This is a genomic window from Lentibacillus persicus (assembly GCF_900112705.1).
GTDB lineage: Bacteria > Bacillota > Bacilli > Bacillales > Amphibacillaceae > Lentibacillus > Lentibacillus persicus.
Genome location: NZ_FOMR01000009.1, coordinates 1 through 55,087, shown reverse-complemented (window position 1 = coordinate 55,087; position 55,087 = coordinate 1). Strand labels below are relative to the sequence as shown.

Below are 55,087 nucleotides of genomic sequence, written 5' to 3'. Positions count from 1 at the left end.
CATAGAATAGATACTTGTTTTCAAATTTAGTCAGCACACCATTCCCGGCAGACGGGTTTTTAAATAGTACCTTGGCTTTTAAAGCACATGAACTGTATTTGCTATTTTTCGTCAGAAAGGATGCCCTCGATAAAACCGACATAGCCATACCCAAACCAATTGCTGAATACCATGATGCCTTCAGTTTATTCAGTCTGCCTGGAAAGAAATCATGGTTGAATTGATAGGCCCAGCCGCCATGGGAATCCTGGTGATTTACAAACCAATCAGCTGCTTTCAGGAATTTATACTTATTCGATGTGTCATTCGTTTTTAAATATAGACTGTAATGCTGCAATCCATATTGAGCGATAGTGGAGGGGTTAAAGTAAGCACCGTGCGAATATTTGGTTTTGGGAATTCCTTCGCGAGTGAATGTTACATTCCAGTTTTCTACCTTATTTTTGTCATAGTGCAAGTAATTTCCCGTGCTGTCGTAATGACTGATATCGAATACGTTCGCATGTGTCTGCTTTAACTTTAATGTCTGTGTTTTTTCGTTCCATTGTTTTTCTAGATTTAATCCTTTTTCGATTAACGAAACTGGTATAAATAGCTCATTACCTATTTTTTTCCCTTCTAACTCAAACTCATCATGCAGGGTTACGTTAATATTACGAATCGGTTCAGATTTCAAAACGCTGCACCTTCCTTCCTGTATTGTAAAAAAAAGCAAATTGATTACATGGATTAAATGTTTATGTTGCGAAAAGTGATTGGTAGACAGCGAAAAGCCGATTCTCCATGTGTTCCCAGGAATAGAACCTTTCCATTGCATGGCGGGCATTTTGGCTCATTCGCTGTAATTTGTTCATATCCTGATGAAGCGAAAGAAAGGCATTAGCAAAATCTTGCGAGGTAGCATTTGTTTTGTCGATTACAAAGCCGCAATGGTGTCTATTGATAAATTCCTCCATTTCTTTACATTTATTAACCACCACCGGTACACCGTTGTTCAGATAACTGAAAAATTTATTCGGCAATGCATAATCTTGGTTAAGCGAGTGTTTGACGCTTTCTAAATCGACCATCCCTATATCAACATTATCCATTGTCTTTGGAAGGGCATGGTAGTCGATCCATCCAGTTAACATGATCTGATGCGGCAGATGCGTTGGTATCTTGGAATCGCCATACCGGCTTCCTCCAATAATTTTGAATTCAAACTCTAACTCTTTTGAACATAATTCAGAGATGCAGAGGATCTTCTCCATCTTGCCTTGGCTTGCGACAATATTACCTTCATAGCCCACTGTTAGCCCATTCGAGTTATACGTTTTCGGCTTATGATGCTGAGCTAGCGGGGGCGAATTATAGATAACGTCAACGGGCAAATCCGGTTTATGAGATAAATACCATGATTTAATTGAATCGGAGACCGTTATAACATGATCAACTTCATCAAGCATTGTCAGAAGCCTTTGTTTCAAAAGATCTCTTCGTTCCTTAGTATATCGTGGATCTAAAGGGTCTGGCGTCAACTCATGACTGTCGTATATTAATTTGACATCTTTCCCTTTCTTTTTCTTCATCTGCCGCTTAATGCCAACTCCGGCAAACAGCGAGAGATACTCGTGTGCATGGTATATATCAGCGTCTTCCTGAATGGCAAGCTGTGTGAGGGTGTTATTAAACCCATGTCTTTCCCAGACACTTTCATTGCTTAATACAGTACTTAATGCCTTCTGAGTGCTCTCGGAATGGTACGTAACTACTTTAATGCCTTCATAGGTAAAAACTTTATTTAGGAATTGTTTTCGAAACGGGGTGCCATCAATGTCAAACAATCTTCCGCTTTGTCTCGGGACAATCATGGTGATATGATAGCCTTTTTTCTGTAAGCTTTTTGCCTCTTTCTTAAAAATTCTTGCATCAGTAAACGGATGGTGAGCAACAATTATACAAACTTTTTTGGCCATTACAATCCACCTTTCGTGCTGGTATGTTTGCTTGTTGAGAATGAGGTGGGTAGGCTATTTATTACCATCAGAATTAAGCCTTTTAGCAGGGACCCCTGCAGCTGTTATATTATCTTCTATATCTTTCGTAACGGCAGCGCCGGCGCCGATTATACTGTTACGGCCCACTGTAATACCAGGAAGCAATGAAGCATTATTGCCGATTTTAGCACCACTTTTTATATACGGCCCGTTCAGGGTGAAGTTTTTAGCTCCCATATATTTATCATTCGACATGGATACACACGGGCCGATAAAGACATTGTCTTCCAATGTCGTATCTCCTGTTACATATGCCAGTGTTTGAATGGTGCAGGAGTCACCGATTGTACTGTTCAATTCAACGATTGCAGCTCTGCCGACCACAGATTTATCACCAATCGACACATTTTCTCTGATGCTCGCATGATCACCGATGAACACATTTTTACCAATGTCGGTCCCGGCATAGATGGATGCTATATTTCCTATTCTGGATCCGGATTGGATATTCAAGCTGCCATATTTGTCAGCTTTTTTTCGCATCCGTTCGTTGCCGGATGTTTTGATTCCCAAGACACAATTATTGCCAATGATGACATCATCACCTATCTGGGTTCCTTGCAGGATGGTTGTGTTATGACCGATTGTGACATTTTCCCCAATTACGACATTATTTTCTATAACAACGTGTTTTCCGAGCTGGGTATTTTCAGGTACGGAAGACAAGTGAATTCCTCCTTTTTACTGTTCAAGTATTTTTTCGATGCGTTTGATAAGCTGTTCTGTCCGTTGTTGAACAGTATGCCGTTCATGGATGAAGCGATAACCCTGATCGGCAATTTGCTGTCTTTCTGTTTCATGTGCTAAATAATATGCAGCCTTTTCTTTAAAATTGTGTTCGTTTATCGGAACAAAATGGAAATTAGGGATAAAACCTAAATCCTTCAGTTCCTTAAATGCAGGTGCTAAAAGGAGAGATCGGCAGGCTAAAACCTCAAAATACTTGATAACCGGGTAATTCAATACGGATGGACTGGTGAAGAAAATTCTGGATCGGTTGAGCTCTTTTGCATACGTTTTTCCGATAAAATGCTGGTTTTCTTCTTCTTTCGAAAAATGCCGGTATCCCGGGTGGCTGTGATAAATAAAATCTGCATCGCCCTGATAGGCGTTAATAATTGTTTGTCTTAGTGGATAATTATCGTTAACGGCTCCCATCATTAATAGATTGATATCCTTAGTCAAGCCATAGTCTTTATAGAGATTTGGATTGACAAAGTGAGGAAACCATTCCATTTTCATTTCATATTCCGGATAGGTCATTAAAAATTTATCCCGCACCACGGTAAACAAATGGTTTATGTCATTTTTTTCTATGAAGTTTTTCCGTAACTTTGTAAAGCGGTGGACATCATTGATAAATAAACCGGTAGGAATATTGATGTGGCCAAGACCTTTAATCATCGGATGTATTTTTCGGTCCAGATCATTCAACAACAGGATAAAATCAGGTCTTCGTGGAAGCTGTTTTAAAATATGACGGATATGCCCCGGCTTTCGCCACAGTGTTAAATGTATTCGTTTTGTTAGTTCTTTCTCCAAGTAAAAGAAGTTTTTATTCAAATGTCTGGAAGTATCTTCGGCAATCAATAGAATATGAACCAAGCTTTCACCTCCTCTCTCAGGCATTCCTACAGGCAGAGGCCAATTTTCTCCTAATTGGTCTGATAGTCTAGCTCGTTTTATAGCTGACGCATAAGATAAAGTGAAACTTCAATCAGTGAAATGGTTTTCTTCACTGATTGAGATGAACAAAGGCTAAGTTCGCCACGTCCTGTGGCAACGCCTTTCTGACCAACATCTTGTTGGCCCGAACAAATCAGGCATTTAGGGACAGTTGGCCGCCGTACTTGGGCGGTCTACTGTCCATTAGATGAGTGGAAAAGTAAAACTTCAATCAGTGAAATGGTTTTCTTCACTGAATGTGATGAACAAAGGCTAAGTTCGCCACGACCTGTGGCAATGCCTTTGTGACAACATCCTGTTGGCCCGAACCAATCAGGCGTTTAGGGCCAGGTGACTGCTGTACTAGGGCGGTTTATTCCCCGTTTAGGCGGGAAAAATTAGTAATTTAAAAAAAGAGGGGATTGTCTATGAAAGTCGGTGTGATTGGGACTGGCAATATGGGAGAAAATCACGTACGTACGTATTTGTCAATGAATGATGATTGCCAGCTTATAGGTATTTATGATGATGATGAACAGAAAAGACTTCAGGTTGCGCAAAAGTATAACGTTAAACCGTTTCAATCCGTCGATGGCCTTCTAAAATCAGTTGATGCTGTTAGCATTGCAGTACCGACTGACTTTCATTATAAAATTGGTTTGGAATGTGTTAGACACAACGTTCATATGCTGATGGAAAAACCACTGACTGCTACCATTACAGATGCTGATCATTTGATCAAAGAAGCATCTGAAGCAGGTGTTAAACTTCAAGCAGGACATATCGAGCTTTACAATCCGTTCATTCAGGTGCTGCTGAATTTGCTCAAAGGTGAGTCTATAGTCGGTGCAGCTTTCCATAGAATAAGCCCTGCAAACGTTAAGTTTAGCGATGTAGACGTTGTGAAAGATTTAATGATTCATGATATCTATATTTTAAATGAATTGTTTCTGGGTAATGCTCTGAAAGTCAGTGCTTTTGGGAAAGTCATCAAAAATACACCAAAACACGCAGCTGCGGTCATCAGAACGTCACAAGGGGTTACTGCACAACTTACTGCAAGTTTCATGTCAGGAAGAAAAGTCCGTACTATACAAATTCAGACAGAGCGAGCGTTTATTGAGGCAGATATACTAAACCATGAGATCAATGTAACACGAACATTCAGCGAAGAAACTGGAAATCATCCGATTCCTCTTTCACAAAAGATACAGGTCGGGCGTTCGGTACAGCCGTTATTCCTCCAGTTAATGGATTTTATTAATTGCGTTAAAGCCGGCACAGACCCATCTGTTTCAGGAGAAGATGGCAAGCGGGCACTTATAATTGCTAATCAAATAACAGATTCCATTGATACACCTCATTAGCAATTTGTATGCCAGGTAAAATTATTTTATTGCTAAAATTAAATGAAGCGACAGAAACATCCCCTTTGGAATTTCAGAGGGGATATTTTGCTGCAAAGAAAAAGCCCTGGCTGGATAAGCCAGGGCTTTTGTGAGCAATGATTTAAGCGGCTGCAGCTGGGAATCGGACGAAGTTGATGGCGTCTATTGACAAGTATAATGTGGTGTTTTCACCATAACCACTGTTAACCTCAACAACAAGTACTAAATCAGCTGTTACGGTGGAGAGGATGCCTTCTATCAAGTTGTTGTCGGTAGCCACTTCAACCCTTGAACCAATACGTGTGGCTAATTCAGCCGCAAACGTGTCCTGAAACATTTAAATTCCTCCTTTATAATTCACTGACCAATTCAATGTTTGCGAATGGAATAAGCGTTTGTGACCCATCGGCTTCAACCAATGCAACATAGTCATTCTGAACCGCAATGACTGTACCGGTTACTGGGCCAAAAGGGGTTGTTACCTCTACTTGTTCATTCTGTAATCTTAGAAATACATCCCTTAGCGTTTCAGGTGCTGAAGGTGACGGGTCAGTGGTATCTGTTTCATCATCTTTACCGAAATTTAAATTGAGTCCGCCATCGAAGTCAACGCCCGGTAAATCAACTGAAAAGTTGTGGTTTAAACCGTTATCCGTATTATCATTAACTAAGTTTTGGGATAATTGATTGGCCAGACGTAACAGGCCCCGTTGACGGTTTGTCAGATTAACCATTTTATTCATTCCTTTCGTTAACAATATTTTGTGCTCTTGTCCTATTTTGATGGAAAACCAAATTAGGACTTAAATTAAAGACCTCCGGGGAGGGGGGGGATATCTTCGCTTCTTGTGATTACTCCCCATCCCCAGGAATTATTTTAAGGCCATCACAGAATATCCAGGCTGGCAACAATCGCAGCGAGGATCTGGAATAACAATTGGATATTCACAGCTACATCTGTGTCCCGAGTAGTGATTTCAATATCCCTTGATTGTTCAACAATTGTTTTTTGACGGTTCCCTTGTCTTGTATTGACCATTTGTCTGATGCCTTGTGTTATGCTATCTGATTGTGAACCGTTTCCTATAGAAATGTTAATAACGGCCGCAATCGCTGCTTCAATCCCAAGTTGTAAGGAGACAGCAGCCTGCCTGTCGGTAGTTGTGACATCAATATTCTGGGAGTCCTTAATGATTATCCATTCATCAGAAATTTGCTGATTGGATACAACCTGATCCGCATCTTGCACGACGTTAGCATCATCTCGGTCACTTGATCCGTCACAATGGTCAAGTGCACGCCATTTAGATTTTGTCATATGGCCCATAATTTTCCACTCCTTTCATTTTTTATAAAACGTCAATCATTACCAGCAACAATAGCAATACTTGCAACAGGACCTGGATATTGACGGTCAGATCTGTGTCCCTGGTAGTTACATTAGCGTCTTTCGTGTTACAGATGAAGATTTTTTGTTTATTGACTTGATCGGAGTCAAAAGACTGTATAAGGTCCTGGGATATGGCTTCACTTCTTCCTGAATCCGCAATGGCGATATTCACTACAAGGGATATAGCGAGCTGTAAACTAGCCTGAAGTGAAAGCCCGATCTGGGTGTCTCTTGTATCAACGTTAATATCACAGGATTCCTTAACCCATATCAATTCTGCTGATTCTTGATCCATAAAGGAATATTGACTTGCATCCTGTGAAACAAGTGCATTAGAATCGACTTCCATCATTTCAAAGCGATTATGCTGGTTATGGTGGTGGTCATGATGCGTGTGTTTATCCATACAACTGTCGCACTGATTGGATTCAGAGGAACAGTCATGGGAGCCGCAACTTTGACAGCGGTGGCGATCACCATGTTTGCGGTCTTCTCTTTGATCTTGCTGCATATATTCATCTCTGCAACTGTCACATTGGTTGGAGCCGCAATCCTGACAGCATTGTTGATGACGGGATTTTCGTTTATCCCTAAGGTAAAAGTATTTGCTTTTGTTGCCAAAGGGGTTCGTGGCGCTGTGTCTCTTTGGTGACATATATTATTACACTCCTTTCTTTTGTTAATATTACTCTATGGATATTCCTACTAATCAGATTGTACACATTCATTAAATTATCGTTTTTTGCCAAAATTAAAGAAAACACCTATCAAATGGGTGTTTTCTTTAATAGACTCTTATTCATCTGTTTTCGTCGTATCTTTTTCGCCTTTGTTAAATTGATTCACCTGTTCTCTTAGATCTTCAACCATATCCTTCAGCATTTTTTTCTGGTCATTCGATAAATTATTTTTAATTTCTTCAGGGTTTACGTTGTTTTTCCGAAATATTTCATCGATCATGACTTTTGCAACCTTTTCAGGGATTGCGTTGGGATTGGATGACTTATCGTTCATCGTAATTTCACCTGCTTTCTTTAAGCTTTAGTGTATTCTATGGCTAATGACAACTTTTGATTGTATTGGTGTCTATTATTTTAGGGATCAGGAATTGACGATAGACTATTATCCTAGGGTAGGTATATGAGAGACAGATATCCATCACTCATTTAACAGGACGAGCGGAGGAGATTAAGACAATAAAAAGGCGCAGTTAGGCTGAACTGCGCCACGATATAGTAAATATTAAACTGCCGCCAGTTGAGCGACAGTTTTCACAATTATCTATTGAACGGAGGAGGTGGGATTCGAACCCACGCGGGCGTTAACCCCTAACGCATTTCGAGTGCGTCCCCTTCAGCCGTGCTTGGGTACTCCTCCATATAAATGAATGGTGCTGGTGAGAGGACTTGAACCTCCGACCCCTTCATTACGAGTGAAGTGCACTACCGATTGTGCTACACCAGCATGATGTATGCCACTTTTAAGTCCAATGAAAATAATAATACAAATTATGTTATTGTGCAATGGATTTGATTGGAAATCTTTATAAAAGATATGGGAAATCATCTATGCTTAAACTGGCACACACGGGGAACAGTAACAATGGAGGTGATCTCATGACCGTTGAAGGTTATATCAGGTTAGGTTTAGGTATTCTTGTTTTAGTAATGATTATCATTATTTTGTATCGTTTTAATGCGAACAAAAGCACAAAGAAACGGTCTTCACTTGAAATTATGAAAGAACGTTATGAGAAAGGTGAAATCACAAAGGAAGAATATGAAGAAGCCAGGAAAAAGCAAGGAAAATAAAATCCGCTGTCGCCGCCTTTCACATGGTGTTGCGGCAACAGCAGGATAATCATCATAGTCTGACTTCCGGCCATCGATTTTTAGAAAGTCGAAGTGGAAGCCGTGTTTTGATTTGTACTGTTTTGAATCAGTTGTTTAATGTCGTCTGTTTGCCTGTTATGAAACCAATCGACAATCCGGCTGCCGATGATAACTCCGCCACAGCTTTCGGATAGTTCACGAGCCTGTTCAGCCGATGAAATGCCAAAGCCTGCCAGAACAGGCGTGTCCGTTAGTCCCTGCAATTTTTGGAGGTAGGTTTTGACATCGTCACCGTGTGTCGTGCGTGCGCCGGTCGTCCCTTTGACTGAGACAGCATAGAGGAAACCCTCCGTCCGCCGGGCGATCTCAGACAGCCGTTCATCAGGACTCGTCATAGCAGCAAGTCGGATAACGGAAATCGACTGTTTCTCAAGAAAATCCGTGATCAAATGCTCTTCTTCCAACGGCAAATCGGGAATAATAACACCGCTGACGCCGGACTGCACGCAGGCTGCGGCAAATTTCTCCGGTCCGTATGTGAAAATCGGATTGATATAAGTCATCAAAATAACCGGGATTGCCCGCTTTTCTTTAAATGTTTCCAATGCTTCCAGGACGCCTTGCAGTGTCGTGCCGTTTTTTAAAGCGCGCTGTCCCGCATCCTGTATAGTCGGTCCGTCGGCAGTCGGGTCGGAAAATGGGATGCCAAGTTCGACGGCAGCTGCCCCGCATTCTTCAAGAAAGCTGAGACGCTCTTCAAGTATGTCAAGTCCCCCGTCACCGGCCATGATATAGGGGACAACGATATTTTTACCTGCTGAACGTTTGGCTTCCAGTGCTTTATCTAAAAATTGATTACGCATCAGCGTTCCCTCCCAAAACATCTTCGACCGATTCAACATCTTTGTCACCACGGCCTGATAAACAAATTACAAGCGACTCCGATGAATCCATGTTTTTAGCCAGTTGTGTGGCAAACGCAACGGCATGCGCGCTTTCCAAAGCGGGGATGATCCCTTCAGTTTGAGACAGCAGTTTAAAGGCTTCGATCGCTTCTGCATCTGTAACTGACATGTAGGTGACGCGTCCGCTGTCATGAAGGTGACTATGCTCAGGTCCTACTCCGGGATAATCAAGCCCTGCAGAAATCGAGTGGGCCTCTTCAATTTGGCCGTGAGCGTCCTGCAAGAGATGCGTCATCGTGCCATGCAGGAGACCGACACTTCCGGCTGAGAGGGTCGCGGCGTGCTTGTTCGATTCGATCCCGCTGCCGCCGGCTTCCACCCCATACAAATTGACCTCCGTGTCCTCGACAAATGGGTAAAACATGCCCATCGCGTTACTGCCACCGCCAACACACGCAATAACTGAATTCGGCAGCCGGCCTGCTGTGTCCAGGTGCTGGCGCTTTGTTTCCTCACCGATGACAGACTGGAAATCGCGGACTATTTTAGGAAATGGGTGCGGCCCGACAACCGAACCGATAATATAATGCGTGTCTTCCACATGGCTGACCCAGTATCTTAGTGCTTCGTTAACCGCATCTTTCAGTGTGCCGCTTCCCTGGGAAACACTTTCAACCTTTGCACCGAGCAGTTCCATCCGAAAAACATTTAATTTTTGCCTGCGAATGTCTTCAGCACCCATAAACACGACACACTCAAGGCCGAGCAGCGCACAAACGGTTGCCGTTGCGACACCGTGCTGCCCGGCACCTGTTTCGGCGACGACTTTCTTTTTGCCCATGCGCTTTGTCAAGAGTGCCTGGCCCACTGTATTATTAATCTTGTGCGCCCCTGTGTGATTCAGGTCTTCGCGCTTTAAATAAATGGACGCCCCGCCAAGGTCGCGGGAGAGGTTTTCGGCGTAAAAGAGCGGTGTCTCCCGACCGACATAGTCCTTTAAGTAATAATCGAGTTCTTCTCTGAAGGCGGGATCGTTCATTGCTTCTTCATACGCTTCTTCAAGTTCAAGCAATGCGGGCATCAATAATTCTGGGACAAACCGACCGCCGAATTGGCCGTAACGTCCTGCTGTATCCGGAAATTGATAGGTTGTCATGGTTATCATCCTTTCATTTTGGCGTTATGAATAAATTGGCTGATTTTTTCAAGGTCTTTTTCGCCGTTCGTTTCAACACCACTTGATACATCGACAGCTGCCGGTTTGGCAATTGAGATGGCTGATTGCACATTTTCGGGGGTCAGACCCCCTGCGAGAATTAGTTTTTCTGTGTTCAGACCGGCGTCGGTTAAGCGGGCCCAGTCAAATGTTGTGCCGTTACCGCCTCGGTTAGGCCCTTTAGGACTGTCGATTAAATAATAATCACACGGATAAGCCTGTATTTCGGCTATGTCATGTTTCCCCATCCGGAACGCTTTGATGACAGGGTAGGGGAGCGCTTCAGCGAATAGTGCTGGTTCGTCACCATGGAGCTGTATGATATCAAGTCCCGCTGTTTCAGCCGTCTGGATTATTGTCTCTTTTGTTTCATTGACAAACACGCCAACTTTTTTGACTGAAGAGGGGAGGCCGGCACTGATTTCAGCTGCTTTTTTCGGTGTTATTTGCCGCTTGCTTGGTGCAAAGACAAACCCGATAAAATCGGCACCGGCTTCTGCGGCTTCTTGGGCTGCTTCTCGCGTTGTCATGCCGCAGATTTTAACGTGCATTGGAGTGAACCCCTTTCTCCAGCGGGACTTGCAGCTCGCTGAACGTTTTCGGCAAGTCGTCAGCACGCATCAACGTTTCTCCGACAAGAATGGCGTTTGCACCGTTTTTGGCAGCAAAAGCGGCATCTTCCCGCGTTTTTATCCCGCTTTCACTGATCAGGATGGTTTGAGGGTTTGTAACCATTGATGCTAAAAGTCCCGTTGTGTTCAAATCAACTTCAAACGTTTTTAAGTTACGGTTATTGATGCCGATAACGTCAGCTCCCAAGTCGAGGGCTGTGATCATTTCATCATCATCATGCACTTCACAAAGAACATCGAGCCCCTGTTCTTTTGCATAGGCGTAAAGTTCGCGCAATCTGGCTGAAGACAGGGCAGCCACGATTAATAAAATGATCGATGCGCCCGCCGCTTTGGCATGGTCAATCTGTATCTCATCTATGAAAAAATCCTTGCATAGAAGCGGGATATCGACTGCTTCTCTTACTGCACGGAGATCTTCCATCGATCCTTTAAAAAATGTTTGGTCAGTCAGAACGGAAATCGCGCCGGCGCCATTCGATGCATAGACCTTTGCCTGCGTTACCGGGTCGACGCTAAGGTCAATGGACCCTTTGGAAGGGGATGCCCGTTTAATTTCAGCAATAATGTTCATGTGTTCTGTATGGTAAAACGTCCTGGCAATTGACGGTATCTGACCGGCTGCCGGGGGGGCTTCAGGAATTGGCTCGTTCTTTAGCTGTTCGACTTCTACTTTCTTTTGCTCAACAATTTTGTCCAATATCGTCATTTATATCGCCTCACTTTTCATTTTGCCGCTGTAATCAACCAGTCGCTGCAGTTTTTCCTTGGCCGCGCCGCTTTGGATACTTTCTTCAGCCAGCCTAACGCCATCGTTTATCGACTTCGCAGTGCCATTGGCAAACAGACCAAGACCGGCATTGAGCAGGACGGTGTCGTAATGGGCTCCTCTGTTGCCGTTTAAGACATCGAGGAGAATTGCCGCGTTATCTTTGGCATTGCCGCCGCGAATTTCTTCATTGGCATACACCGGCAAGTTCACTTCGGAAGGATGGAGCGTGAATGATGTCACGTTACCTTCTTCCATGAGCGAAATATGGTTTTCGCCGGCAAGAGAGGCTTCATCCATATAACCGGCACCGTTGATGACAAGCGCGCGTTTTCGGCCAAGCTGATGGAGCGTTTCAGCCAGCACCGGCAGCATGTCGCGCCGATAAGCCCCCAAAAGCTGTGAATCCAGATTGACCGGGTTTGTTAAAGGCCCGATCAAATTAAAAATTGTCGGGATACCCAGGTTTTTCCGGACAGTCATAAATCGTTTCATACCTGGGTGAACATGTGGCGCATAAAGGAAAGCGATATTGTTTTCCTGGATCATCTCGTGTACATGCGCTTTTGAAAACGATAAAGATATGCCCAGATGCTCCAGTACATCGGCACTTCCGGTTTTGCTTGAAATGCTGCGGTTGCCGTGTTTGGCAACTTTTACACCCGCACCGGCAAGCACGAAAGCGGCTGTTGTGCTGATGTTAAAACTGTTGGAGCCATCACCGCCGGTCCCGCAATTATCCATAACATTTGCTAATTCATCTGTCGTCTGGCTTGACTGTGTTCTGATGACATCAGCCAGCCCGGCGATTTCTTCAGGTGTTTCACCTTTGCTGCGTAAACCGGCTAAAAATGCTGCCAGCTCACTTTCGGTCACATGCTCGTTAAAGGAAGTTTCCGCAGCATCCTTCATTTCCTCCAGCGTCAAACTTTCCCGGTTCAACAGTTTTTCAAGATAATTTTTCATGATATGACCCCTCTCCAATTGTTTGTAAGAAATTTTGAATCATTTCTTTTCCGCTTGCTGTGCCGATTGATTCTGGATGAAATTGAATGCCGTAAACGGGATAATGGCGATGTTTTAGCGCCATTATTTCATTGTCATCCAGCGATTCGGCTGTCACTTTCAGATCATTCGAAAGAGATGCACGCTCTACTGACAGTGAATGATAACGCATCACTTCAAGCGGCTGAGGCAGGCGGCTGAATAATTCCTCGCCATTGTGGGTAATCAGCGACGTTTTGCCATGCTTAATACTGTACGCTTGTTTGATTGACCCGCCCATTGTTTGTGCAATCACCTGCTGTCCCAGACAAATTCCCAGAATTGGGATGCTCTGGTAAAGAGAGGCGACAATGTCAGAACAGATACCCGCATCATCCGGTGTTCCGGGACCGGGCGACAAGATGATGGCTTCCGGATTGAGTAAAGCAACCTTATCGATAGTAATCCGGTCGTTGCGATACACCTGGACATCTAATCCACTGCTTGATAAGTAATGATAAACGTTATACGTGAATGAATCGTAATTATCAATGAGTAAAATCAAGATTTGCCACCTCCATTAGTGATTTTGCTTTGTGCAAGGTTTCGTTGTATTCGGCCTCCGGGTCAGAATCATGGACCACTCCGGCGCCGGTTTGCAAGTAGGCATGGTTTTCTTTGACAACCAGCGACCGAATTGTCAGCGCGATATTTAAGTCATGGTTGAAATTGATGTAACCAACACCTCCGCCGTATGCTCCACGTTTTTTATTTTCCAATTGGTTGATGATTTGCATGGCACGAATTTTGGGTGCGCCTGATACGGTTCCGGCAGGCAAGCAGGCAATCAGTGCATCGATACTCGTGAATTGATCATTTAATATCCCGTGCACTTCAGAGACCATGTGCATCACGTGCTGATAGGATTCCACGTTCATATAGGCAGGGACAGAAACACTGTTGGTTTCACAAACACGGCTTAAATCGTTACGGCTTAAGTCCACCAGCATCCGATGTTCCGCTATTTCTTTTTCGTCGGCTAAAAGCTCCTTCGCCATAGTGTTGTCCGCTTCTTTTGTTTCACCGCGCGGGCGTGTGCCGGCAATCGGATTGGAGATAATATGACGCCCGCTCGTTTCAACCAAACTTTCCGGTGATGCGCCGAGAACGACATACTCATTAAAGTCGATATAAAACATGTAAGGTGATGGATTGACCTTTCGCAGCTTCCGGTAAAAACTGAACGGGTCTCCCGACATATCGGCTTTCATCCGTTGCGAGAGCACCACCTGATAAATGTCGCCGCGTTTGATATGGTCTTTAGCAATTTCCACATTGCGCATAAAATCCTGTTTATCCATTTCAGGGTGGAAAACGGCATCCTCCCCCGATGATACATCCGCTGTCGGAAATGGAATCAATGCTTTTTTTAACGATGCGAGTCGTTCATCCAGTACATGCTCAGGCTGCTGATTCAGGTTTGTTGCAACTAGAAATGCGGATTCGTCGCTATGGTCATAAACGATAATATTTTGATACAGCATCAGATGAATCTCCGGCATGTTAATGTCGTCATGCAATGTTTCGCCAATATCTTCATAGCTTCGTATAGCGTCATAGCCGATATAACCAACCGCACCGCCGAAAAAGGGGAAAGGCAGTGTTTCATCGATTGTGGGAAATTCTTTTTGAAATACATTCAATACGGATTCCGTCCGACTTTCAGATGATTCATTTTCATGATCCAGAATCGTTGTAAGGCTGCCACTGCCTTTAAATTCCTGATAAGGATCAGCACCAATAAAGGAGTATTTACCTTTTTCCTCATGCTGGATTGAGCTTTCCAGCAGGAATTTTTTTTTGCCGTAAAGATTTTCGTATATCCCAATCGGTGTGAGCGTGTCAGCGTTCAGTTTGATGTACTTATAGGGGAGCGGGTGCTGTTGCATTATTAAAACTCCTTTCTTCAAATCAATCGATAAAGTGAGGATAAAAAAACCTCTGCAAACACACATGAAATGTGAATGCAGAGGACGATTGTGACCGCGGTGCCACCTCTTTTGGAGACTTGAAATCTCCATCCTTATTCAGATACGGGAAAATTAAGAGTTCCGATATCCTATCCGTATAACGGCGGAGCCCGTGTTTCCGTACTATCATTCAGGAAACCTCTTGCAAGTCCATTCAGCAATCATCCACGTACCGGTATCTCACCGCCACCGGCTCTCTTTAACGCTTCAACAAAGCCTACTCCTCTTGCGCAACGATTTTTTAATGTATGCTGTTTTGAATGATGGCAGTTTTGCACCGATTATACGACGGTGCAAAACGCCAAATCGTGCGGGAAGCCCGCCAAAATACAAAAAGAGCCCCCATCCGAAAAGGACGAGGACCCCGTGGTGCCACCTTTATTAGCTGCAATCAGCTCACTCTGACGATATCAAGCATCGTTTGCTCAATATGTGTCTCGTGTAACGATGAGACGTGATCGCCAGAGCCTACTGCAAAATTGTTTCGGTCCGGAAGCTCGGAAGTCCATTCATTTGCCCCGCACACCGATTCGCACCAACCATCGGCTCTCTTAAGTGAAAAAGACAAATTACTACTCTTCGTCATTGCTTGATTCGAATTTAATTATTGTTTTATATACTAGTGGTGTTTTCTTAAATTGTCAAGCGGTTTTTGAAAATATTTTAAAATTGCTGTTAGGAACAGGCTATAGTGTGCTATTTTAGATATATACATTTTGTAAGGGAGTTCTGGAACATGCCGAAGAAAAAAGTGGGAATCGTTTTTGGGGGTAAATCTGCTGAGCATGAGGTGTCATTGCAATCAGCTAAAAATATCGTTGATGCCATTGATAAAGATAAATATGACGTTGTGTTAATCGGAATTGATAAACAAGGGAAGTGGCATATCAATAATGAATCCTCCTACCTGATTAACGCGGAAAATCCAAAGTTGATTCAATTAAACAAATCAAACGAATCTGTGGCTATTGTGCCGGGCAAAACGGATCACCAGCTTGTTAAAGCGGATGATGCCGGCATGCTCGACCAGCTCGATGCCGTCTTTCCGATTGTTCATGGCACATTGGGAGAAGATGGGAGTCTGCAGGGAATGATGCGAATCGCAAATCTTCCTTTTGTAGGAACCGGCGTTCTCGGTTCCGCGGTTTGTATGGATAAGGATATAGCCAAACGCCTTCTGAAGGCTGCCGGTATTAATGTTGCCAATGGTGTGGCGTATTCCCGTGCCAAGCGTAATCAAATTGATTTTGCTGCGGTAAAAAAACAGGTAGGCATACCGATGTTTATCAAACCGGCCAATCAGGGGTCTTCTGTTGGGGTGAGCAAAGTTTCAACGGAAAAAGAATTTGCAGAAGCGATTGACCAGGCATTCCAGTATGACCAAAAAATCGTAATTGAAGAAACCTTAAAAGGCCGCGAAATCGAATGTGCCGTTCTGGGTAATGAAGATCCGAAATCATCAGTACCAGGTGAGATTTTGCCGCAAACTGAATTTTACTCGTACGAATCCAAGTATATTGATGAGTCCGGAGCACGACTTGAGATGCCTGCGAAATTGTCTGAGACTGAAGTTGAAAGGCTGCAAAAAACAGCTGTGGAAGCATTTGAAACGCTTGAATGTGAAGGGCTTGCCCGTGTCGATTTCTTCCTCACTGAGGACGGTGAAGTTTACGTGAATGAAGTCAATACACTTCCTGGTTTCACGCGCATCAGCATGTATCCGAAACTTTGGGAGCTGAGCGGTGTGTCTTACCCGAAATTGATTGATCGTTTAATTGAACTCGCAATCGAACGTCACGAGAAAAACGGCACATTGAAAAGTGCTGTCTGGGAAGAAGAATAGGAGCCGACAAGCACGGAAATCAACAGAAGAAATACGAGAATCGCCAGAAGAACAGCGGAATCAACAGAAGAAGCTTGGGAATCGCCGGAAGAGTAACAGAATCAACAGAAGAACCGTGGAATCAACAGAAGATGTGCAGGAATCGGCAGAAGAGCGACAGAATCAACAGAAGAGCCGAGTTCTCGCATAGAAAGAGGCCACTCATAATGAGGCGGCCTCTTTCTGTTTATCCTTTAAATGTAGTAAATTTCTCTGCAGCGGATACACGCTCTTTTTTGGCGGGTTTTTCATCAAAGTAGCCAAGGTGAAGAAAGCCGACGATTTTTTCATTCTCCCCGACGTCAAGGATTGTTTTAACATTTGCGTCATAAATATGGGAATTTGTCTTCCACACAACACCGAGCTTTTGCTCCCATGCCAGCAGCCAAAAGTTTTGAATCATACTGGCTGTTGCACCGAAGTTTTCATCCCATTGTTTTTTACTTTCCGGCTCCTCCATCACGACGATAAGAAAAGCAGACGGCTCCCTGAGGTATTCCAGACGGTTTTGTTGTCGTTCTTCCGGATAAGTGGCAGCCACTTTCTGAGCGAATGTCTCTTTCTGATCAGGCCCTATAAAAATAAATCGCCAAGGCTGTCGCACGCCGTGAGTAGGGGCCCACACAGCGTCTTCCAAAAGCTCCTTCACCGTTTCCTCAGCTACCGGTTTATCATTATAATGTTTTTTTACCGCACGACGGTCCCGGATGATTTGTTGCAGAGCGGTCTGTTGTTTTGTCGACTCCATACGTTGTCCTCCCTTTGCTCAAATACGTATTATATTCATTCGTGATTGAAAATGATTATCAATTATGATTGTAGCGCATACCCAATAAAAAAGCAAAATGAGTCAAGTCAGGAAGCGCAAGATACTGGACAGTTTTGTTATACTTTGGACAAAAGCGTTTGAAAGGGGAGAACGACTCGATGGACAAATTTATGAATCGGGCAGTCGAACTGGCAGCCGAGAATGTTCGTAATGGCGGTGAACCATTCGGTGCAGTACTTGTGAAAAATAATAAACAAGTAGCTGAGGGGGTCAATGAACTGCATAAACGGTTTGATATTACAGCGCATGCAGAGATCCAGGCAATGCGCAAAGCACAGAAAATGATGCATACACACGAATTGAAAAATTATACCATGTATGCAAGCGGCGAGCCATGCCCGATGTGTCTTACCGCCATGTATTTTGCGGGTATTGATACCGTTTATTATGCTTCGTCAGCTGAAGACGCTGCTGGTGCCGGTCTTGGCAAGGGGAAAGATATTTATGAAGAATTGCAGAAAACAAAGCGTGATCGTGCGATGAGAATGGTACACATGCCATTGGAAGACGGACAGGAAGATCCAATGGCGTTATGGAAAACGCGTACTTAATCCGGTAGTTGTGAAAGGAGGATCCCGATGAATGAACGCATTGAACAAGCGCTTTATCAGGCGGGTGACGGTGAAGAAATAAAACAGGTGAAGCAGGTGGCGGGCGGTTCAATCAACGAAAGCTATTTTGTTCAAACCGGCATGCAAACATATTTTATTAAATATCATGCGAATGCTCCGGAGCGTTTCTTTGAACTGGAGGCAAAAGGGTTGAACATGAGCAGCGAGACAAATTCGATTGCGGTGCCGGAAGTATTCACGTATTCAGATGAACGTCATAATGCTTTTCTTGTAATGGAATGGGTGGAAGGCAGCCCATCAGCGGATACAGACCGGAAGCTTGGTGATCATATCGCGGCCATGCACCAGACGATTGGTAATCATCATGGATTCGATGACGACACATTTATTGGAGCACTTCCGCAAAAAAATGGGCTATTCTCCAGCTGGCTTGAGTATTATCGGGATCGCCGGCTTAAAGCTCAGCTGCAAATGGGCATCGAACGTGGCACTATGACAGGGAGGCGGCGTGAACGGATGGAAAAGCTGCTTGAAAATCTGGATAAATGGGTTCCTGATAAAGTGGAGCCCTCATATCTGCATGGCGACCTGTGGGGCGGCAACTGGCTAAGCGGTCCCAGCGGTGAACCATATGTCATTGATCCGTCGTTCCTATATGGCGACCGGCATTTTGAGCTGGCCTTTACCGAGGTCTTTGGCGGCTATTCCAGTGAGTTTTACCAGGCCTATCAAGATCGCTTTCCCCTCGCACCATATTATGAAGATGTTAAACCGCTCTATCAGCTTTATTATTTGCTTGTCCATTTGAATATGTTCGGTGAGGCATACGGGCGTTCGGTAGATACTATATTGAAACGGTATGCAGGGTGATGTGTTTGTCACCATTTTGTCAAAAAGCCAGCTTTTAATGTGCTGAATCTCACAATCTCATACCTGGGCAAATCGTGTATGATATAGATACATGATATGAATGGTGGGTTAACCGATGACATTTTATGAGTTTCTCGTTTTTATACATGTATTTTCAGCCATTCTAGGGTTGGGACCAGGCTTTGTTATGATTTTTGTTGTAACGAAAGCGGATACGATGACCGAATTGAGACATGCCTATACCATTCGGAACCGCCTGCATATTTTTGTGATGGTTGGCGGCACGCTGCTCCTGTTAACCGGCCTTTGGATGGGGGCGTTAAATCCATCGTTGTTCGTCCAGGGCTGGTATGTTCTGAGTCTTGTACTATTCCTGATCGCGCTCGCTTTCGGCCCGGCCGTTTTATCACCGCTTGCCAGACCGGTAAAAAGACTGCTGAAAGAACACAAGGGTGAGCATATTCCTGAAGAATATCACGCTTTAGCAAATAAACTCTTTTTCTATGAACGAATGGAAAACATCATCTTCCTGGTTGTTATCGCACTTATGGTCCTGAAACCTTTTTAGTTGTATTTTTAATTAAGACAGCATTAAGCAATAGGGGCGGCTAGAACTACAATAGAAAACGTGCAGGCACTCACATAAAATGAGATAACTTATCACATTAATATAAAAGACGAACTATAAGTAGCGTGAGCGGAGGAAATGTGCGTAGACTCCAGCGGGAGAAGAGGCATAGGTGAGCCAACGAAGTGCCTTGGCACGAGTTGGCTCACCAGCCGCCCGCGGAAAGCGAAGCATATTTCCGGAGCGGTGTGTCCCGCTTTCCTTTCTAATCATAGTTCGTCTTTTCATTTACTTTAAATCCTTTTGTCCCAGTCCTTAGCTTTCTCCTAAATATTCTTCTAACGTTATGCCTTGTTCCATTATATCGGTTGCTGCTTGTTGACCGACGTAACGGAGATGCCATGGTTCATACTGGTATTGTGTGATGGATTCCTTGCCTTTCGGATAGCGGATAATAAAACCGTAGTCCGCCGCATTTTGCTTCAGCCATTTGCCTTCATCGGTTTCGCCAAAATCGGTGGTTAACTGAAAATTAACATCTTCACTGGTCACATCCATTGTTAAACCGGTCTGATGTTCACTCTCGCCCGGTCTTGCACTGAAATTATTGGCTGCTTCTTCGCCGTGCTCTTGTACATTAGCGGCGAAAATGGCATCCTGCCGATCATATGAACGATAGCCGGATTGAGCAAATAATTTAAGCCCTGCCTCATCAGCGTCTTCAAACATATCTTCCATCGCTGTCGCTGCCACCTGGCGCATCTGTTTTTTGGGCAAGAAATCTTCGAACGGGAAGCGAACTTCCGGCACGACGAGGTTTAACGGCTCAAACCCTTCCGGTAATGCGTTCTCTTTGTTGACGAGTGCGAGAATCTCATGTGGGTTTGCCAGTGTTTCAACGTCAGTGTTGCTTTTTTCGAGGCCTGCACCCGGTTCAACCGTTTCGTTATTTTCAAAGGTGTCCTGCAGCGCACCCCGGGTTTCATCGTCATAAATACCGGTGACAGGCAGCTCATCCTGTTGCATTTGGTAATCTGTTACCGCCCAGGTCGTGTCTTCACCGTAATTTCCGCTCGGATTAATGTCATACCCGACTCGATTCAATGCTTCTTGCAGCATTTTGACAGCATCGTTTGCATCCGTTTTGTGCAGGTGCTCCTGTGGGAATTCAACCTGTTTAGTAACTGTTTCAGTTGTCTTGTCACTGTCTTCGGCTTTCTCTTCCGGGGCGGGATCTGCTGTTTGTTGACCGTCCGTGCTGCTGTTGCACGCCGCCGTGAGAAGGGCTGCCGCAAGCAGTATTGCCCAGGCTGTAAGTCTTTTATTGAACATTCTCGTACGCTCCCTGTCGTTCGTTTGGTTTCCAAATAGTATCATATCACGCCAAAGTTGAATGGTCGATGGGGATTTAGAAAACCAGGCTCTTTCAGCACAAACCTGGTTTTTTCTTATTATGCTTTTTATGCTTTCGCTGCATATAACCGGCAAATTTCAATAATGACATTAGTCGCTTTTTCCATATTATCGACAGAGATATATTCATATTTTCCGTGATAATTTTCACCGCCGGTAAAAATATTCGGTGTCGGCAAGCCCATATATGAAAGCTGTGAGCCGTCTGTTCCGCCGCGGACGGGCTTTACAAGCGGTTTAATGTCAATGTTTTCCATGGCCTGATAGGCAACATCCACAATTTCTTTTACAGGTTCAATCTTTTCACGCATGTTATAATACTGGTCGTTCATCGTTATTTCTGCTGATCCTTCACCGTACTTAGCATTCATCTCCTTAATGAATTGCCTGATAGTCTCTTTTCTTGCTGCAAAATTGTCTTTATCAAAGTCCCGGATTATATATGAGATTGTGGCTTGCTCAACATCTCCTGTTACTTCAAGAAGGTGATAAAAGCCCTCGTATTGTTCGGTGTGTTCGGGAACCTCGTGTTCAGGCACTTTATTAATAAATTCCGCAGCCAGTTTACCGGCATTGACCATTTTATTTTTGGCGGTACCCGGATGGACATTGTTCCCATGAAAGGTGATCTTCGCGGCAGCAGCATTAAAACTTTCATACTGCAGTTCCCCCAGTGGGCCGCCATCCATCGTATAGGCAAAATCAGCATCAAAACGATCGACATCAAATTTATGCGGACCGCGCCCGATTTCTTCATCGGGCGTAAAAGCGATACGAATGTTTCCGTGTTGGATTTCAGGGTGATTGATTAAGTAAGCCATTGCGGTCATAATTTCCGCAATCCCCGCTTTATCATCGGCACCGAGCAGTGTAGTGCCATCAGTTGTAATCAGCGTATGGCCGGCATAGCCCGGAAGTTCAGGGAAGTCATTGGCTGATAGGATAATGCCTTTATCTGGATTTAATGTCAGATCATCCCCACTGAAATTCTCCACGATTTGCGGGTTAACATTTTTGCCGGTAAAATCAGTCGCCGTATCGACATGTGCCAGAAAGCCAATTGTAGGAAGCTCCTTATCGGTGTTGGCCGGCAGTGTCGCCATCACGTAGCCATTATCATCGATTGAAACATCGCTCATACCGATTTTGATTAACTCGTCGACAAGGACGTTTGCCAGTTCCAGCTGTCCCGGTGTGGATGGTGTGCTCTCGTTTGTCTCATCTGATTGTGTATCGATTTTGACGTAACGGGTAAAACGTTCGATTAACGCTTCTTTCATTATACAGAGCGCTCCTTTTATAAAAAGTTTTTGTTTCTCTATATTATCACTAATTTTGTCTGAAATTGAAGCTTAATTCCTGCTGTTCATAGAATTGTTCATCGGTTAGAATAAAAAGTATGAACATTGAAATTTTTGCTAAGCAAATAAAATTATAAAGAGGAGGTTACAGAATGTCTGTAGTTGTCAGCACTGAATGGCTTAACGACAGGCTGAAGAATCATCCGGAAAACACCGTTGTCGTGGATACGCGCTTTGATCTAATGGACCCGGATGCGGGGAGAAAAATTTATTTGAATGGCCATATCCCGCAGGCAGTTTATTTGGACTTAAATAAGGATCTTTCTGAAAAACCGCAAAAGCATGGCGGGAGCCACCCGCTGCCTGACATGGAGATGTTTGCTGCCAAAGTCGGCAACATTGGCATCGACCATGATACGACAGTCGTGGTTTATGACCAGCGAAACGACATGTTCGCTGCCCGGCTCTGGTGGCTTCTCCAATATATGGGGCACGAAGATGTTCATTTGCTTGATGGCGGATTTGAACAGTGGGAAAAAGAAGGGTACAGCGTCACAACCGAAGTACCTGCACTTAAGGCAAAAGACTTCAAACCAGTCTTTCGGGAAAACGATGTGGCTGACATTGAAGAAGTGCAAGAAAAACTGCAGCATCACAAAGCAACACTTATCGACTCACGTTCGAAAGCGCGTTATCTTGGTGAAACTGAGCCTCTCTATAATCGAGCGGGACATATCCCCGGTGCGAAAAATTTCTTCTGGAAGAATGTCCTGGATGAGGAAGGCAAGTGGAAAGAGGTTTCAGAACTGGAAAGGAATTTCAGCTCGCTTTCCAAGGATGATGAGATCATCGTCTCGTGCGGCTCAGGCGTCTCCGCATGTCCAAACGTACTTGCGCTAAAGTCCGCCGGGTTTCGGAATGTGAAACTGTACCCGGGCAGTTTCAGTGATTGGATTTCCTATGAAGAAAACGAGGTTGAGACAAAGGATGAATGACGATGGACAGAGAACGTTGCGGTTGGGTGACAGAGGACCAAATTTATATCGATTATCATGATAATGAATGGGGCAGACCCGTCCATGATGACCGGGAGTTATTTGAATTACTTTCACTTGAAGGTGCACAGGCAGGTTTGAGCTGGCTTACGATATTGAAACGCCGGGAAAACTATCGTCATGTATTTGACAATTTTGATCCTGAGAAGGTTGCTCATTTTGATAGTGACAAAATTCATAAACTCATTCAGGACAAACGCATTATCCGTAACCGGCGTAAAATCGAATCGGTTATCATTAACGCTATGGCCGTTTTGCGCATACAGCGGGAATTTGGCAGTTTCGACGCGTATATATGGCGATTTGTAGGTGGAGAACCGATTGTAAATGATTGGGCTGATCATTCCGAGGTCCCTGCATCCACGGCGGAATCAGAACAAATGAGTAAGGACTTAAAAAAGCACGGCTTCAAATTTGTCGGCCCGACGATTTGCTACGCATTCATGCAGGCAGCCGGAATGGTCAATGACCACACACAAAACTGCTTTCTTTACGGCAGAAAGTGAATAAATTGGGACAGTGTGCCAAACGCCTTGTTCCAAAAAACAACAAGGCTGGGACAAAAGGTTTGAAAGTAAAAGAATAGACGAACGATTATAAGGAAAGGTAGCGGGAGACATCGCTCCGGAAATATGCTTGGGTGCTCGTCGTGTTGCAAGCGTTCTCGGTGAAGCAGCACTCCTCGCAACTCGCAGCGGATTCGGTGGATGTTTTGGCTCGTCGCTTTCCGCGGGCGGCTGTTGAGCCAACTCGTGCTCGTCGTGTTGCAAGTTTTTCTGTGATGCAGCACTCCTCGCAGGTCGAAGCATACTCGATGAAGTCTTGCTTTGTGCGAAGGCACTTCGTTGTCTCACCTATGCCTCTGTTCCCGCAGGGAGTCTACGCATATTTCCTCCGCTAACCTTAATGATCGTTCGTCTTTTATATTGGATATATAAGTTATGTCCCAGCCCCGTTATTATTGGAGTCTTATTTTAAGGCTTCTTCGACTGACACGTAGTTAAAGCCTAAGTCGCGGGCGACGGCTTCATATGTGACGTTACCCTTCGCAACGTTAATTCCGGTTGCGATTGCCGGGTTATCCTGAATGGCTTTGTCGAGACCTTTTTTAGCGATTTGTACAGCGTATGGCACCGTAACGTTTGTTAAGCCAATCGTTGCGGTACGCGGTACAGCGCCGGGAATGTTAGCGACAGCATAATGCAGGACATCGTGTTTTGTATAGATTGGATCATCATGTGTTGTCGGATGGTCGACCGTTTCGAAGTTACCGCCCTGATCAATCGCAACGTCAACAATGACTGAACCAGGTTGCATCGATTTCACCATCTCTTCGGTTACCAGTTTCGGCGCTTTGGCTCCTGGAATAAGCACAGAACCGATAACGAGATCAGAATCTTTTACGGCTTCGGCGATGTTGAATGGGTTAGACATAAGCGTTTGGGCACTTGAACCGAATATGCCATCCAATTCACGTAAACGCGCAGGGTTCAGGTCAAGAATATTGACATTTGCACCCAGGCCTGCTGCAATTTTCGCAGCGTTCTCACCGACAACACCACCGCCGATGACGGTAACTGTTCCCCGGTTGACACCAGGAATCCCGTTAAGAACGATACCTTTTCCGCCTTGTAATTTTTCCAAATAGCGTGCCCCGATTTGAGTTGACATTTTGCCTGCCACTTCACTCATTGGTGTCAAGAGCGGTAAAGCACCGTTGACAGTAATCGTTTCATAAGCAATAGCCGTAACACCTGATTCAACAAATGCTTTTGCCAAGTCAGGCTCTGCAGCCAAATGCAGATAGGTGAAGAGAATCAGATCTTCCCGGAAGTATTTATATTCAGAAGGCAGCGGTTCTTTAACTTTCATCACCATCTCTGCTTTTCCCCACACATCTGAAGCGTTTTCAAAAATCTCAGCACCAGCTGCTTTATACTCGTCGTCTGTGAAATTGCTTCCGGTTCCCGCATCAGTTTCGACAATAACTTTCTGACCGGCGTTCACTAAATTGTCTACCCCGGCAGGCGTCATGGCCACTCGGTTTTCATTGTTCTTAATCTCTTTGGGTACCCCGATAATCACACATATCAGCTCCTTAATCACATATTTGTACCTTTATCATACCTTTTTTAAAGCACAAAGACTATAGTCATAAGAATGAAAATAATAGGAACCGTTTGTGGATATACACAAATGGTTCCTACTGCAAATTTTCGATAAGGAAATCAATATAGATAGCTGTTTTTTGATTTGTGTTATCTAAATCCAAATCTGCAATTTCTCTAATTCGTTTTAGACGATAATTCATCGTATTTGGATGAATAAAAAGTTTTTTCGCCGCTTTAGGTGGGTTTGAGTCCGACCTGAGATATTCATATAACGTTGAGAGCAATGACGTGTTATGCTGCACGTCATAGGTGCGCAGTCGCTCGATACGCGGGTTTTGATAATTCACCCCGTTTCTGATAACCGATAAGTCTTGGATGAACTCATAAATGCCCAAATCCTCATAAGCAATGAGACTATTGAGTTCTTTTGGGAAGGTATGTTTGACATCGATGACCTTGAGCGCCTGTTCGTAGGAGTCTTTCAGATAAACCGGGCTATCGTAGATAAATCCGCAAGCACCTTGAATGCCGCTTACTTGCAGCTGTGTACTTATTTTTTCGATGAACTGCTGAATAAAAAATTGAACTGATTGCGTGTCGTTATGGTCATCCTTCAAACGGACGATCATTATAAAATTATTATCGTCAAATAACCGCGAAATAATATCCACTTTCACTTGGGTTTCTGATAAATAGTAGGCATGTTTTTCAACACGCTCTATTAATTGTTTCGGAAATTGTATGATCGCAACAGCCAGCCTGCCGTCCAAACGAATGTGGAGCTGTTGTGCTTTCTGATAAATATATTTAGCTTCCGTTAGATCGCCCGTCATCAGCTGCCAGAAAAAATCAATATAACCTGCTTCAGTTTTTTCGTTTGTTGGGTGCCGCTGTAAGAAAAAGATCTTAACTTGCATGGCAGCCTCTTTAAAAAACAAGAGTTCCTTGCTGCCCAGTTTTTTATCAGCGGTATGAGCCCAGATAAAGCCGAGAATTTGATTTTTTTTCCTGATTGAAACAGCGACACGATTGCCGAGCCCGATTTCTTTAATTTCAGGAATGATAACCGGATCATCGTTGTCAATCAGCTTAGGCATGACCCCTCTTTTCCATAGTCCGTTTATTACTTTATTAGGGACTCTGCGATTCATAATCGTGGAAATCCGTGCCTCATCAATATTTTCATGGTGTTTGCTGTAGGAGACGACACGGTGGTTCGCGTCCTCGATGGTGATTGGGCATTCGAACACATCCGCAATATAATCGGCAACCATCTCAGGCGAGTCTATCATGTCATTTAATTGTTTTTTAAATTTATCGGGGTCGTTTAAGATGTTATGCATGATTTAACCTTCCTTTAACGGCGGGTGCAATCTCGCCCGGATCACAATCTGTTTGTGGAAATAAACAAATATGATACTTTATATTTTAGCTTATACATGAAATGATTTAAACTATTTTCTGCTACACTTAATAAACAGGCATCGAAGGAGGCAAGAAAGCAGATGAAAAAAGTTCTTAAGATTGGAAGCGCTTTTATCGGAATCATTGTTGGGGCAGGCCTTGCATCCGGTCAGGAGATCCTGCAGTATTTTACGAGTTTTGGTTTATGGGGGATTGCAGGAGCGGTAGTGACAACTGCCTTATTCGCGTATGTGGGGATGATGCTCGTCTGGTTAGGCAGCCGTTCCAAAAAGCCCTCGCACAAAGAGGTGATTTATGGCATCAGCGGTCGCTTTTTGGGCTTGATTATTGATTACATAATCATTTTTACATTGTTTGGTGTTGGCGTTGTCATGATAGCCGGAGCCGGGTCCAACCTTAACCAGCAGTTTGGCATTCCGGTGTTCATAGGGACGACGTTGTTAGGCATTTTGATAATTTTAACGGGCATGCTGAAAATCAACCGAGTGGTGAGTATTATTAGTAGCATCACACCATTTCTTATTATTTTTGTTGTAATCGTTTCCATCTATAGTTTTGTAACAATGGATGGCACATTTGCTGGTTTGGACAGTATAGCGAAAGGTCATGATACAAGTTTGCCAAATTGGTTTATTTCAGCTATCAATTATGTGTCGTTTAACACGGCTGTAGGGGCTTCGATGGCAATCGTTACCGGAACCGCTGAGATGGACCGGAAGACGGCTGCATTGGGTGGTTTAACCGGCGGAATTGGGCTTGGTCTTATCATTTTATTCAGTCATTTGGCTATATTCGCGAAGATTGAAGAAGTTGGCAGTAAGCAATTACCGACACTGGCAATCGTAAATGATATATCTCCGTTTTTAGGTGTGCTCATGTCCGTTGTGTTGTTCGCTATGATTTTTAATACAGGCATCAGCATGTTCTATTCTTTCAGTACACGTTTTACCGAGCCGGGAACGAAAAGATTTAAAATCTTTTTCACAATAACGGTTATTGTCGGCTATTTCTTAAGCTTTGTCGGGTTCACTGACCTTGTTTCCTCGCTGTACCCATTCATCGGATACCTCGGCCTCGTGCTGATCCTGGTACTGATAGCAGCACCATTTAAAATACGAAAAGAAACAAATTAAAAAATGGGACAAGGTGTTAGGCATTCAAACACCTTGTCCCACTCTACTTACCCGAAGACGCGCTTCACGGTTTCTTTGAATGTATGAAAGTAGTCCGGTAATTCTTCGTCTGTCAGTCCGGCGGTCATATTTTCTGCGATTGCTTCGTTATACCATTTCTGCTCATCATAGCCTGCATTAAAGTTATCCCATAAGGCGCTGCCTTGTAGTGCATATTCGTTTTCCATTGATAAAAGGTTATCCAGTTTATCAGCGAGAATCAGACATTTGACGTCTTTAGAGGCAAATTTCACAGTATCGATCGTGTGCTGTTTACGTTCTTTCCAAGTTTTTGACTTATCTTCTGTATGAGCGGAAACGAGTCGTGCAACTTCAATTCCAAAGGCTTTCTCAATATCTTCTATTTCGTATGAGGTATCTTCCACAACATCGTGCAAATAACCCGCACAGATAAGTGCTTCACTGAGACCGGCTTCTTCCAGGCGCCTCGCCACACGTATCGGATGGGTAACATAAGGATCGCCTGAACTTTTACGTGTCTGGCCATGATGAGCTTTTTCGGCAAATTCCTTGGCTTCCTGTTTCATTGATCGGCCTCCCTGGCAGTTAATAGATTGGGATAAGTATATCAGCGCGAAGCTAAATCCGCAATTGTCCCACCGCTGTTCTCATTTGTTTCAATTGGGATTGATTACTGGTAAGATAGTGGTAATGACATTTAAGTTAGGATGAATCGTGATGGAAGAAGGAATTAATAAGCGGAAAACGGAACACATACGGCTTTGTTTAACCGATAACGTTGAAGGTGTGAATAAGTCAACAGGGCTTGAAGGGATATCGTTTATCCATAATGCGTTACCGGAAATAAATTTTGCCGATATTGATACAGGCACTCGTTTTCTGAATAAATCATTAAATGCGCCATTCCTGGTCAGCTCAATGACAGGGGGATCGGAGCTTGCCTCAAAAATTAATGCGAATCTGGCCAAAGCGGCTGAAGAAAAAGGGTGGGCTGTCGCACTCGGGTCAACAAGAGCGCTTCTGGAAAGTGATGCGCATCAGGAATCATTTCTAATACGCAAGCATGCGCCGAGTGTGCCTTTAATTGCCAATATTGGAGCGGTTCAGCTGAATTATGGCTATGGCGCTGAGGAGTGCCAGCGTATTGTTGATCTTACCGGAGCGGATTCGATTGTACTGCATTTCAACCCGCTGCAGGAAGCCGTTCAGGACGGGGGAGATCTGAATTTCGAAAACCTGCTTCCGAAGATTGAAAAAGTCTGTTCATCGGTTGATGTCCCTGTCGGCGCAAAGGAGGTCGGCTTTGGCATTGATGGGACGATTGCCAAAAAACTTTATGAAGCCGGCATCGCTTATATTGACGTTGCAGGGGCCGGCGGTACATCATGGAGCCAGGTTGAAAAGCTTCGTTCGAACGACCCGTTGAAAAAGGCGGCGGCAGAAGCTTTTAATAACTGGGGCATCCCGACCAAAGATTGTATCGTTTCAGTCAGAAGCGCATTGGACGATGTTCCGCTCGTTTCAAGCGGTGGCATGAAAACCGGAATGGATGCCGCTAAAGCCCTGACAATCGGGGCAGACGTGATCGGTTTTGCGAGAAAACTGCTCGAGGCGGCAACCGAGTCAGATAAACAGGTTATTGAAACGATGGATCAGATAGAATTGGAACTTAAAATGACGATGTTTGGTGTAGGTGCCCGAACGCTTGATGAATTGAAAAACACAAAACGTGTTTCAATTATGGGAAGATCATTATTGGAGGAATAGACAGAAAAGCTGGTTGTCTGAAAAGGCGATCAGCTTTTTAATGTTTCGCAACACCGGTATCGGGTAACATACTTAAAAAAAGGAGGTATGACAAATGCCTTGGACGATGAATGATTACCCGTCCTCAATGAAGAACTTGGATCACACAACCCGTAAAAAAGCAATCGATATCGCCAACTCAATGGTCGATGAAGGTTATGATGAAGGCCGGGCTATACCGATTGCAATGGAACAGGCACGGGAATGGAAACAAAATGCAAGCAAAAAAGAATTGGACGAGTATAAAGAAAGCGGTCAACCGACACAACGCTCTGAAGAAGGAAAAAGATATGATGACAACCCGGAGCGCCTTGATGAAGGTGAACACGTCATTGCCCAGGATAATGGATGGGCTGTCAGGTCAAGCGATGCCAAGCGAGCAAGTCATGTGTATGATAACAAGAACGAAGCCGTTAAACGTGCTCGTGAAATTGCAAAAAATAAAGGAACTTATTTAACGGTTCATAAGCAGGATGGATCTATTCAGGAACAGCAATCCTATTAAAAAAAGCTGGCCGGCATTGCCGGGCAGCTTTGAATATGTCTGATGCAAGTCCGGGAAATTTTTAGTTGCACCAGTTTAGGCGCATTATGATTAAATTTTTAAAACCTGTAAATATTAAGGCGAAAGGAGGCATATATATGCGTGGTGAAATGCACGAACCTGAAGACAATAAATTTATTCCAATGACATCGATTACGAGCGGTTCCGGACGGCAAGTCATCAACGATGTATATTACTATACAGATCAGATTGTCAATATTGTGTTTCTCGGCTATCCGAACAATGGCAACTGGGTGTTGGTGGATGCAGGTCTGCCTGGATCTGCAGATGAAATACGTTCAGAGGCGAGCGAGCGGTTTGGCGAAAACAGCAGACCGTCTGCTATTATTTTGACGCATGGCCATTTCGATCATGTCGGCGGCCTGGTTGAATTGGCAGCGGAATGGGATGTGCCTGTCTATGCTCACGAACAAGAAATGCCCTACTTAACCGGTGAGAAGAGCTACCCAAAACCTGATACGAGTGTCGAAGGAGGGTTTCTGGCCAAAATATCCGGCATTTACCCGAATGAACCAATTAATTTGGGGAATGCTGTAAAGCCGCTTCCTGAAGATGGCACAGTCCCGGGACTTGATGACTGGCAGTGGATCCATACACCCGGCCATACCCCCGGTCATGTATCATTTTACAGGGAAAATGATTCATTGCTTCTTTCGGGAGACGCATTTATAACTGTGAGACAGGATTCGTTTTATAATGTCCTGATGCAAAAGGATGAGGTGAACGGACCGCCCCGATATTTAACGACAGACTGGCGGGCAGCTAAAAAATCAGTAGAGAAACTTGAAGCATTGAATCCTGATATGGTGATACCGGGTCACGGTACAGCGATGGAGGGTGAAGCATTGAATGAAGGGTTGAAGCATCTTGTTCAAACGTTTGATCAAACAGCCGTTCCTGACTATGGCCGCTTCGTTGATGATCACGAAGAGTAACAGCATGAAAGGGATGTGGGTTGATTCTCTCACCTTGGCAAAGCCGAAGTTGTAAGCATAACATTTATTGAAAACGTGCACCTTATGCTAAAATAACAAGCAGAAATGAGGTGTTAGAATGAAGATAGAAATATGGTCAGACTTTGTGTGTCCGTTTTGCTATATAGGCAAACGACGGCTGGAGTCCGCGATTGAGGATTTTTCGCACCGCGACGAGATTGAATTGGAATATAAAAGCTATGAACTGGATCCGGAAGCTGAAATCAATGCGGACCAAAATATACATGAATACTTGGCAGTCAAAAAAGGAATGCCTCTCGAACAAGCGAAAAGCATGAATGAAAGCCTTGGCGAGCAGGCAGCTGAAGTCGGGCTGACGTATAATTTTGACACCATGCAGCACACGAATACGTTTGATGCACACCGTGTCAGTAAATATGCTGCTGAAAAAGGCAAAGGAAAAGAAATGACTGAGCGCTTATTGAAAGCCTATTTTACCGATGGCGAGCTGATCAGTGATCACGCAACACTTATTAAGCTTGCCGGTGAAACAGGACTGGATGAAGATGAAGTAACAGCCTTGCTGAAGGTTGATGATTACGCGATCCACGTACGTGCTGATGAGGAACAAGCGAGACAATTGGGCGTGCAAGGCGTTCCGTTCTTTGTTTTTAATGAAAAGTATGCTGTTTCCGGAGCTCAGCAGCAGGAAGTATTTACAGAAGTACTGGAGAAAGTTTGGGAGGAAGAGAAAGAAGAGCCTGTATTGCAATCATTAAATCCAAAAAAATCAAAAACCACCTATTGTACGGATGAAGGATGCGAAACCATAGAGGAAGATTAACACCTTCATTTAAAAGGCCCTGGAAAAATGGCAACCACTTTTCCAGGGCCTTTTCTTTGCTTTTAAGGTGCCCGCGTGGAATTTTTTTAACATTTTACAAGAATCTGTTGCAAATGTCACAGAATCTGGTAAACTGAATTATGTGATCTAATTGATAATGATTTTCATTCTTAATTAGACCGATTAAAAATTAATAATTATTATAAAGTGTATTCGAGGGTTTTAATATGAAGGTATGGCATCTGGTACTGGCAGCACTCGTACTATCATTTACTTCAATTTTTATAGGTGTATCAGACGTTGCGCCATGGAACATATTTAATTTGTCAGGCGATCAGCTGGAGATTTTAACCATCAGCCGTCTGCCCAGGCTTGCCAGTATCCTGATTGCAGGCGCGAGTATGAGCATATGCGGTCTTATTATGCAGCAGTTGAGCAAGAATAAATTCGTATCACCGACGACTTCGGGTACCCTCGACTCAGCGAGACTGGGTATTTTAGTGGCTTTGATGATGTTCACGTCTGCCAGTCCGCTGCAAAAGATGCTGATTTCGTTCCTGTTTGCCCTGTTAGGCACATTTATCTTTATGAAAGTACTCGACAAAATTAAGTTCAAAGATGCCGTTTTCATCCCGCTTGTCGGGCTGATGTTTGGAAATATCATCAGTTCGATTGCAACGTTTCTTGCTTACAGGCACGACATGATTCAGAACATGTCCTCATGGATGCAGGGCGACTTCTCAATGGTCATGAGCGGCAATTATGAATTGATGTATGTCAGCATTCCGATTCTTGCTATCGCATATTTGTATGCGAATAAATTCACGATAGCCGGTATGGGCGAGGACTTTGCCAGAAATTTGGGCTTGAATTACCGGCAGGTTGTCAATATCGGGCTTGTTATTGTTGCACTGGTAACATCTTCGGTGGTGCTCACGGCCGGTATTATTCCGTTTCTCGGTTTGATTATTCCTAATATCGTAACGATCTATCAGGGTGATCATTTAAAGAAAAGCTTGCTCCATACGGCATTGCTTGGTGCTAATTTTGTATTGGCATGCGATATTATCGGAAGAATCGTCATTTATCCGTATGAGATACCCATCAGCTTGACAGTCGGTGTCATCGGGAGCGGTATATTTATTTATCTGCTGCTTAGGAGAAAGAAATATGGGCTATAAGAAAAAGACAATCACCCTTGCAATTATTGCAGCAGTCGTCACGCTGATTTACGTTTTGTATGATTTGAGCGGGAATATCGGTTATATACTGCCGCGCCGGATTATCAGCGTTGTCGCCATTATCCTGACAGCAGCGGCAATTGGATTTGCCACGACGGTATTTATGACCATCACAAACAATCGAATTTTAACCCCTAATATTTTGGGGCTGGATTCACTTTATATGCTTTTGCAGACATTTATCATATTTGCATTTGGTTCCCAGTCGCTGGTCATGATGAGCAGCAATATTAATTATCTCCTTTCAGTAGGGGTTATGGTGTTATTCTCGCTGTTGCTTTACCGTTTACTGTTTAAAGGGGAAAATAACAACATTTACTTTCTGCTCTTAATAGGTATGATTTTGGGAACGTTTTTCGGCAGTTTTACTGATTTCATGCAAGTGCTGATTGACCCTAATGAATTTATGGTTGCCCAGGATCAAATGTTTGCCAGCATTAATAATGTAAATGAAAATCTTGTCTATCTGTCACTCGGGTTAATGGTCCTCGTCACGCTATATTTCAGCCGGTTTTATAAGTATCTCGATGTCCTTGCTCTGGGGAAAGACCAGGCGATTAATCTGGGTGTTCCATATAACTACGTGGTCAAGCGCCTGTTAATTATTGTGGCTATTCTTATTTCGATCGCAACAGCCTTGGTAGGTCCGATAACATTTCTTGGTTTGCTCGTTGTTAATGTTGCTTATGAGTTTTTGAAAACATTCCGCCATTTTTATCTCATAATTGGCTCAATCCTAATCAGTATTATTGCCCTTGTAGGCGGTCAATTCTTTGTAGCGGAAGTGTTTACATTCCAGACAACAATCAGTGTGATTATCAACTTTATCGGTGGAATATACTTTATTTATCTTTTATTAAAGGAGAATAAAACATGGTAGATCTGAAGCGTGTGTTCAAAAAATACAATGACAAAAATGTCATCAATGATGTTTCGGTTTCAGTTGAAAAAGGTACAATCACATCTTTTATTGGACCGAACGGTGCGGGGAAAAGTACGCTTATTTCGATGGTCAGCAGGCTGATTGCCAAGGATGAAGGCGATATAACAATTGACGGGAAAGATATTACAACGCAAAAAAACAACGAGATGGCTAAAAAAATATCCATTCTGAAACAGAGCAACAATCTGAATCTGCGTTTAACAATTCGGGAACTTGTTTCGTTTGGCCGTTTTCCATACTCCCAGGGTCGGCTGACTAAGGAAGATTGGGAGAAAGTAGATGAGGCAATCGACTATATGGAACTGCGTGATATGCAGGATAAATACTTAGATGAATTAAGCGGCGGTCAGCGTCAGCGGGCACATATTGCGATGGTAATTGCGCAGGACACCGAATATATTCTCCTGGACGAACCGTTAAATAACCTTGATATGCGGCATTCCGTTCAAATTATGAAAACACTGCGAAAGCTCGTTGATGATATGGGGAAAACAATATTGATCGTCATCCATGACATTAACTTTGCTTCGTGTTACTCCGACCATATCGTAGCACTTAAGGATGGGGAGATTGTTAAACAGGGAAGGACTTGTGACGTAATCGATAACTGTGTGCTTAGAGATATTTACGACATGGACATCGATGTTCAATACGTTAATAATCAGCGGATTTGCGTTTATTTTGCATAATTGATGGAGGGTTATAGAAATGAGAAAAATAGTTTTGGCAGGTGTGTTAACAGCATTTGCTCTTTTTGCAGCAGCGTGCGGAGCAACTTCAGGGGCCAGTGACGATGGTTCTGATACGCAGGAACAAGAAAAAGTAACCGTTTCCCATGAACTTGGTGAGACGGACGTGCCTGAAAATCCTGACGATGTCGTCGTTTTTGATTATGGAATCCTCGATACGATGGATAAACTTGGCATCGAACCAGCAGGTGTGCCAAAGGGAAGTATTCCGTCCTATTTGGAAAAATACGAAAGTGATGCCTACACGAATGTGGGAAGTTTAAAAGAACCTGACTTTGATGAGCTTGCCCGGATTGACCCGGACCTGATTATTATATCCGGCAGACAATCCTCATTATATGATCAGCTTGAGGAAATTGCACCTACCGTATATTTAGGTGTTGACACAACGCGTTATATGGATTCGTTCAAAGAAAATATGTCTAAAATCGGAACTATTTTTGACAAGCAGGATGAAGTTGACCAGGAACTTCAAAACATTGAACAATCGCTGGTCGACTTGAAGGACAAAAGCTCCTCAAGTGTTGAGAATTCATTAATCATCCTTGCAAATGACGATAAAATCAGTGCATACGGGCCAAGTTCCAGATTCGGCCTCATTCATGATGTATTCGGGGTGCCGCCCGTTGACGAGGGGATAGACGCATCAACGCATGGCATGAATGTCTCCTTTGAATATGTGGTAGAACAAGACCCTGAAATGCTTTATGTGGTTGACCGCAGTGCTGTGGTCGGCGGCGAGACGTCTGCAAAGCAGCTCGTTGAAAACGAACTTGTTGAGAAAACAACGGCCTACCAGAATGATAATATCGTCTATCTTAATCCGGATTATTGGTACCTTTCCGGCGGCGGCCTTATCTCCGTACAGGAAATGATAAACGAAATCTCAAAAAGTCTTGAGTAATAGGGAGCAGGCTGGGACATAACTTATATACCAGATATAAAAGACGAACGATAATTAGGAAAGGAAGCGGGATACGCCGCTCCGGAAATATGCTTCGCTTTCCGCGGGCGGCTGGTGAGCCAACTCGTGCCAAGGCACTTCGTTGTCTCACCTATGCCTCTCTTCCCGCAGGAGTCTCCGCATATTTCCTCCGCTAACCTTTATTCTCGTTCGTCTTTTCATTTATCTTTAAACCTTTTGTTCCAGCCTTCTTTTAAATGTAAATGAAATGTAATATTGGTATGAGAACTGGCACAAAAGCAAAAAGTCAAAATATCTTCATAATATAACTTGCGGTAACCCCGCATAATATGTTTGAATGAAATAACAATAATATGAAATGAGGGACATGCATTTTATGAAGAAGCTATTAATGCTGATGATAACACTGGGGCTTGCTGTGATAATGGCAGCTTGTAACGGTGATTCTGAAGATAACAATAATGAAGAAGGCTCAGGAGAAGGAGATCAAAGTGAACAAGCCGCACAGCAACAGCAGGAGATGCCCGAACCTGACCTTGAAAATATTCCTGATGTCGTCGCGGAAGTAAATGGAGAAGAAATATCCGCCGAAGAATTCAAAACGACTTATGAAGGCCAATTCCAGCAAATGGCTATGCAATACCAGATGAGCGGCCAAGAATTGAACCAGGATGAGCTGAAACAACAAATAGCAGAAGGCATGGTCAGTTCAGAACTGCTTATTCAGGAAGCCGGCAATCGTAATTTAGAAGCTTCCAATGAAGAAGTAGATGAAAAGTTAAATGAACTCGCACAGCAAAGCGGAATTGAATCAAAAGATGAATTTATTTCAGCACTAGAAGAACAGGGAATGGATGAGGAAGAAGTCACATCCCAGGTTCAAACCCAGGTGAAGGTAGATAAACTGGTTGCTGAGGAGTCCGGTGATACGGAGCCAACAGAAGAAGAACTGCAAGAAGCTTATGATCAATTCAAATCCCAGCAGGAGCAAATGAACCAGGGCGGTGAAGATGGCGAACAAGCCGAAGTACCTTCATTTGATGAAGTGAAACCGGATCTTAAGGCACAGGTCGAACAACAAAAAACAGCAGAAGCAACACAAACGATTATCGATCAACTTCGTGAAGATGCCGATGTGACGATTAATCTGTAAACAAAAAGACCAGGTCCTGAGTTAAGGATCTGGTCTTTTTCGTTTGTCTACTCCTCATAATGGTTAGTAGCTGTTGTTTCCATTATTCGATCCAGCGCTTTTAAAAACAGCGTCATTTGCTCATCGGTTCCAATGGTGATTCGGAGATGATTTTCAATTCCGGGTTTATTGAAATGCCGGACAAGGTACTTTTCTTGCTTAAGTCTTTGATAAAGGACTGCTGCTGACTGGCGTTCATGGGATACCAGAATGAAATTGGCGTGAGACGGCAACACCGTGAATCCGCGGTTTCTCATTTCGCCTGTAAGCCATTCACGTGTCTGGGCAATTTTGTCTGTTGTTTCATTGAAATGGGCATCGTCTTTGATAGCTGCTGAAGCGCCTGCCAACGCTAAACGGTCAATTGTATACGAATTGAATGAATCTTTAACCCGGTTCAGGGCTTCGATCAATCCGCTGTCGCCGATGGCAAATCCAACCCTTAAACCGGCCAGAGAACGTGATTTGGACATCGTCTGCACAATTAACAGATTGGGATAGTGCTTAACAAGCGGAACTGCCGATGCGGGCGCAAAATCAATATACGCTTCATCAATGATAACAACACAATTCGGATTATCCTGTACAATTGCTTCCACAGCTTCAATGGTTAAGTATAAGCCTGTTGGAGCATTCGGATTGGCAATAAGCACGCCACCTTCAGTATCACAAAAATCCGCCGCAGGAATAGTGAAATCATGATTCAATGGTATTTTTTCATATGGGATATTAAAAAGCTTGGCATAAACCGGATAAAAACTATACGTAATGGCAGGGAATCGAATCTTGGAATCTTGGTCAAAGAAAGCCATAAATGAAAATGCCAGGACTTCATCTGAGCCGTTTCCAATAAAAACTTGATTCTGCTCAAGCTCATAGTACTGTGCGATCGCTTCCCGCAGCTCATCGGCCCCCGGAGAAGGGTATAAGTGCAGTTTGCGTTTGAGTTCGGTTTCCACTGCCTCTGTCACTTTGGGAGATGGACCATATGGATTTTCATTCGTGTTTAATTTAATAATTTCCGGATCGTTTAACTGCTCCCCCGGTACGTATGGTTCGGTACGTTTTACAGCTTCACTCCAGAATTTATTCATTGCGATCATTTCCCTTTACGGCATGGCGTTTGGCAAGTTCTTGCTTAACATCCGAAGTTGAGACATTCATCAACTCCATCAGGACGAGTGTATGGTATGTCAGATCAGCAATTTCCCACGTCATCTCCTCCTGATCGTTGTTTTTCGCACCTATAATGACCTCGCTTGTTTCTTCACCGATTTTTTTCAGGATTTTATCAATACCCTCATTAAACAGGTAAGTCGTGTATGAACCTTCCTTCGCTTCTTTTCGGCGCTGGCTGATAAGCGAAGCCAATTCATTTAAGCCCATCTCTTCAGTTGTTTCACGTGCTTTCAGCGTATTATAAAAACATGATTTCTCCCCGGTATGGCATGCCGGACCAAGCGGTTTGACGTTTACAAGCAGCGAATCGGCATCACAGTCATAGCTGATTTCTTTTACACGTTGCCGGTTGCCGGAAGTCTCGCCTTTATGCCAGAGTTCCTGACGTGATCTGCTGAAAAACCATGTTTCTCCGGTTTCAAGCGTCTTATTAAGCGATTCCGCATTCATATAAGCTAGTGTTAAAACTTCTTTCGTCGTATCATCCTGAATGATTGCCGGAATGAGGCCTTGATGGTCAAAGTTGAGTTCCCGCAGCTTTTCGTTATTCATATCGTTACCTCCTGACAGTAATGCCGTTTTGATCAAGATAGTTTTTCAGTTCAGGTATCAGTATATCGCTGTAGTGAAAGACGGAGGCTGCCAGCGCTGCATCTGCATTTGCTTCAGTGAGTACTTCGGCAATATGTTTTTTCGTTCCGGCACCACCGCTCGCAACGACAGGCAGATTGACGTGATCGGCGATGGTTTTTGTCAGTTCAAGGTTGTAGCCGTTTTTGTCTCCGTCGGTATCGATGGCATTCACGACAATTTCACCGGCACCGAGACGTTCACCTTCCTGTGCCCATTCAATTGCATCCATTTGCGTGTCTTCCCGGCCACCTTTAATAAAAATGTGCCATTTCTCCGGTTCAACCTCTTTAGCGTCAATTGACAAGACAATGCACTGGCTGCCGAATTTCAAAGCAGCATCTCTGATAAGTTCCGGGTTTTTAACCGCAGCACTGTTTATTGAAACTTTGTCGGCACCTGCCCTTAATGTCTGCTGGATGTCCTCAATGCTTCGGATACCACCGCCGACGGTAAAGGGAATCGCAATTTCTGCTGCCACCTGTTCAACAATATCAAGGAATATCGGCCGGTTTTCATGGGATGCGGTAATATCGTAAAATACAAGCTCATCAGCGCCTGCTTCATTGTAGCGCTTGGCCAGTTTGACCGGGTCGGCAACATCACGGATGTTCTGGAATTTATGCCCTTTTACAACCCGCCCTTTATCAACGTCCATACATGGAATAATTCGTTTTGCCAGCATTTAAATTTCCTCCTGTAACGCTTGAAATGTAATGGTGCCGTCATATAACGCCTTACCGATAATAGCGCCGTATAGATTCATCGCTTTCAACTGACTGACATCTGTTTTTGATGATACACCACCCGAAGCGATAACATCGATGGAAGTTTGTTTGTTGATGGTTTCAAGTTCCTGGAAATTCGGTCCCTTGAGCATGCCATCTTTCAAAATATCGGTATAAATGATGGTTGATACACCGATTGTCTCCAATTTTGAGACAAGGTCTGCCGCTTTAATGTCGCTCGTTTCCGTCCAGCCGTCTGTTGCGACATAACCGTTTCGTGCATCGATTGATACAGCGATTTTATCACCGTATTCATCGACGGCCTGTTTAAGAAACGCGTCGTCGTTAATGGCAGCCGTTCCGATAATCACACGGTTAACGCCTGCTGACAGGTATGTACGGATTTTTTCCATCGAACGGATGCCGCCGCCGACTTGAACAGGGACCGAAGTGGCATGGGCAATTCTCCGCACAGTTTCCGCATTGGTTGTTTCGCTGCCCTTTGCACCATCAAGATCAACAATGTGTAAAAATTCAGCCCCGCTTTGCTCCCATTGTTGGGCTGTTTCGGCAGGGGAGTCGTTGTAAATTTTTTCTTTATTGTAGTCGCCTTGAATCAGACGGACACATTTACCGTTTCTGATATCAATCGCCGGAAATAAAATCATGATAACATCGCTCCAAAGTTTTTTAATAGCTGTAATCCCATCGTACCGCTTTTTTCGGGATGAAATTGCATGCCGATCAGATTATCTTTTTGGACAATTGCCGGAACTGTCCCGCCATACGAGGCGCTGCTGACGAGTTCATCCGGGTTATATGTCTTTAATGCATACGAGTGAACGAAATAGACATAGGTGTTTTCCGGGATGTCATTAAGCAGGGCAGAATTGGTGTGATGATGTAATGTGTTCCACCCCATGTGCGGTACTTTGACCGAATCATTGATCCTTCCAATTTCACCGTGAAGAAGGCCAAGTCCGTACCATTCACCGTCTTCATAGCTTGTTTCGTATAAGAGCTGCATGCCGAGACAGATGCCAAGAAGCGGTTTGTTGTTGGCGGCCTCCTCTTTCAATACCCCATCCAAGTTTAAGTTGATCAACGCATCCATCGCATCACGGAATGCCCCGACACCCGGAAGGATAATGCCATCGCTTTGCCTTATGACGTCCGGGTCAGTCGTCAATCGGGACTCAAGGCCGACGTTTGTCAGACCAAATTGTAAACTTTTGATGTTGCCTGCACCGTAGTCGATTATGGCAATCATGTGATGCCTCCTTTTCTTACGCTAAAAGTTAAGTTGGTTTTGCACCGAGTATACGAAGGTGCAAAACCAACTCGAGCGAGGAACGGCCCAACTCGAGCGAGGAACGGCCCAACTCGAGCGAGCGAATCGTAAAAAGATCGGCTCCTCGCCGTCAGAAATCTACTGTTGCTAGAGTGATCCCTTAGTCGATGGAATGCCTTCGATTCGTCCGCTGACGGAAGCGGCTTGATCAAGCACACGGCCGAAACCTTTAAAAATAGACTCAATTATATGATGGGTGTTCGAGCCGTACGCCAGGTTGATATGCAATGTGATCCCGGCGTGGTTAACAAAGGCTCGGAAGAACTCCTCAGTCAGCTCTGTGTCAAACGTGCCTGCTTTATCTTTCAGTCCGTCAACATTGTAAACAAGATATGGTCGCCCGCTTACGTCGACGGAAATGAATGAAAGTGCCTCATCCATTGGCGTTGTTACGGAAGCGTAGCGTGTGATGCCTGCTTTATCGCCAAGTGCTTCTTTAAATGCCTGCCCCAAAACAATCCCTGTGTCCTCTACCGAATGGTGCTGATCGACTTCAAGGTCGCCGTCACAACGAAGCGTGAGTTCAAATAGACCGTGTTTTGTCATGAGTGTCAGCATATGGTCGAAGAAGCCGATGCCTGTATCAATTTGCGACACCCCTTTGCCGTCCAGAGCTAATTCAGCGGAGATGGCTGTTTCTGACGTTTTACGATTAATGGAAGCTTTACGCATCGTCTTCTTCATCCTTTCTGATATGAATTGAATAACTGTGCGCTGACAAACCTTCAGCATCGGCAAGGGTGGTTATATCCTTCGAAATGCTTGCCAGTGCCTGATGGGGATAATGGATGACACTTGATTTTTTTACGAAATCATAGACACCAAGCGGCGACGAAAATGCCGCAGTACCACTGGTCGGGAGTGTATGATTCGGACCAGCAGCATAATCACCGAGCGCCTCGGGTGAATAATTGCCGATAAAGATTGCTCCGGCGTTCGTAATAGTTGCCAGGTTCTCAAACGGCTCGTTTATCATCAGCTGTAAATGCTCCGGTGCAATGTCATTCGCAGTAGCGATTGCCTCCGCAAGTGTGTCGGCAAGGACAATACGCCCGTTAGTTGAGAGTGATTTCTGAATGATGTCTTTACGTTCACGCTGTTCGGCCTGCTCGTATGCAGCTGCTTGAACAGCCTCTGCCACCTCATTACTGGTTGTTATTAGAATAGGGCGGGCGTCTTCATCGTGTTCGGCTTGTGATAAAAGGTCTGCTGCCACAAAATTAGGGGGAGCCGTTTCATCTGCAACGATACAAATTTCACTTGGACCGGCAATCATATCAATTGCAACATCCCCAAAAACCCACTTCTTGGCTCGTGCAACGTATGCATTGCCCGGGCCGACAATTTTAAACACCTTTTTAATCGTTTCGGTGCCATAGGCGAGTGCAGCAACCGCCTGAGCGCCACCAACTTTATAGACCGTATCGACACCGGCTTCTTTGGCTGCAGCGAGCACATACGGGCTCACTTTGCCATCGCTGTTTGGCGGGGTGGTAATGGTAATTTCTTTGACACCTGCCAGCTGAGCAGGGATCACATTCATTAAAACTGTGGACGGGTACGATGCCTTTCCGCCTGGGATATAGACACCAACGCGTTCCATAGGTGTCACTTTTTGACCGAGCGTGATGCCGCCCGGTTGATTGATAAACCATGATTGTTCTGTTTGATTCGCATGGAATGTCAAAATATTTTCCTTTGCGGTGCGAATGGCCTGTTTAAATTCCTCGCTTACAGACTTTTCCGCTTCCAAAAATTCTTCCTCGGAAACAGCGAGTTCATCAAGCAATACACCGTCGAACTTTTCAGTCAGTTTAACCAGTGCATTATCACCTGATTTTTGCACATCGGCAATTATGTCCAATACAGCCGAATCCACATTGCGATAATTGGTCTGGTCGGTAAGATTTTGTTTCTGCTGAAAAAATTGTTCAGCTGTCAGCAATTTCATTTTGATCACTCCAAGCCTTTTTGTAACGAATGGATTAATGCGTGTACACTTTCTGATTTTGTTGTAAAACTTGCTTTGTTAACAATCAATCTTGTACTGATGGAATCCATTTCTTCCAGGACCTCAAGGCCGTTTTCCCGTAACGTTGTGCCGGTCTCAACGATATCCACGATAACATCAGCCAAACCAATAATGGGAGCAAGCTCGACCGAGCCGTTCAGTTTAATCGTTTTAATCGAGTTGCCTCTTTTTTGGAAATGGCGTCTGGCAACTGCAGGATATTTGGATGCAACGGTCAAACCATTGTTTCCAAGAGGCTGGTGATCAGCAAAACCAGCCACTGCAAACTTGCACTGACCAAGTTTTAAATCAAGTATTTCATATACATCGGCTTGAGATTCCATGATGTTATCTTTACCGACAATCCCCATATCGGCTGCCCCGTTTTCAACATACGTCGGCACGTCCAAAGCCTTAACAAAAATTAACTTAACGCTGCCGGTCGTATCATTAAAAACAAGTTTTCGGGATTCAGCGGTGAAATCATCGAAATGGATGCCAGCGCTCTCAAGCAGATTAATCGAGTCTTCAGCTGTTCGTCCTTTGGCAAGTGCCAGCGTAATTTGTTCCATTTAGCCTTCCCTCATTTCTCTTTTCAGCAGAATCAATAATTCATCAGCCGTCTGAAAATGCCATTCTTCCTGCTGATTAAACAATACCGCGTTCTCTTGTTTAAACTGCGCGATAAATCGTGATGAGACGTTCTGATTATGGTTTTCCGTGTTCTCTGTGATGACACGTACGCCCGAGTCCCGGAGATAGTTCGCAGCAGCTAAAGCATCTTTCATGCTGTTGCTATCGTAACGGATGGTCAATTGACTCGGAGAATCAGTTTCTGTCAGCTGCCTGGATGCCTTTTGGGCCTTGAATATATCATCAACAATACAGCCAAAGCCAATTGCAGGTGTCGCCCGGCCAAATTGCTCGGCCAGATGATCATAACGTCCGCCCATCAGCACTGGTTTACTGTAACCGGTAATATACCCTTGAAAAATAATACCGGAATAATAGTTCATATGATTGATAAGTCCGAGGTCAAAGACGACAGAGTTTTCAACTCCGTACGCTTTCAATATACCGTAAACGTACTTCAAGTTATCGATTCTGGTCTTCATGCTGTCATTTACAATAATCGATTCAGCCTTTTCAAGAACACGTTTTGGATCTCCATAAAGTAAAGGGATGGCTTTAACGGCATTTATGACATGCTTTTCGGCTTGCAGTTCTTCCAAAAATGGACCAACTTCAGCCATGTTTTTCGATTGAATAAGTTCCTGAAGTTTTTCTGATTCGAGATCGGACAAAGGCAATTCATTGATAAGGTCTTTGAAGAAGCCTGCATGCCCGATTTCAATTTTAAAGTGCTCAAACTTTAAATCCTGCAATACGTGGACGGCAAGGGCGATCATTTCTGCATCACTGTCTGATGCGTTTTCTCCAAAACATTCGACGCCGGCTTGGGTAAATTCTTTGTTTTGACTATCCTCGCCGAGCTGACGAAAGATATTTTCCACATAGAACAGTCTGTCATCGGTTTCTTCATCAGCTGCCATCCTTCTGGTAATCGGGATCGTCACGTCAGGGCGCAATACGAGCACTTCACCTGAGGAATCAATTGTTTTAATCATGTTTTGCTTGTGAACCGTCCCAATAACGGATGAATAGACATCATAATCCTGGAACGTTTTCGTTCCGGTTTCCTGATAGCCATACGTTCGAAAGCGGTTTTTAATCGTTGTAATCAGGCTATTTTTCAACTGGTAGTCACTGGGACTCAAATTACCTTCTACACTGGACATAAAAGAACGCATGTAAAAACTCCATTTCTATTTGTGCTTCACTGCTTTATCACTTTATCTAATTAAAGTTAATTAGTATTTTACCAGTCAGAAACGAGAAGTCAAGAGGTAAATTTTTTGACAGTGTACTGTATTTGTCATACAAAGTCCATAGACGATGAGGCAAAATACGCCGGGAGATGCTATAATAATTAGTAAGAATGATTATTTTTAAAAGCTTATATACAGCTGGTGTTAACAATGCAACGTATAAAAAAGATGTTATTAATTTTAAGCGGCTTAATTTCAGTTGGGCTGGGTATATTGGGTATCATACTCCCGCTTTTACCTACTACTCCCTTGCTGTTGCTTGCAGCCGCGTGCTTTGTCAGAAGCTCCGATAGCTTGTACAATTGGCTGATTACCAATAAATATTTCGGTTCCTATATTAGGAATTACCGGGAAGGAAAGGGGATCCCCCTAAAGGCAAAAATAATGGGGGTTTCGATGATATGGCTTGCGATGGGCTATACCATTTTCTTTGTTGTACCTTTAGTAACCGTTAAAATACTCTTATTCGGCATTGGCGCCTATTTTACACGGTTTATCCTGAAGCAAAAAACACTTTCACCAAACAGCTAATTATAATGGGGAACGTTTTATGCAGTTTAAATATATTGTGGGCACAGCCGTATTTTTAATTTTAACAGGCAGTGTTTTTGGTTTGCTATACGTGCCCGAGTCAACAAAGTCAGAGAAAAATATGGAGGTCCCGACCGTTTTTGTTCATGGTTATAAGGGAACCGAGAATTCGCTGGGCAATATGCTTGAACGGTTCGAACACACGTATAACCTTGGAAAGCGATCCCTTGTATATAAAGTATCCCCGGCCGGCAAACTGGATGTTTACCATCTGAATAACAGGGAACATACTGCGAATATGTTTGTTCAGCCTGTGTTTAAAAACAATCGGGCCAGTATTGAGGATACTGCTGAATGGCTGGCAAAGGTTATGGCTCATATGAAGGAAACATTTGGGGTGAAAAGGGTCAATCTGGTTGGTCACTCGATGGGAGGACTCGTATCCATTGAGTACATCGAGAATTACCAGGATTATTCACACTATCCGGAAGTAAAGAAACTGGCTGTTATCGGCAGCCCGATTAACGGGATATACAATGAGGGCTATTTCAAACTCCATCATGATCCTGCTGCGGAAGACCTTAAACCTGATTCATATGCACTTAAAAGGCTTCGCTTGAATAAAAATGCTATACCGGACCATTTAGACGTTCTGAGTATTGGAAGCACAGGGGATTCTGTAGCACGCCCGAAAAGCATCGAAGGCATACGAAAAATTGTAGATGAAGGCCAATTAACCTATAAAATGATTAAAGACCCGACCTTGGGACATAGCGCGTTACATGAAGATACCCGGGTTGATAAAATGATTTATTCCTTTCTTCAATTGCAGAAGAGGTTAGAAAGAACAGCAAAGGATTGATGTTTGTGGTAAGCAGTTTCAGCACTTATGAAAAACTGACAGCCATTACCTCAGCGGATAATGTACTGTCTGATGAATGTTTGGAAGATCATACGTATACGCGCCTGGGCGGCAAAGCTGATTTTTATGTAACGCCTGAAACATATGAACAAGTACAGGAAATCGTCAGACTATCACTGAACGATAATATTCCGTTTACGTTACTCGGTAATGGATCAAATCTGATTATACGCGATGGGGGCATACGAGGAATTGTGATGAACCTGGGCAAGCTCGCAGCAGTCAGTATAAAGGGCACTCAGCTTGTAGCGCAAAGTGGTGCCCGGATTATTGATGTTTCACAAAAAGCTCTGTCCCGTTCACTGTCAGGTCTTGAATTTGCCTGTGGAATCCCTGGGTCAGTCGGGGGCGCCTTGTTTATGAATGCAGGAGCTTATGGCGGCGAGATTAAGGACGTACTTGAAAGTGCGAAAGTGGTGGATAGTGAAGGCAATCTTCTTACATTGCCGGCTGAAGAACTTGATTTGGAATATCGGTCCAGCAACATTCCGGATAAAGGCTACATTGTGCTGGAAGCCACGTTTACCTTAAAAGAAGGCGTATATGAGGATATTAAAGCTATAATGGATGATCTGACATTTAAACGTGAGTCCAAGCAGCCGCTGGAGTATCCATCCTGCGGGAGTGTCTTTAAGCGTCCGCCCGGCTATTTTGCCGGGAAGCTGATTCAGGACAGTGACCTGCAGGGCAAACAAATAGGTGGCGCACAGGTATCTTTGAAGCATGCAGGTTTTATCATTAATTTTAATGGTGCTTCAGCAACGGAATATATTAATTTGATTCGATATGTTCAGGATACAGTGAAGGAGAAGTTCGGTGTCGCCCTTGAACGTGAAGTGAAAATTATTGGAGAGAAGCAACAGGATAGCCAATAAGCATTAAAAATCCGGCCCGTCTTAGCTAAGACGGGCCGGATTTTTAATTGTTTACCATACGCTTCCAGTATCAGGCTCTGAAACGATGGAGGAAGCTCTGAAGGCGTTCATTCGTCGAGTTTTCCAACACATCTTCAGGCGGTCCTTCTTCAGCAATGACGCCATTATCAAGGAATAATACCCGATCAGCAATGTCACGTGCGAATTCCATTTCGTGCGTTACAAGCACCATAGCCATTTCACCTTCTTGAGCAATATCACGGATAACCTCCAGTACTTCACCAACGAGTTCAGGGTCAAGTGCCGAGGTCACCTCATCAAACAACATCACTTTTGGCCGCATGACAAGCGCACGTGCCATGGCAACACGCTGCTTCTGTCCGCCGGAAAGCTGGTTTGGGTAGTTATCGAGCTTATCACCGAGTCCCACTTTTTCCAGCATTTCAATCGATCGCTCTTTGGCTTCTTTCTTGCTTACCTTCTGAACGTGAATCGGGGCTGACATACAGTTATCAAGTATCGTCATGTGCGGGAACAAGTTGAAATGCTGGAAAACCATTCCAATATCGCCGCGCACCTGCCGCAAATGTTTTTCATTAGCCGGAACAAGTTGACCATTCTTTTCCATATGCCATAAATTTTTGCCGTCAACAATGATATCACCGGATGTCGGTTCTTCAAGTGTCATAAGCATACGGATAATGGTGGTTTTACCAGAGCCACTTGGACCAATGACTGCCACCTTTTCCGCTGGTTTGATATCAAGGTCGATACCTGTCAACACCTCAGTATCACCAAAAGATTTATGCACATCTTTATAACTTACGATTGCTTCAGTCATTATGATGCAGCTCCTTCCTTCTCTTCTTTAATTGGTTTGCTGCCGCTGGTTTCTTTTTTATCAAAACGGCGATTCACTTTCCGCTCCAAGCGATTAATCAATATAGCAGACGGATAACTAAGTACAAGGAATAAGATGGCCACAATTGTTAATGGCTCAAGGTATCTGAAGTTAGCCGAACCATAAGAGTTAGCAAGGTTCAGGATGCCGGCCACACCGATTGTCGATGCCAGCGGAATTTCTTTAAACATAATAATTAAATAGTTTCCAAGCATTGGAATGGTCGGCGGAATGGCTTGCGGTAAGATAATCCGCATCCATTTGTCCCCGGTTGAAAAATTGAGCGCCCGGGCTGCTTCCCATTGGCCGTTGTCGACAGATTCAATGCCTGAACGATATACTTCACCGATATAAGTACTGAAGTGTATACCAAGACCAAGAATGGCACTCGAGAACGGGTCCAGAGCAAAGCCGACGACAGGGACCATTGGCCACGCATAGAAGATGAAAAATAACTGCACAAGCGGCGGAGTCGATCGAATGAATTCCATAACCCAACGGAGCAGCCAGCGTATCGGTTTGATTCGGATAGCGCTGAAAAGTGTCCATACAAAACCGAAAATAAGTGCGAATAAATATGTGGCGATTGTAAGACCTAATGTTATTCCAAGGCCTTCCAATACAACAGGGAAGGCATCAAAGAATGTATCCCATTGCCAGTTACTGTTATTATTCATTAACTAGCCACTCCTTTCTTCGATGCTGCTTCCATTTTTTTGGTCAGCCATATTAATGGCAGGGCCATAATGAAATAGAATATAAGCACTAAGAAATAAACTGTCGGCGCTTGGGAAAGATTGCTGCTTCTCAGGATGTCACCGTAATATAAGATATCGTTCATACCGATTAGCGATACAAGCGATGTTGCTTTCAACATTTGAATAAGGTAGTTACCAAATTCCGGAAGCATCATACGGACGGCTTGAGGAAAAATGACGAGCCGCATCCGCTGAAAACTTGACATATTAAGTGCTGTTGCTGCTTCTGTTTGCCCCTTGGCCACAGATAAGATCGATCCGCGTACGATTTCGGACATATAAGCACCATAGTTTAAGGCGATCGCCAAAACACCTGCCATGTAGTCGCTTCCCAAATCAATTCCAAATAATATAGGCAGCGCATAGTACAGCCAGAACAGCTGGACGATTAATGAAGTCCCGCGGAAGACTTCAACGTAAAAAATAGTTAAGTATTTAATAATCGGGTTTTTGGAAAGTCGGCAAAACCCGGCAATAAAAGCCATTAAATAGCCAAGGATAATGGAGCCAATCAATACTTCTATAGTAATGCGCAAACCTTGCATCAGTACTGGAAAAATCTCAGCTATTGCACTAATGATTATCACTCCTTTAAATAGAAATGGATTCCCGGCAAAAGAATAGGGCCGGACCCCCTGGGTGAGGGAGCCGGACCCTATGGAGTCGTGTCATGCTTATTCCTTACTTGCTTTCTTAGTTGTTTACCATGCTTCGCCGTTACAAATCTGTTCAGTTGTTAAATCTTCAGGCGGCGCATTGCCTTCTGCACTGAATCCGTTTTGTTCAAGCAGTTCAGCAACTGTTCCGTCATCAATCAGTTTTTGCAACTCTTCGTTATACGCTTCACGCAGTTCGTCGTTATCAGGGTGGAATGCTGCGGCACCATAACTTGGAATACCTTCAATGTCAGGCTGCTCAAAGTCCTCCACAAATTCAAGCTGATCGTTACCGGCAGATTCCAACGCCATTTTAATCGTCATTTCGGTGCCTGTTGTCGCATCGGCACGTCCTGATTCAACTGCGGAGAACGTTGCAGGAATATCTCCGGCTTCTTGAATCTGATCTTCACTAACACCTTCCTGCTGAACGAACTCAATTTCTGTTGCACCGGACATAATTGATACTGTTGCGTCTTTTTCAGCAATATCTGCGTAACTATGCAGATCCTTCGGGTTGCCTTTCTGAACAATCAGACCTTCCCCATATGTCATTTCCGGTTCACCAAAGTCAACGTTTTGACAACGGTCTTCGTTTATCGCCATCCCGGCTGTAATGACATCAAATTTCCCTGCGTTAAGGCCTGGGATTAACTGACCAAAATCGGACAGCTGACTTTCAATATTATCGACACCCAGTTCAGCGAAAACTGCTTCAGCGATATCAACTGCAGCGCCTTTCAATTCCCTGTCTTCCTGGTAGCCGTATGGTTCTTCGTTAGCAAATCCGATTGTTACAGTTCCCGACTCCTGAATTTCAGCAAGTCTTGAGTCCCCGCCGGATTCGCCTTCGCTTTCACTGGCGCTTTCACTTTCACTCCCGCTGTCTCCGTTACTTCCATCTTCGCTTCCGCTGGCATCGTCAGAGCCACCGCCGCAAGCAGCGAGAAATAGAATAAGAATACCGAAGATTGAAGCCGCTAATAGTTTTTTCATCTCCTAAATGACCTCCCAAATTTTTTTGTGTAAAATCGATCTCATGCCACTAACGGGCAAAAGCCGTTTTACCTGTTTCTTTTTCCTGTCTCCTTATTAAAAATAAGGTATAAGTAATTACTGTGTCCGACTACCAAGTATTAAAGCGCTTACCAGATGCACTACTTTTTTACTAGATAGTGAACAACAGAAGGTGGGGAAAAGCCTTGAAAAAAAGATATATTTTAATATTATAGGGTATTGTCCTTTCATTCAAACGTTATATTTTTTGATAATTTGAAATATATCGTTGTATTTTAATGTGAATTCGATAAAGCTCCTATATGCCATGATATGCTTTGGAATTGCCTGTATTTCTTTTATATGCTTAAAATTGACAATTATTACTGAAAATTCAAATAAAAATTATTGTTTATTTACCAGAAATCAGCATTTTTTAAGCACTGATATAGGACATCTGTCTTGCGTGCCCTGTCTCTTCTCTAATTTCGTGAAGGATATGAAATTAAAACCGCACAAATCAGTGCGGTTTTGTAGTGTCCAGTGGAGCTAAATTTGCTTCGATTTCTTTTCGTTTACTTTCAAAACGTGGTGGGAGGGCGAGTGACTCACCAAGGTGCTCGGGATGTTCATCTGTTGTAAAACCGGGTCCGTCGGTCGCCAGTTCAAACAATATACCGTTCGGTTCTCTGAAATAGAGTGATTTAAAGTAAAAACGGTCAACCAATCCTGAATTGGGAAGGCGTTGTTCTTGCAATAAATTTTTCCATTCAGCTAATTCATCTTCATCATTAACACGAAAAGCAACATGGTGGACACTTCCCCGGCCCGGGCGCTCCCGGGGAAGATCACTGCGAACTTCCAAGTGAACTTCTGCACCGGTGCCGCCCTCGCCGGTAGCAAATACGCGTATCTCTTCCTCTCCGGCAACAGGAGAAGGGTAACTGCCGGTTTGCTGAAATGTCAGGGTTTTGGTCAGTACGTTAATCGTTGGTTCTGGATTTTGTACGGTCAGTTTTACAGGGCCGAGCCCAATGATGCCTTTATCACTTGGTACACTGCTGTTCTTCCATACCTTACCGCCTGCTACGCCAGTGTTTGATTCATCTGAAGTAAGGGTTAATTGCTGGTTTTCGGGGTCGCGGAAATGAAGGACGTGCCGATCACCCTGGTTCGTAATGCCGTCATGGTCGATGCCATGTTCAGTCAGACGCTCTTCCCAATAGGTCAGTGCCCCATCATCAGGAACACGCAGAGAGGTACCTGATATGCTACTTACACCCGGATAAGTCGTTCCGGCCTGAGGGATCTCAAAAAATGTCAGATCGGTACCAGGATTGCCTATTTCATCTGCATAAAACAAATGATAAACGGAAGGGTCGTCCTGGTTGATCGTTTTTTTAACGAGGCGCATACCCAGAATTTCTGTGTAAAAATAATAATTATCAGCTGCATTTGCTGTAATAGCGGATACATGGTGGATACCCTTTAATGCCATCAAAATGACCTCCTAAAATAACTGAATTCAGATTAACTGAATTAATTATATTGATTTTGATTATGTTAAGCAATTTTATTGCCTGTAAACGTAGAGTGATCTGACATCACCGGTTAAAACGTTTTTGCAACAAGATGATTAAAATTACTCTTCCGGCGCTTCTTTTTTAGGACGGAGCCCTTGCTGGAGCTGGTTTATGCTTAGTCCAAAGTCCATCTGCAGGTGCGGATAATCTTTGAAATTGCCGTCGCCGCCCCATTTAAAGCCCAGCTCCTTTGCTATATCCGCGACTTCAAACCAGTCTGACTCTCCATTGTTATTGCCGTCATAATTAGTATCCCATATAATATCGCCATCGTGGTTGCGTAATGCGTAATCGATTGCGAGTCCATAATTGTGGTAGGACTCACCGCCGCGGGCGTGCGTGACAACTTGCCCACCTTCTGAGCGGCCTTGCTCATATAATTCACGTTGTTCTTTCTTTGTGCGTACTGTGTCGGTAATGACAACATTGATATTAATCGTGCTTGCTTTTTCGATTAGTGTTTCTGTCTTTTCTTCTACAATTGGATGAAGTTCTTCGGGCATAGGTTCATCTTCACCATGGTCGATATAGCGATTTGCTTGTAAGTGGTTGTAGAGGTAGAAAATTACCGCAACTGCTAAAACAATGATAATCCATGCTGTAATGTCTTTGCGGAAGCCTTTCAAAATTGATTTTTCCCTTCATTGTTGTTATGTAATTTTGATTATAACATCTGTCGGCTTTGGCGATAATTGTCTTGAAGTTGCCGGTGTCTGAATATAAGATTAACTAAAGGGGAGGGGGAAATATGATAATTGTCGTGCTTGTCAGCTTGGTGGGCTACCTATTCGGGTGTTTCCATGGTTCGCAGTTGGTCGGCAAGTATAAGAACGTGGATATTAAGAGTACAGGTGTAAAAAATTCAGGAGCCTCGAACACAATGATTCTTTTGGGATGGAAATTTGGAATTATTGTTGGACTTATTGATATTTTTAAAGCAACGTTGTCCATTCTGCTTGTACTATACCTATTGGAGAGTCAGGGTATTACAGGGTCACCGCAAATACTGCTGGTATACATTAATGCGTTATTTATTATTATCGGACATAATTTCCCCGTCACAATGAACTTCAGCGGTGGTAAAGGCACTGCCTCATTAATTGGCGTTCTGCTTGCTGTTAACTGGAAGATGGCGCTGAGTGGGATTGCCATATTACTTTTGTTTACATTCGCTACGGATTATTTGGTTGTCGGTGTGCTTTTTATGTACGTATCATTTCTGGTAACAACTTATATATTCTTTGGAATCGAGCCGACGATGGTTGTTGTGTTATTATCAGTTATGAGCATATTGAAACATATGGAGAATTATAAACGTATTTATAAAAAGGAAGAAACGAAGATATCTAGTATGTTCAGTAAGAAACAGTTGTAGTCTAAAGATTTTTCAAAAGGTGGAGGCGTCTATGCTCGATATTATCGTTTGGGTTATCATTATAGCATTATTCATTGCAAGCTTTGCAGGTGTCATTTTTCCGATTATCCCTTCACCATTAGTGCTTTGGGTCGGTTTTTTACTATATCATTTTGTTATTAATGAGGAAGAACTTACCTGGTTTTTCTGGATGGCGATGGCGATACTGACGGTTATTTTAATCGTAGCGGATATCATTGCCAATAGCTATTTTGTTAAAAAATATGGTGGCAGTAAATGGGGCGAGCGCGGTGCTGCTATTGCTGTGATTATCGGTTCATTTATCATGCCGCCATTTGGCATTCTGATTATTCCATTTGTTGCGGTGTTTTTAATCGAATTAATGCAGGAAAAAACATTTGAAGAAGCTGTCAGAGCCTCTTTTGGATCGTTAATCGGGTTTTTAGGCGGTGCTGCAGCAAAAGTCGTCATTCAATTGGCGATGATCGGATGGTTTTTCTTAGTTATCATATTTTAACAGCAGAAAGGATGTTGCATTATGACACTTCCAACACGTGCTATCACAATAGCCGGTTCTGCAGCTGGCGGGAGTGCAGGCATTCAAGCAGATCTGAAAACATTTCAGGAACTGGACGTTTACGGAATGAGCGTTGTAACCGCGATTGTTGCCCGCCATCCGGGAACAGATAAAAACGTACATGTCCAAACAATTGAAGCAATTGAAGCGCAATTTGCAACAGCAATGAAACAAGTTGGCACTGACGCCTTGAAAACAGGGATGCTTTTTTCCAAAGCGATTATTGAAAAGGCAGCCGATCTGATTGAAGGGTCAGGTGTGAAAATTAAAGTTGTTGACCCGGTAATGGTTGGGAAGCTGGATTCGAAGCTGCTCGCAGATGATGCGATCGATGTGTTGAAGAATCGGCTTGTACCGCTGGCGGATGTAATTACACCAAACGTTCCAGAAGCATCCTATCTGTTGGATGGACGTGAGCTGAAAACAGTAGAAGATATGAAAGCGGCAGCAGTTGATTTGCATGAACTTGGCCCGCAGTATGTGCTGGTCAAAGGCGGCAGGTTGAAGGGCGAGGCAGTCGACGTGCTGTATGACGGGGCGAAACTGACCATGTTCGAAGCGCCCAGGATTGATACGGAAAACACGAGCGGAGCGGGCTGCACGTATTCAGCTGCTATTGCTTCTTATATGACAAAAGGATATGCGATGCCTGAAGCCGTTCGCTTAGCTAAAAGCTTTGTCACAACTGCTATTGAACACGGTTTTACGTATACCGAGATGGTAGGGCCGACATATCATGCAGCCGAGCGTATGAAAGGTGAGGCACACAAGATAAAAGTGGACGAGCTTGAGTAACTAATAGATGCCGGGAAGAAGCCAGGCCGAATTCGGCCCTGGCTTCTTCCGCAGATAAACTCCATCTTCCGCAGATAAACTCCATCTTCCGCAGATAAAC

General features: G+C 43.9%; 63 protein-coding genes, 2 tRNA genes and 2 other annotated features (1 of these 67 cut by a window edge). Of the genes, 26 read left to right on the top strand and 39 right to left on the bottom strand.

Features of this window, described 5'->3' with window-relative positions; genetic code table 11:
* From BMZ22_RS12430 to BMZ22_RS12415, 4 genes are all read right to left on the bottom strand, one after another.
* Positions 1-676: the 5' portion of a D-glucuronyl C5-epimerase family protein gene (locus BMZ22_RS12430; protein ID WP_177183437.1), read on the bottom strand. Its footprint begins 347 nt before the window's first position; the window shows 676 of its 1,023 coding nt (coding positions 1-676); it begins with the start codon at positions 674-676; its stop codon lies off the left edge, out of view.
* 61 nt (positions 677-737) lie between these two features.
* Entirely contained in the window at positions 738-1,958 is a 1,221-nt protein-coding gene (locus BMZ22_RS12425) for a glycosyltransferase (protein ID WP_090086063.1), read from the bottom strand.
* Positions 1,959-2,012: 54 nt separating this feature from the next.
* The gene (locus BMZ22_RS12420; RefSeq protein WP_245745395.1) at positions 2,013-2,705 is read right to left on the bottom strand and encodes an N-acetyltransferase; all 693 of its coding nucleotides are present in this window, start codon (positions 2,703-2,705) and stop codon (positions 2,013-2,015) included.
* 15 nt (positions 2,706-2,720) lie between these two features.
* On the bottom strand, positions 2,721-3,644 hold the full coding sequence (locus BMZ22_RS12415; protein ID WP_090086059.1) for a glycosyltransferase: 924 nt from the start codon (positions 3,642-3,644) through the stop codon (positions 2,721-2,723).
* Between the two features lie 488 nt (positions 3,645-4,132).
* Here BMZ22_RS12415 and BMZ22_RS12410 point away from each other — a divergent pair, with 488 nt between their 5' ends.
* Together BMZ22_RS12410 and BMZ22_RS17400 are read left to right on the top strand one after the other, a co-directional pair.
* The gene (locus BMZ22_RS12410) at positions 4,133-5,071 is read left to right on the top strand and encodes a Gfo/Idh/MocA family protein (RefSeq protein WP_090086057.1); all 939 of its coding nucleotides are present in this window, start codon (positions 4,133-4,135) and stop codon (positions 5,069-5,071) included.
* Between the two features lie 8 nt (positions 5,072-5,079).
* The gene (locus tag BMZ22_RS17400; RefSeq protein ID WP_281242089.1) at positions 5,080-5,205 is read left to right on the top strand and encodes a hypothetical protein; all 126 of its coding nucleotides are present in this window, start codon (positions 5,080-5,082) and stop codon (positions 5,203-5,205) included.
* A gap of 8 nt (positions 5,206-5,213) precedes the next feature.
* Here BMZ22_RS17400 and BMZ22_RS12405 read toward each other — a convergent pair whose 3' ends face one another.
* The 4 genes from BMZ22_RS12405 to BMZ22_RS12390 form a co-directional block, all read right to left on the bottom strand.
* Positions 5,214-5,429 carry a hypothetical protein gene (locus BMZ22_RS12405; RefSeq protein ID WP_090086055.1) on the bottom strand — a complete coding sequence of 72 codons (216 nt, stop codon included), beginning with the start codon at positions 5,427-5,429 and terminating at the stop codon, positions 5,214-5,216.
* A 13-nt stretch (positions 5,430-5,442) separates the two neighbouring features.
* Positions 5,443-5,835 (bottom strand): LSm family protein, encoded by a 393-nt coding sequence (locus BMZ22_RS12400; RefSeq protein ID WP_218144055.1) that lies wholly within the window; start codon positions 5,833-5,835, stop codon positions 5,443-5,445.
* 143 nt (positions 5,836-5,978) lie between these two features.
* A complete protein-coding gene (locus BMZ22_RS12395) occupies positions 5,979-6,419 on the bottom strand; it encodes a spore coat protein (protein WP_090086051.1) in 441 nt (146 codons plus the stop codon).
* Between the two features lie 22 nt (positions 6,420-6,441).
* Complete coding sequence (locus BMZ22_RS12390) at positions 6,442-6,888, bottom strand: spore coat protein (protein ID WP_245745393.1); 447 nt, start codon at positions 6,886-6,888, stop codon at positions 6,442-6,444.
* Here BMZ22_RS12390 and BMZ22_RS17295 point away from each other — a divergent pair.
* A complete protein-coding gene (locus BMZ22_RS17295; protein WP_245745391.1) occupies positions 6,871-7,134 on the top strand; it encodes a hypothetical protein in 264 nt (87 codons plus the stop codon). The two genes, BMZ22_RS12390 and BMZ22_RS17295, sit on opposite strands and share 18 nt — an antisense overlap.
* A gap of 143 nt (positions 7,135-7,277) precedes the next feature.
* On the opposite strand, the gene BMZ22_RS12385 is transcribed toward BMZ22_RS17295, so the two are convergent.
* The 3 genes from BMZ22_RS12385 to BMZ22_RS12375 form a co-directional block, all read right to left on the bottom strand.
* Positions 7,278-7,496 (bottom strand): spore coat protein, encoded by a 219-nt coding sequence (locus BMZ22_RS12385; RefSeq protein ID WP_090086049.1) that lies wholly within the window; start codon positions 7,494-7,496, stop codon positions 7,278-7,280.
* 275 nt (positions 7,497-7,771) lie between these two features.
* Positions 7,772-7,859, bottom strand: a tRNA-Ser gene (locus BMZ22_RS12380).
* Between the two features lie 11 nt (positions 7,860-7,870).
* Positions 7,871-7,946, bottom strand: a tRNA-Thr gene (locus BMZ22_RS12375).
* 152 nt (positions 7,947-8,098) lie between these two features.
* Here BMZ22_RS12375 and BMZ22_RS12370 point away from each other — a divergent pair.
* The gene (locus BMZ22_RS12370; RefSeq protein ID WP_090086047.1) at positions 8,099-8,293 is read left to right on the top strand and encodes an SHOCT domain-containing protein; all 195 of its coding nucleotides are present in this window, start codon (positions 8,099-8,101) and stop codon (positions 8,291-8,293) included.
* A gap of 80 nt (positions 8,294-8,373) precedes the next feature.
* Here BMZ22_RS12370 and trpA read toward each other — a convergent pair whose 3' ends face one another.
* The 7 genes from trpA to trpE are packed head-to-tail and all read right to left on the bottom strand — an operon-like array spanning position 8,374 to position 14,769.
* The gene (gene trpA / locus BMZ22_RS12365) at positions 8,374-9,177 is read right to left on the bottom strand and encodes a tryptophan synthase subunit alpha (protein ID WP_090086045.1); all 804 of its coding nucleotides are present in this window, start codon (positions 9,175-9,177) and stop codon (positions 8,374-8,376) included.
* A complete protein-coding gene (trpB, locus tag BMZ22_RS12360; protein WP_090086043.1) occupies positions 9,170-10,375 on the bottom strand; it encodes a tryptophan synthase subunit beta in 1,206 nt (401 codons plus the stop codon). The genes trpA and trpB overlap by 8 nt, the downstream gene beginning before the upstream one ends.
* A gap of 5 nt (positions 10,376-10,380) precedes the next feature.
* Positions 10,381-10,986 (bottom strand): phosphoribosylanthranilate isomerase, encoded by a 606-nt coding sequence (locus BMZ22_RS16785; RefSeq protein ID WP_143069984.1) that lies wholly within the window; start codon positions 10,984-10,986, stop codon positions 10,381-10,383.
* Positions 10,976-11,776 carry an indole-3-glycerol phosphate synthase TrpC gene (trpC, locus tag BMZ22_RS16780; RefSeq protein WP_143069983.1) on the bottom strand — a complete coding sequence of 267 codons (801 nt, stop codon included), beginning with the start codon at positions 11,774-11,776 and terminating at the stop codon, positions 10,976-10,978. Before trpC ends, BMZ22_RS16785 begins: the two co-directional genes overlap by 11 nt.
* Positions 11,777-12,802, bottom strand: coding sequence for an anthranilate phosphoribosyltransferase (gene trpD, locus BMZ22_RS12350; protein ID WP_090086041.1), 1,026 nt, complete (start codon positions 12,800-12,802; stop codon positions 11,777-11,779).
* Positions 12,786-13,385 carry an anthranilate synthase component II gene (locus tag BMZ22_RS12345; protein ID WP_090086039.1) on the bottom strand — a complete coding sequence of 200 codons (600 nt, stop codon included), beginning with the start codon at positions 13,383-13,385 and terminating at the stop codon, positions 12,786-12,788. The genes trpD and BMZ22_RS12345 overlap by 17 nt, the downstream gene beginning before the upstream one ends.
* Positions 13,369-14,769 (bottom strand): anthranilate synthase component I, encoded by a 1,401-nt coding sequence (gene trpE, locus BMZ22_RS12340; protein ID WP_090086037.1) that lies wholly within the window; start codon positions 14,767-14,769, stop codon positions 13,369-13,371. Before trpE ends, BMZ22_RS12345 begins: the two co-directional genes overlap by 17 nt.
* A gap of 77 nt (positions 14,770-14,846) precedes the next feature.
* Positions 14,847-15,093, bottom strand: a binding site (T-box leader).
* 105 nt (positions 15,094-15,198) lie between these two features.
* Positions 15,199-15,445: a binding site (T-box leader), on the bottom strand.
* A gap of 141 nt (positions 15,446-15,586) precedes the next feature.
* Between trpE and ddlA the strand changes: the two genes are divergently transcribed.
* Entirely contained in the window at positions 15,587-16,693 is a 1,107-nt protein-coding gene (gene ddlA, locus BMZ22_RS12335; protein ID WP_090086035.1) for a D-alanine--D-alanine ligase, read from the top strand.
* Positions 16,694-16,919: 226 nt separating this feature from the next.
* On the opposite strand, the gene BMZ22_RS12330 is transcribed toward ddlA, so the two are convergent.
* Complete coding sequence (locus tag BMZ22_RS12330) at positions 16,920-17,480, bottom strand: nitroreductase family protein (protein ID WP_090086033.1); 561 nt, start codon at positions 17,478-17,480, stop codon at positions 16,920-16,922.
* 179 nt (positions 17,481-17,659) lie between these two features.
* Here BMZ22_RS12330 and BMZ22_RS12325 point away from each other — a divergent pair, with 179 nt between their 5' ends.
* The 3 genes from BMZ22_RS12325 to BMZ22_RS12315 all read left to right on the top strand — a co-directional run bounded on the left by BMZ22_RS12325 (position 17,660) and on the right by BMZ22_RS12315 (position 19,571).
* Entirely contained in the window at positions 17,660-18,112 is a 453-nt protein-coding gene (locus BMZ22_RS12325) for a nucleoside deaminase (protein ID WP_090086032.1), read from the top strand.
* A 27-nt stretch (positions 18,113-18,139) separates the two neighbouring features.
* A complete protein-coding gene (locus tag BMZ22_RS12320) occupies positions 18,140-19,003 on the top strand; it encodes a fructosamine kinase family protein (protein WP_090086030.1) in 864 nt (287 codons plus the stop codon).
* Between the two features lie 115 nt (positions 19,004-19,118).
* Positions 19,119-19,571: a DUF2269 family protein gene (locus BMZ22_RS12315; protein WP_090086028.1), complete on the top strand. Its 453-nt coding sequence runs from the start codon at positions 19,119-19,121 to the stop codon at positions 19,569-19,571.
* Between the two features lie 315 nt (positions 19,572-19,886).
* Here the strand turns inward: BMZ22_RS12315 and BMZ22_RS12310 are convergent, their stop codons facing one another.
* Positions 19,887-20,903, bottom strand: coding sequence for a D-alanyl-D-alanine carboxypeptidase family protein (locus BMZ22_RS12310; RefSeq protein WP_090086026.1), 1,017 nt, complete (start codon positions 20,901-20,903; stop codon positions 19,887-19,889).
* 128 nt (positions 20,904-21,031) lie between these two features.
* Positions 21,032-22,264 (bottom strand): peptidase T, encoded by a 1,233-nt coding sequence (gene pepT, locus BMZ22_RS12305; RefSeq protein WP_090086023.1) that lies wholly within the window; start codon positions 22,262-22,264, stop codon positions 21,032-21,034.
* A 173-nt stretch (positions 22,265-22,437) separates the two neighbouring features.
* On the opposite strand from pepT, the gene BMZ22_RS12300 reads away from it, so the two are divergent.
* A complete protein-coding gene (locus BMZ22_RS12300) occupies positions 22,438-23,280 on the top strand; it encodes a sulfurtransferase (RefSeq protein ID WP_090086021.1) in 843 nt (280 codons plus the stop codon).
* A 2-nt stretch (positions 23,281-23,282) separates the two neighbouring features.
* Positions 23,283-23,846 (top strand): DNA-3-methyladenine glycosylase I, encoded by a 564-nt coding sequence (locus BMZ22_RS12295; RefSeq protein ID WP_090086019.1) that lies wholly within the window; start codon positions 23,283-23,285, stop codon positions 23,844-23,846.
* Between the two features lie 463 nt (positions 23,847-24,309).
* Here the strand turns inward: BMZ22_RS12295 and ald are convergent, their stop codons facing one another.
* Both ald and BMZ22_RS12285 read right to left on the bottom strand, forming a co-directional pair.
* Entirely contained in the window at positions 24,310-25,425 is a 1,116-nt protein-coding gene (ald, locus tag BMZ22_RS12290; RefSeq protein ID WP_090086017.1) for an alanine dehydrogenase, read from the bottom strand.
* A 118-nt stretch (positions 25,426-25,543) separates the two neighbouring features.
* Positions 25,544-26,794: a PucR family transcriptional regulator gene (locus BMZ22_RS12285; protein ID WP_090086015.1), complete on the bottom strand. Its 1,251-nt coding sequence runs from the start codon at positions 26,792-26,794 to the stop codon at positions 25,544-25,546.
* 162 nt (positions 26,795-26,956) lie between these two features.
* On the opposite strand from BMZ22_RS12285, the gene BMZ22_RS12280 reads away from it, so the two are divergent.
* Positions 26,957-28,009: a YkvI family membrane protein gene (locus BMZ22_RS12280; protein ID WP_090086014.1), complete on the top strand. Its 1,053-nt coding sequence runs from the start codon at positions 26,957-26,959 to the stop codon at positions 28,007-28,009.
* 47 nt (positions 28,010-28,056) lie between these two features.
* On the opposite strand, the gene BMZ22_RS12275 is transcribed toward BMZ22_RS12280, so the two are convergent.
* Complete coding sequence (locus tag BMZ22_RS12275) at positions 28,057-28,596, bottom strand: HD domain-containing protein (protein WP_090086013.1); 540 nt, start codon at positions 28,594-28,596, stop codon at positions 28,057-28,059.
* 151 nt (positions 28,597-28,747) lie between these two features.
* On the opposite strand from BMZ22_RS12275, the gene fni reads away from it, so the two are divergent.
* The 9 genes from fni to BMZ22_RS12230 all read left to right on the top strand — a co-directional run bounded on the left by fni (position 28,748) and on the right by BMZ22_RS12230 (position 37,191).
* Entirely contained in the window at positions 28,748-29,797 is a 1,050-nt protein-coding gene (gene fni, locus BMZ22_RS12270) for a type 2 isopentenyl-diphosphate Delta-isomerase (protein ID WP_090086011.1), read from the top strand.
* 94 nt (positions 29,798-29,891) lie between these two features.
* On the top strand, positions 29,892-30,341 hold the full coding sequence (locus tag BMZ22_RS12265; RefSeq protein WP_090086009.1) for a DUF2188 domain-containing protein: 450 nt from the start codon (positions 29,892-29,894) through the stop codon (positions 30,339-30,341).
* Positions 30,342-30,478: 137 nt separating this feature from the next.
* Positions 30,479-31,336 carry an MBL fold metallo-hydrolase gene (locus BMZ22_RS12260; protein WP_090086007.1) on the top strand — a complete coding sequence of 286 codons (858 nt, stop codon included), beginning with the start codon at positions 30,479-30,481 and terminating at the stop codon, positions 31,334-31,336.
* A gap of 118 nt (positions 31,337-31,454) precedes the next feature.
* Positions 31,455-32,180 carry a DsbA family oxidoreductase gene (locus BMZ22_RS12255; RefSeq protein WP_090086005.1) on the top strand — a complete coding sequence of 242 codons (726 nt, stop codon included), beginning with the start codon at positions 31,455-31,457 and terminating at the stop codon, positions 32,178-32,180.
* Positions 32,181-32,407: 227 nt separating this feature from the next.
* Complete coding sequence (locus tag BMZ22_RS12250; protein WP_090086003.1) at positions 32,408-33,361, top strand: ABC transporter permease; 954 nt, start codon at positions 32,408-32,410, stop codon at positions 33,359-33,361.
* Positions 33,351-34,301, top strand: coding sequence for an iron chelate uptake ABC transporter family permease subunit (locus BMZ22_RS12245; RefSeq protein ID WP_090086001.1), 951 nt, complete (start codon positions 33,351-33,353; stop codon positions 34,299-34,301). Before BMZ22_RS12250 ends, BMZ22_RS12245 begins: the two co-directional genes overlap by 11 nt.
* Entirely contained in the window at positions 34,295-35,053 is a 759-nt protein-coding gene (locus BMZ22_RS12240) for an iron ABC transporter ATP-binding protein (protein ID WP_090085999.1), read from the top strand. Before BMZ22_RS12245 ends, BMZ22_RS12240 begins: the two co-directional genes overlap by 7 nt.
* A gap of 19 nt (positions 35,054-35,072) precedes the next feature.
* Entirely contained in the window at positions 35,073-36,017 is a 945-nt protein-coding gene (locus BMZ22_RS12235; protein ID WP_090085997.1) for a siderophore ABC transporter substrate-binding protein, read from the top strand.
* A 397-nt stretch (positions 36,018-36,414) separates the two neighbouring features.
* Positions 36,415-37,191, top strand: a complete 777-nt coding sequence (locus BMZ22_RS12230; protein WP_090085995.1) for a SurA N-terminal domain-containing protein — start codon at positions 36,415-36,417, stop codon at positions 37,189-37,191.
* 47 nt (positions 37,192-37,238) lie between these two features.
* Here BMZ22_RS12230 and hisC read toward each other — a convergent pair whose 3' ends face one another.
* The 9 genes from hisC to hisZ form a co-directional block, all read right to left on the bottom strand.
* Positions 37,239-38,324: a histidinol-phosphate transaminase gene (gene hisC / locus BMZ22_RS12225; RefSeq protein ID WP_090085992.1), complete on the bottom strand. Its 1,086-nt coding sequence runs from the start codon at positions 38,322-38,324 to the stop codon at positions 37,239-37,241.
* Positions 38,317-38,961: a bifunctional phosphoribosyl-AMP cyclohydrolase/phosphoribosyl-ATP diphosphatase HisIE gene (gene hisIE / locus BMZ22_RS12220; protein ID WP_090085989.1), complete on the bottom strand. Its 645-nt coding sequence runs from the start codon at positions 38,959-38,961 to the stop codon at positions 38,317-38,319. The genes hisC and hisIE overlap by 8 nt, the downstream gene beginning before the upstream one ends.
* 4 nt (positions 38,962-38,965) lie before the next feature.
* A complete protein-coding gene (gene hisF, locus BMZ22_RS12215) occupies positions 38,966-39,724 on the bottom strand; it encodes an imidazole glycerol phosphate synthase subunit HisF (protein ID WP_090085987.1) in 759 nt (252 codons plus the stop codon).
* Positions 39,725-40,435, bottom strand: coding sequence for a 1-(5-phosphoribosyl)-5-[(5-phosphoribosylamino)methylideneamino]imidazole-4-carboxamide isomerase (hisA, locus tag BMZ22_RS12210; RefSeq protein ID WP_090085985.1), 711 nt, complete (start codon positions 40,433-40,435; stop codon positions 39,725-39,727).
* The gene (gene hisH / locus BMZ22_RS12205) at positions 40,432-41,037 is read right to left on the bottom strand and encodes an imidazole glycerol phosphate synthase subunit HisH (RefSeq protein WP_090085983.1); all 606 of its coding nucleotides are present in this window, start codon (positions 41,035-41,037) and stop codon (positions 40,432-40,434) included. Before hisH ends, hisA begins: the two co-directional genes overlap by 4 nt.
* A 168-nt stretch (positions 41,038-41,205) precedes the next feature.
* Positions 41,206-41,790, bottom strand: a complete 585-nt coding sequence (gene hisB / locus BMZ22_RS12200) for an imidazoleglycerol-phosphate dehydratase HisB (RefSeq protein ID WP_090085981.1) — start codon at positions 41,788-41,790, stop codon at positions 41,206-41,208.
* Positions 41,783-43,069, bottom strand: a complete 1,287-nt coding sequence (gene hisD, locus BMZ22_RS12195) for a histidinol dehydrogenase (RefSeq protein ID WP_090085978.1) — start codon at positions 43,067-43,069, stop codon at positions 41,783-41,785. The genes hisB and hisD overlap by 8 nt, the downstream gene beginning before the upstream one ends.
* Positions 43,070-43,074: 5 nt before the next feature.
* Positions 43,075-43,701, bottom strand: coding sequence for an ATP phosphoribosyltransferase (hisG, locus tag BMZ22_RS12190; protein WP_090085976.1), 627 nt, complete (start codon positions 43,699-43,701; stop codon positions 43,075-43,077).
* Positions 43,702-44,940, bottom strand: a complete 1,239-nt coding sequence (hisZ, locus tag BMZ22_RS12185) for an ATP phosphoribosyltransferase regulatory subunit (RefSeq protein ID WP_090085973.1) — start codon at positions 44,938-44,940, stop codon at positions 43,702-43,704.
* Positions 44,941-45,168: 228 nt separating this feature from the next.
* On the opposite strand from hisZ, the gene BMZ22_RS12180 reads away from it, so the two are divergent.
* The 3 genes from BMZ22_RS12180 to murB are packed head-to-tail and all read left to right on the top strand — an operon-like array spanning position 45,169 to position 47,346.
* A complete protein-coding gene (locus tag BMZ22_RS12180; RefSeq protein WP_090085971.1) occupies positions 45,169-45,549 on the top strand; it encodes a YbaN family protein in 381 nt (126 codons plus the stop codon).
* Between the two features lie 19 nt (positions 45,550-45,568).
* The gene (locus BMZ22_RS12175; protein WP_090085969.1) at positions 45,569-46,411 is read left to right on the top strand and encodes an alpha/beta fold hydrolase; all 843 of its coding nucleotides are present in this window, start codon (positions 45,569-45,571) and stop codon (positions 46,409-46,411) included.
* Positions 46,411-47,346 carry a UDP-N-acetylmuramate dehydrogenase gene (murB, locus tag BMZ22_RS12170; RefSeq protein WP_090085968.1) on the top strand — a complete coding sequence of 312 codons (936 nt, stop codon included), beginning with the start codon at positions 46,411-46,413 and terminating at the stop codon, positions 47,344-47,346. The genes BMZ22_RS12175 and murB overlap by 1 nt, the downstream gene beginning before the upstream one ends.
* Before the next feature lie 70 nt (positions 47,347-47,416).
* Here the strand turns inward: murB and ehuA are convergent, their stop codons facing one another.
* From ehuA to BMZ22_RS12140, 6 genes are all read right to left on the bottom strand, one after another.
* A complete protein-coding gene (gene ehuA, locus BMZ22_RS12165) occupies positions 47,417-48,187 on the bottom strand; it encodes an ectoine/hydroxyectoine ABC transporter ATP-binding protein EhuA (protein WP_090085967.1) in 771 nt (256 codons plus the stop codon).
* Positions 48,187-48,924 (bottom strand): ectoine/hydroxyectoine ABC transporter permease subunit EhuD, encoded by a 738-nt coding sequence (ehuD, locus tag BMZ22_RS12160; RefSeq protein WP_090085965.1) that lies wholly within the window; start codon positions 48,922-48,924, stop codon positions 48,187-48,189. Before ehuD ends, ehuA begins: the two co-directional genes overlap by 1 nt.
* Entirely contained in the window at positions 48,924-49,583 is a 660-nt protein-coding gene (ehuC, locus tag BMZ22_RS12155; protein WP_090086269.1) for an ectoine/hydroxyectoine ABC transporter permease subunit EhuC, read from the bottom strand. The genes ehuD and ehuC overlap by 1 nt, the downstream gene beginning before the upstream one ends.
* Positions 49,584-49,706: 123 nt before the next feature.
* The gene (gene ehuB / locus BMZ22_RS12150) at positions 49,707-50,657 is read right to left on the bottom strand and encodes an ectoine/hydroxyectoine ABC transporter substrate-binding protein EhuB (RefSeq protein WP_090085963.1); all 951 of its coding nucleotides are present in this window, start codon (positions 50,655-50,657) and stop codon (positions 49,707-49,709) included.
* Positions 50,658-51,177: 520 nt separating this feature from the next.
* Positions 51,178-52,155 (bottom strand): ring-cleaving dioxygenase, encoded by a 978-nt coding sequence (locus tag BMZ22_RS12145; RefSeq protein ID WP_090085961.1) that lies wholly within the window; start codon positions 52,153-52,155, stop codon positions 51,178-51,180.
* A 144-nt stretch (positions 52,156-52,299) separates the two neighbouring features.
* Positions 52,300-52,866, bottom strand: coding sequence for a M15 family metallopeptidase (locus tag BMZ22_RS12140; RefSeq protein WP_090085959.1), 567 nt, complete (start codon positions 52,864-52,866; stop codon positions 52,300-52,302).
* Positions 52,867-52,988: 122 nt separating this feature from the next.
* Here BMZ22_RS12140 and BMZ22_RS12135 point away from each other — a divergent pair, with 122 nt between their 5' ends.
* Genes BMZ22_RS12135 through thiD form a run of 3 tightly spaced genes read left to right on the top strand, consistent with a single transcriptional unit; the run spans position 52,989 to position 54,987 of the window.
* A complete protein-coding gene (locus tag BMZ22_RS12135; protein WP_425434286.1) occupies positions 52,989-53,615 on the top strand; it encodes a glycerol-3-phosphate acyltransferase in 627 nt (208 codons plus the stop codon).
* A 31-nt stretch (positions 53,616-53,646) separates the two neighbouring features.
* Complete coding sequence (locus BMZ22_RS12130; protein WP_090085956.1) at positions 53,647-54,132, top strand: DUF456 domain-containing protein; 486 nt, start codon at positions 53,647-53,649, stop codon at positions 54,130-54,132.
* A gap of 21 nt (positions 54,133-54,153) precedes the next feature.
* On the top strand, positions 54,154-54,987 hold the full coding sequence (gene thiD / locus BMZ22_RS12125; protein WP_090085954.1) for a bifunctional hydroxymethylpyrimidine kinase/phosphomethylpyrimidine kinase: 834 nt from the start codon (positions 54,154-54,156) through the stop codon (positions 54,985-54,987).
* Positions 54,988-55,087 lie beyond the last annotated feature (100 nt).

What these genes read in the sequence shown, in the direction of transcription:
- BMZ22_RS12265 (WP_090086009.1), top strand. Translation starts at nt 29,892, where the DNA reads ATGCCTTGGACGATGAATGATTACCCGTCCTCAATGAAGAACTTGGAT.
- fni (WP_090086011.1), top strand. Translation starts at nt 28,748, where the DNA reads ATGGAAGAAGGAATTAATAAGCGGAAAACGGAACACATACGGCTTTGT.
- BMZ22_RS12325 (WP_090086032.1), top strand. Translation starts at nt 17,660, where the DNA reads ATGGACAAATTTATGAATCGGGCAGTCGAACTGGCAGCCGAGAATGTT.
- BMZ22_RS12405 (WP_090086055.1), bottom strand. Translation starts at nt 5,429, where the DNA reads ATGTTTCAGGACACGTTTGCGGCTGAATTAGCCACACGTATTGGTTCA.
- BMZ22_RS12425 (WP_090086063.1), bottom strand. Translation starts at nt 1,958, where the DNA reads ATGGCCAAAAAAGTTTGTATAATTGTTGCTCACCATCCGTTTACTGAT.
- BMZ22_RS12330 (WP_090086033.1), bottom strand. Translation starts at nt 17,480, where the DNA reads ATGGAGTCGACAAAACAACAGACCGCTCTGCAACAAATCATCCGGGAC.
- hisF (WP_090085987.1), bottom strand. Translation starts at nt 39,724, where the DNA reads ATGCTGGCAAAACGAATTATTCCATGTATGGACGTTGATAAAGGGCGG.
- ehuD (WP_090085965.1), bottom strand. Translation starts at nt 48,924, where the DNA reads ATGAATAATAACAGTAACTGGCAATGGGATACATTCTTTGATGCCTTC.
- BMZ22_RS12310 (WP_090086026.1), bottom strand. Translation starts at nt 20,903, where the DNA reads ATGTTCAATAAAAGACTTACAGCCTGGGCAATACTGCTTGCGGCAGCC.
- BMZ22_RS12235 (WP_090085997.1), top strand. Translation starts at nt 35,073, where the DNA reads ATGAGAAAAATAGTTTTGGCAGGTGTGTTAACAGCATTTGCTCTTTTT.
- trpD (WP_090086041.1), bottom strand. Translation starts at nt 12,802, where the DNA reads ATGAAAAATTATCTTGAAAAACTGTTGAACCGGGAAAGTTTGACGCTG.
- BMZ22_RS12260 (WP_090086007.1), top strand. Translation starts at nt 30,479, where the DNA reads ATGCGTGGTGAAATGCACGAACCTGAAGACAATAAATTTATTCCAATG.
- BMZ22_RS12300 (WP_090086021.1), top strand. Translation starts at nt 22,438, where the DNA reads ATGTCTGTAGTTGTCAGCACTGAATGGCTTAACGACAGGCTGAAGAAT.
- hisD (WP_090085978.1), bottom strand. Translation starts at nt 43,069, where the DNA reads ATGAAATTGCTGACAGCTGAACAATTTTTTCAGCAGAAACAAAATCTT.
- BMZ22_RS17295 (WP_245745391.1), top strand. Translation starts at nt 6,871, where the DNA reads ATGCGTGTGTTTATCCATACAACTGTCGCACTGATTGGATTCAGAGGA.
- trpB (WP_090086043.1), bottom strand. Translation starts at nt 10,375, where the DNA reads ATGACAACCTATCAATTTCCGGATACAGCAGGACGTTACGGCCAATTC.
- trpE (WP_090086037.1), bottom strand. Translation starts at nt 14,769, where the DNA reads ATGCAACAGCACCCGCTCCCCTATAAGTACATCAAACTGAACGCTGAC.
- BMZ22_RS12410 (WP_090086057.1), top strand. Translation starts at nt 4,133, where the DNA reads ATGAAAGTCGGTGTGATTGGGACTGGCAATATGGGAGAAAATCACGTA.
- hisIE (WP_090085989.1), bottom strand. Translation starts at nt 38,961, where the DNA reads ATGAATAACGAAAAGCTGCGGGAACTCAACTTTGACCATCAAGGCCTC.
- hisH (WP_090085983.1), bottom strand. Translation starts at nt 41,037, where the DNA reads ATGATTGCCATAATCGACTACGGTGCAGGCAACATCAAAAGTTTACAA.
- BMZ22_RS16785 (WP_143069984.1), bottom strand. Translation starts at nt 10,986, where the DNA reads ATGCACGTTAAAATCTGCGGCATGACAACGCGAGAAGCAGCCCAAGAA.
- hisB (WP_090085981.1), bottom strand. Translation starts at nt 41,790, where the DNA reads ATGCGTAAAGCTTCCATTAATCGTAAAACGTCAGAAACAGCCATCTCC.
- BMZ22_RS12240 (WP_090085999.1), top strand. Translation starts at nt 34,295, where the DNA reads ATGGTAGATCTGAAGCGTGTGTTCAAAAAATACAATGACAAAAATGTC.
- BMZ22_RS12280 (WP_090086014.1), top strand. Translation starts at nt 26,957, where the DNA reads ATGAAAAAAGTTCTTAAGATTGGAAGCGCTTTTATCGGAATCATTGTT.
- murB (WP_090085968.1), top strand. Translation starts at nt 46,411, where the DNA reads ATGTTTGTGGTAAGCAGTTTCAGCACTTATGAAAAACTGACAGCCATT.
- ehuA (WP_090085967.1), bottom strand. Translation starts at nt 48,187, where the DNA reads ATGACTGAAGCAATCGTAAGTTATAAAGATGTGCATAAATCTTTTGGT.
- trpC (WP_143069983.1), bottom strand. Translation starts at nt 11,776, where the DNA reads ATGACGATATTGGACAAAATTGTTGAGCAAAAGAAAGTAGAAGTCGAA.
- hisZ (WP_090085973.1), bottom strand. Translation starts at nt 44,940, where the DNA reads ATGCGTTCTTTTATGTCCAGTGTAGAAGGTAATTTGAGTCCCAGTGAC.
- BMZ22_RS12255 (WP_090086005.1), top strand. Translation starts at nt 31,455, where the DNA reads ATGAAGATAGAAATATGGTCAGACTTTGTGTGTCCGTTTTGCTATATA.
- ddlA (WP_090086035.1), top strand. Translation starts at nt 15,587, where the DNA reads ATGCCGAAGAAAAAAGTGGGAATCGTTTTTGGGGGTAAATCTGCTGAG.
- BMZ22_RS12245 (WP_090086001.1), top strand. Translation starts at nt 33,351, where the DNA reads ATGGGCTATAAGAAAAAGACAATCACCCTTGCAATTATTGCAGCAGTC.
- BMZ22_RS12370 (WP_090086047.1), top strand. Translation starts at nt 8,099, where the DNA reads ATGACCGTTGAAGGTTATATCAGGTTAGGTTTAGGTATTCTTGTTTTA.
- BMZ22_RS12320 (WP_090086030.1), top strand. Translation starts at nt 18,140, where the DNA reads ATGAATGAACGCATTGAACAAGCGCTTTATCAGGCGGGTGACGGTGAA.
- BMZ22_RS12250 (WP_090086003.1), top strand. Translation starts at nt 32,408, where the DNA reads ATGAAGGTATGGCATCTGGTACTGGCAGCACTCGTACTATCATTTACT.
- thiD (WP_090085954.1), top strand. Translation starts at nt 54,154, where the DNA reads ATGACACTTCCAACACGTGCTATCACAATAGCCGGTTCTGCAGCTGGC.
- hisC (WP_090085992.1), bottom strand. Translation starts at nt 38,324, where the DNA reads ATGAATAAATTCTGGAGTGAAGCTGTAAAACGTACCGAACCATACGTA.
- BMZ22_RS12135 (WP_425434286.1), top strand. Translation starts at nt 52,989, where the DNA reads ATGATAATTGTCGTGCTTGTCAGCTTGGTGGGCTACCTATTCGGGTGT.
- hisG (WP_090085976.1), bottom strand. Translation starts at nt 43,701, where the DNA reads ATGGAACAAATTACGCTGGCACTTGCCAAAGGACGAACAGCTGAAGAC.
- BMZ22_RS12145 (WP_090085961.1), bottom strand. Translation starts at nt 52,155, where the DNA reads ATGGCATTAAAGGGTATCCACCATGTATCCGCTATTACAGCAAATGCA.
- BMZ22_RS12390 (WP_245745393.1), bottom strand. Translation starts at nt 6,888, where the DNA reads ATGGATAAACACACGCATCATGACCACCACCATAACCAGCATAATCGC.
- BMZ22_RS12180 (WP_090085971.1), top strand. Translation starts at nt 45,169, where the DNA reads ATGCAACGTATAAAAAAGATGTTATTAATTTTAAGCGGCTTAATTTCA.
- BMZ22_RS17400 (WP_281242089.1), top strand. Translation starts at nt 5,080, where the DNA reads ATGCCAGGTAAAATTATTTTATTGCTAAAATTAAATGAAGCGACAGAA.
- BMZ22_RS12295 (WP_090086019.1), top strand. Translation starts at nt 23,283, where the DNA reads ATGGACAGAGAACGTTGCGGTTGGGTGACAGAGGACCAAATTTATATC.
- BMZ22_RS12400 (WP_218144055.1), bottom strand. Translation starts at nt 5,835, where the DNA reads ATGAATAAAATGGTTAATCTGACAAACCGTCAACGGGGCCTGTTACGT.
- BMZ22_RS12395 (WP_090086051.1), bottom strand. Translation starts at nt 6,419, where the DNA reads ATGGGCCATATGACAAAATCTAAATGGCGTGCACTTGACCATTGTGAC.
- BMZ22_RS12230 (WP_090085995.1), top strand. Translation starts at nt 36,415, where the DNA reads ATGAAGAAGCTATTAATGCTGATGATAACACTGGGGCTTGCTGTGATA.
- hisA (WP_090085985.1), bottom strand. Translation starts at nt 40,435, where the DNA reads ATGATTTTATTTCCGGCGATTGATATCAGAAACGGTAAATGTGTCCGT.
- BMZ22_RS12285 (WP_090086015.1), bottom strand. Translation starts at nt 26,794, where the DNA reads ATGCATAACATCTTAAACGACCCCGATAAATTTAAAAAACAATTAAAT.
- trpA (WP_090086045.1), bottom strand. Translation starts at nt 9,177, where the DNA reads ATGCGTAATCAATTTTTAGATAAAGCACTGGAAGCCAAACGTTCAGCA.
- BMZ22_RS12130 (WP_090085956.1), top strand. Translation starts at nt 53,647, where the DNA reads ATGCTCGATATTATCGTTTGGGTTATCATTATAGCATTATTCATTGCA.
- BMZ22_RS12275 (WP_090086013.1), bottom strand. Translation starts at nt 28,596, where the DNA reads ATGAAACAGGAAGCCAAGGAATTTGCCGAAAAAGCTCATCATGGCCAG.
- BMZ22_RS12315 (WP_090086028.1), top strand. Translation starts at nt 19,119, where the DNA reads ATGACATTTTATGAGTTTCTCGTTTTTATACATGTATTTTCAGCCATT.
- BMZ22_RS12175 (WP_090085969.1), top strand. Translation starts at nt 45,569, where the DNA reads ATGCAGTTTAAATATATTGTGGGCACAGCCGTATTTTTAATTTTAACA.
- ehuB (WP_090085963.1), bottom strand. Translation starts at nt 50,657, where the DNA reads ATGAAAAAACTATTAGCGGCTTCAATCTTCGGTATTCTTATTCTATTT.
- BMZ22_RS12385 (WP_090086049.1), bottom strand. Translation starts at nt 7,496, where the DNA reads ATGAACGATAAGTCATCCAATCCCAACGCAATCCCTGAAAAGGTTGCA.
- pepT (WP_090086023.1), bottom strand. Translation starts at nt 22,264, where the DNA reads ATGAAAGAAGCGTTAATCGAACGTTTTACCCGTTACGTCAAAATCGAT.